The organism is Pseudomonas sp. 2 (assembly GCF_056627435.1).
This window is the reverse complement of sequence record NZ_JBWXNG010000022.1, coordinates 57,672-115,342: the sequence shown is the minus strand read 5'-3', so window position 1 is coordinate 115,342 and position 57,671 is coordinate 57,672. Positions and strand designations below refer to the sequence as shown.

The 57,671-nt window shown below is 57.1% G+C and carries 52 protein-coding genes (2 of these 52 cut by a window edge); 25 read left to right on the top strand and 27 right to left on the bottom strand.

Annotated elements, in window-relative coordinates; translation table 11 throughout:
* Positions 1–355: the 5' end (the start) of a substrate-binding domain-containing protein gene (locus tag AC1MEK_RS27355; RefSeq protein WP_480399371.1), read on the bottom strand. The gene continues 554 nt to the left of window position 1, outside the view; 355 of the gene's 909 nt are visible here — the first part of the coding sequence; its start codon is at positions 353–355; its stop codon lies off the left edge, out of view.
* Entirely contained in the window at positions 355–1,212 is an 858-nt protein-coding gene (locus AC1MEK_RS27350) for an amidohydrolase family protein (protein WP_480399370.1), read from the bottom strand. Before AC1MEK_RS27350 ends, AC1MEK_RS27355 begins: the two co-directional genes overlap by 1 nt.
* 162 nt (positions 1,213–1,374) lie before the next feature.
* Between AC1MEK_RS27350 and AC1MEK_RS27345 the strand changes: the two genes are divergently transcribed.
* Complete coding sequence (locus tag AC1MEK_RS27345) at positions 1,375–2,601, top strand: LysR family transcriptional regulator (protein ID WP_480399369.1); 1,227 nt, start codon at positions 1,375–1,377, stop codon at positions 2,599–2,601.
* Positions 2,602–2,686: 85 nt separating this feature from the next.
* Here the strand turns inward: AC1MEK_RS27345 and AC1MEK_RS27340 are convergent, their stop codons facing one another.
* From AC1MEK_RS27340 to AC1MEK_RS27325, 4 genes are all read right to left on the bottom strand, one after another.
* The gene (locus AC1MEK_RS27340; protein WP_480399368.1) at positions 2,687–3,886 is read right to left on the bottom strand and encodes an alpha-hydroxy acid oxidase; all 1,200 of its coding nucleotides are present in this window, start codon (positions 3,884–3,886) and stop codon (positions 2,687–2,689) included.
* 14 nt (positions 3,887–3,900) lie between these two features.
* Complete coding sequence (locus tag AC1MEK_RS27335; protein ID WP_480399367.1) at positions 3,901–4,812, bottom strand: NAD-dependent epimerase/dehydratase family protein; 912 nt, start codon at positions 4,810–4,812, stop codon at positions 3,901–3,903.
* Positions 4,813–4,818: 6 nt separating this feature from the next.
* Positions 4,819–5,889 carry a lactonase family protein gene (locus tag AC1MEK_RS27330; protein ID WP_480399366.1) on the bottom strand — a complete coding sequence of 357 codons (1,071 nt, stop codon included), beginning with the start codon at positions 5,887–5,889 and terminating at the stop codon, positions 4,819–4,821.
* A gap of 69 nt (positions 5,890–5,958) precedes the next feature.
* Positions 5,959–6,648, bottom strand: coding sequence for a GntR family transcriptional regulator (locus AC1MEK_RS27325; RefSeq protein WP_480399365.1), 690 nt, complete (start codon positions 6,646–6,648; stop codon positions 5,959–5,961).
* A gap of 130 nt (positions 6,649–6,778) precedes the next feature.
* Between AC1MEK_RS27325 and AC1MEK_RS27320 the strand changes: the two genes are divergently transcribed.
* The 9 genes from AC1MEK_RS27320 (at position 6,779) to AC1MEK_RS27280 (ending at position 17,061) form a co-directional block, all read left to right on the top strand.
* Complete coding sequence (locus AC1MEK_RS27320) at positions 6,779–7,849, top strand: substrate-binding domain-containing protein (RefSeq protein ID WP_480399364.1); 1,071 nt, start codon at positions 6,779–6,781, stop codon at positions 7,847–7,849.
* Positions 7,850–7,865: 16 nt separating this feature from the next.
* Positions 7,866–9,395 carry a sugar ABC transporter ATP-binding protein gene (locus AC1MEK_RS27315; protein ID WP_480399363.1) on the top strand — a complete coding sequence of 510 codons (1,530 nt, stop codon included), beginning with the start codon at positions 7,866–7,868 and terminating at the stop codon, positions 9,393–9,395.
* Positions 9,392–10,321, top strand: coding sequence for an ABC transporter permease (locus AC1MEK_RS27310; RefSeq protein WP_480399362.1), 930 nt, complete (start codon positions 9,392–9,394; stop codon positions 10,319–10,321). Before AC1MEK_RS27315 ends, AC1MEK_RS27310 begins: the two co-directional genes overlap by 4 nt.
* Positions 10,322–10,324: 3 nt before the next feature.
* A complete protein-coding gene (locus tag AC1MEK_RS27305; RefSeq protein WP_480399361.1) occupies positions 10,325–11,326 on the top strand; it encodes an ABC transporter permease in 1,002 nt (333 codons plus the stop codon).
* 21 nt (positions 11,327–11,347) lie between these two features.
* Entirely contained in the window at positions 11,348–13,009 is a 1,662-nt protein-coding gene (locus AC1MEK_RS27300) for a GMC family oxidoreductase (RefSeq protein WP_480399360.1), read from the top strand.
* Complete coding sequence (locus AC1MEK_RS27295) at positions 13,006–14,091, top strand: glycerol dehydrogenase (protein ID WP_480399359.1); 1,086 nt, start codon at positions 13,006–13,008, stop codon at positions 14,089–14,091. The genes AC1MEK_RS27300 and AC1MEK_RS27295 overlap by 4 nt, the downstream gene beginning before the upstream one ends.
* A gap of 15 nt (positions 14,092–14,106) precedes the next feature.
* On the top strand, positions 14,107–14,853 hold the full coding sequence (locus tag AC1MEK_RS27290) for an SDR family NAD(P)-dependent oxidoreductase (protein ID WP_480399358.1): 747 nt from the start codon (positions 14,107–14,109) through the stop codon (positions 14,851–14,853).
* 95 nt (positions 14,854–14,948) lie between these two features.
* A complete protein-coding gene (locus AC1MEK_RS27285; protein ID WP_480399357.1) occupies positions 14,949–16,235 on the top strand; it encodes a carbohydrate porin in 1,287 nt (428 codons plus the stop codon).
* Positions 16,236–16,305: 70 nt separating this feature from the next.
* Positions 16,306–17,061, top strand: coding sequence for an IclR family transcriptional regulator (locus AC1MEK_RS27280; RefSeq protein WP_480399356.1), 756 nt, complete (start codon positions 16,306–16,308; stop codon positions 17,059–17,061).
* A gap of 14 nt (positions 17,062–17,075) precedes the next feature.
* Here AC1MEK_RS27280 and AC1MEK_RS27275 read toward each other — a convergent pair whose 3' ends face one another.
* From AC1MEK_RS27275 to AC1MEK_RS27235, 9 genes are all read right to left on the bottom strand, one after another.
* Positions 17,076–18,218: a mandelate racemase/muconate lactonizing enzyme family protein gene (locus tag AC1MEK_RS27275; RefSeq protein WP_480399355.1), complete on the bottom strand. Its 1,143-nt coding sequence runs from the start codon at positions 18,216–18,218 to the stop codon at positions 17,076–17,078.
* Positions 18,215–19,573: an MFS transporter gene (locus AC1MEK_RS27270; protein WP_480399354.1), complete on the bottom strand. Its 1,359-nt coding sequence runs from the start codon at positions 19,571–19,573 to the stop codon at positions 18,215–18,217. The genes AC1MEK_RS27275 and AC1MEK_RS27270 overlap by 4 nt, the downstream gene beginning before the upstream one ends.
* A gap of 54 nt (positions 19,574–19,627) precedes the next feature.
* Entirely contained in the window at positions 19,628–20,305 is a 678-nt protein-coding gene (locus AC1MEK_RS27265; protein ID WP_480399353.1) for an RraA family protein, read from the bottom strand.
* A 15-nt stretch (positions 20,306–20,320) separates the two neighbouring features.
* Positions 20,321–21,295, bottom strand: coding sequence for a C-terminal binding protein (locus tag AC1MEK_RS27260; protein ID WP_480399352.1), 975 nt, complete (start codon positions 21,293–21,295; stop codon positions 20,321–20,323).
* Positions 21,296–21,456: 161 nt separating this feature from the next.
* Positions 21,457–22,227, bottom strand: coding sequence for an IclR family transcriptional regulator (locus tag AC1MEK_RS27255; RefSeq protein ID WP_480399351.1), 771 nt, complete (start codon positions 22,225–22,227; stop codon positions 21,457–21,459).
* Between the two features lie 6 nt (positions 22,228–22,233).
* On the bottom strand, positions 22,234–22,959 hold the full coding sequence (locus AC1MEK_RS27250) for an SDR family NAD(P)-dependent oxidoreductase (protein WP_480399350.1): 726 nt from the start codon (positions 22,957–22,959) through the stop codon (positions 22,234–22,236).
* Positions 22,956–24,284 (bottom strand): MFS transporter, encoded by a 1,329-nt coding sequence (locus AC1MEK_RS27245; protein WP_480399349.1) that lies wholly within the window; start codon positions 24,282–24,284, stop codon positions 22,956–22,958. The genes AC1MEK_RS27250 and AC1MEK_RS27245 overlap by 4 nt, the downstream gene beginning before the upstream one ends.
* Before the next feature lie 71 nt (positions 24,285–24,355).
* Positions 24,356–24,850, bottom strand: coding sequence for a 2,4'-dihydroxyacetophenone dioxygenase family protein (locus AC1MEK_RS27240; RefSeq protein ID WP_480399386.1), 495 nt, complete (start codon positions 24,848–24,850; stop codon positions 24,356–24,358).
* A 263-nt stretch (positions 24,851–25,113) separates the two neighbouring features.
* Positions 25,114–26,010: a LysR family transcriptional regulator gene (locus AC1MEK_RS27235; protein ID WP_480399385.1), complete on the bottom strand. Its 897-nt coding sequence runs from the start codon at positions 26,008–26,010 to the stop codon at positions 25,114–25,116.
* A gap of 111 nt (positions 26,011–26,121) precedes the next feature.
* Between AC1MEK_RS27235 and AC1MEK_RS27230 the strand changes: the two genes are divergently transcribed.
* On the top strand, positions 26,122–27,615 hold the full coding sequence (locus tag AC1MEK_RS27230) for an MmgE/PrpD family protein (protein WP_480399348.1): 1,494 nt from the start codon (positions 26,122–26,124) through the stop codon (positions 27,613–27,615).
* Entirely contained in the window at positions 27,615–29,075 is a 1,461-nt protein-coding gene (locus AC1MEK_RS27225; protein WP_480399347.1) for an MmgE/PrpD family protein, read from the top strand. Before AC1MEK_RS27230 ends, AC1MEK_RS27225 begins: the two co-directional genes overlap by 1 nt.
* A 113-nt stretch (positions 29,076–29,188) precedes the next feature.
* On the opposite strand, the gene AC1MEK_RS27220 is transcribed toward AC1MEK_RS27225, so the two are convergent.
* Positions 29,189–30,124 (bottom strand): LysR family transcriptional regulator, encoded by a 936-nt coding sequence (locus tag AC1MEK_RS27220; protein ID WP_480399346.1) that lies wholly within the window; start codon positions 30,122–30,124, stop codon positions 29,189–29,191.
* Positions 30,125–30,353: 229 nt separating this feature from the next.
* On the opposite strand from AC1MEK_RS27220, the gene AC1MEK_RS27215 reads away from it, so the two are divergent.
* From AC1MEK_RS27215 to AC1MEK_RS27200, 4 genes are all read left to right on the top strand, one after another.
* Positions 30,354–30,944 carry an NADPH-dependent FMN reductase gene (locus AC1MEK_RS27215; RefSeq protein ID WP_480399345.1) on the top strand — a complete coding sequence of 197 codons (591 nt, stop codon included), beginning with the start codon at positions 30,354–30,356 and terminating at the stop codon, positions 30,942–30,944.
* A 254-nt stretch (positions 30,945–31,198) separates the two neighbouring features.
* A complete protein-coding gene (locus AC1MEK_RS27210; protein WP_480399344.1) occupies positions 31,199–32,563 on the top strand; it encodes an iron-containing redox enzyme family protein in 1,365 nt (454 codons plus the stop codon).
* On the top strand, positions 32,560–33,546 hold the full coding sequence (locus AC1MEK_RS27205; protein ID WP_480399343.1) for a methyltransferase: 987 nt from the start codon (positions 32,560–32,562) through the stop codon (positions 33,544–33,546). Before AC1MEK_RS27210 ends, AC1MEK_RS27205 begins: the two co-directional genes overlap by 4 nt.
* Positions 33,543–34,079: a CHASE3 domain-containing protein gene (locus tag AC1MEK_RS27200; protein ID WP_480399342.1), complete on the top strand. Its 537-nt coding sequence runs from the start codon at positions 33,543–33,545 to the stop codon at positions 34,077–34,079. Before AC1MEK_RS27205 ends, AC1MEK_RS27200 begins: the two co-directional genes overlap by 4 nt.
* Positions 34,080–34,131: 52 nt before the next feature.
* On the opposite strand, the gene AC1MEK_RS27195 is transcribed toward AC1MEK_RS27200, so the two are convergent.
* The 3 genes from AC1MEK_RS27195 to AC1MEK_RS27185 form a co-directional block, all read right to left on the bottom strand.
* Positions 34,132–34,362 carry a hypothetical protein gene (locus AC1MEK_RS27195; protein ID WP_480399341.1) on the bottom strand — a complete coding sequence of 77 codons (231 nt, stop codon included), beginning with the start codon at positions 34,360–34,362 and terminating at the stop codon, positions 34,132–34,134.
* Between the two features lie 201 nt (positions 34,363–34,563).
* Positions 34,564–34,941 carry a termination factor Rho gene (locus AC1MEK_RS27190; RefSeq protein WP_480399340.1) on the bottom strand — a complete coding sequence of 126 codons (378 nt, stop codon included), beginning with the start codon at positions 34,939–34,941 and terminating at the stop codon, positions 34,564–34,566.
* Positions 34,942–36,220: 1,279 nt separating this feature from the next.
* Entirely contained in the window at positions 36,221–37,948 is a 1,728-nt protein-coding gene (locus AC1MEK_RS27185; protein ID WP_480399384.1) for an ATP-binding protein, read from the bottom strand.
* A gap of 500 nt (positions 37,949–38,448) precedes the next feature.
* Between AC1MEK_RS27185 and AC1MEK_RS27180 the strand changes: the two genes are divergently transcribed.
* Complete coding sequence (locus tag AC1MEK_RS27180) at positions 38,449–38,979, top strand: RcnB family protein (RefSeq protein WP_480399339.1); 531 nt, start codon at positions 38,449–38,451, stop codon at positions 38,977–38,979.
* Positions 38,980–39,212: 233 nt separating this feature from the next.
* Here AC1MEK_RS27180 and AC1MEK_RS27175 read toward each other — a convergent pair whose 3' ends face one another.
* From AC1MEK_RS27175 to AC1MEK_RS27155, 5 genes are all read right to left on the bottom strand, one after another.
* On the bottom strand, positions 39,213–40,484 hold the full coding sequence (locus AC1MEK_RS27175) for an MFS transporter (RefSeq protein WP_480399338.1): 1,272 nt from the start codon (positions 40,482–40,484) through the stop codon (positions 39,213–39,215).
* Positions 40,485–40,551: 67 nt separating this feature from the next.
* Positions 40,552–41,097, bottom strand: coding sequence for a helix-turn-helix domain-containing protein (locus tag AC1MEK_RS27170; RefSeq protein WP_480399337.1), 546 nt, complete (start codon positions 41,095–41,097; stop codon positions 40,552–40,554).
* A gap of 185 nt (positions 41,098–41,282) precedes the next feature.
* The gene (locus tag AC1MEK_RS27165; protein WP_480399336.1) at positions 41,283–41,915 is read right to left on the bottom strand and encodes a DsbA family oxidoreductase; all 633 of its coding nucleotides are present in this window, start codon (positions 41,913–41,915) and stop codon (positions 41,283–41,285) included.
* 93 nt (positions 41,916–42,008) lie between these two features.
* A complete protein-coding gene (locus tag AC1MEK_RS27160) occupies positions 42,009–42,911 on the bottom strand; it encodes a LysR family transcriptional regulator (protein ID WP_480399335.1) in 903 nt (300 codons plus the stop codon).
* A gap of 215 nt (positions 42,912–43,126) precedes the next feature.
* On the bottom strand, positions 43,127–44,128 hold the full coding sequence (locus AC1MEK_RS27155; RefSeq protein ID WP_480399334.1) for an MBL fold metallo-hydrolase: 1,002 nt from the start codon (positions 44,126–44,128) through the stop codon (positions 43,127–43,129).
* Positions 44,129–44,727: 599 nt separating this feature from the next.
* Between AC1MEK_RS27155 and AC1MEK_RS27150 the strand changes: the two genes are divergently transcribed.
* The 6 genes from AC1MEK_RS27150 (at position 44,728) to AC1MEK_RS27125 (ending at position 52,009) form a co-directional block, all read left to right on the top strand.
* Complete coding sequence (locus tag AC1MEK_RS27150) at positions 44,728–45,264, top strand: helix-turn-helix transcriptional regulator (protein WP_480399333.1); 537 nt, start codon at positions 44,728–44,730, stop codon at positions 45,262–45,264.
* A gap of 422 nt (positions 45,265–45,686) precedes the next feature.
* Positions 45,687–46,964 carry a cytochrome c gene (locus AC1MEK_RS27145; protein WP_480399332.1) on the top strand — a complete coding sequence of 426 codons (1,278 nt, stop codon included), beginning with the start codon at positions 45,687–45,689 and terminating at the stop codon, positions 46,962–46,964.
* Positions 46,961–47,437: a (2Fe-2S)-binding protein gene (locus AC1MEK_RS27140; protein ID WP_480399331.1), complete on the top strand. Its 477-nt coding sequence runs from the start codon at positions 46,961–46,963 to the stop codon at positions 47,435–47,437. The genes AC1MEK_RS27145 and AC1MEK_RS27140 overlap by 4 nt, the downstream gene beginning before the upstream one ends.
* Positions 47,421–49,658 carry a xanthine dehydrogenase family protein molybdopterin-binding subunit gene (locus tag AC1MEK_RS27135; protein WP_480399330.1) on the top strand — a complete coding sequence of 746 codons (2,238 nt, stop codon included), beginning with the start codon at positions 47,421–47,423 and terminating at the stop codon, positions 49,656–49,658. The genes AC1MEK_RS27140 and AC1MEK_RS27135 overlap by 17 nt, the downstream gene beginning before the upstream one ends.
* Positions 49,659–49,705: 47 nt before the next feature.
* Complete coding sequence (locus tag AC1MEK_RS27130; protein WP_480399329.1) at positions 49,706–50,674, top strand: XdhC family protein; 969 nt, start codon at positions 49,706–49,708, stop codon at positions 50,672–50,674.
* A gap of 219 nt (positions 50,675–50,893) precedes the next feature.
* Positions 50,894–52,009: an alkene reductase gene (locus AC1MEK_RS27125; protein ID WP_480399328.1), complete on the top strand. Its 1,116-nt coding sequence runs from the start codon at positions 50,894–50,896 to the stop codon at positions 52,007–52,009.
* A gap of 65 nt (positions 52,010–52,074) precedes the next feature.
* On the opposite strand, the gene AC1MEK_RS27120 is transcribed toward AC1MEK_RS27125, so the two are convergent.
* From AC1MEK_RS27120 to AC1MEK_RS27110, 3 genes are read right to left on the bottom strand one after another with little or no spacing between them, the layout of a single operon-like run.
* Positions 52,075–54,279: a xanthine dehydrogenase family protein molybdopterin-binding subunit gene (locus AC1MEK_RS27120; RefSeq protein WP_480399327.1), complete on the bottom strand. Its 2,205-nt coding sequence runs from the start codon at positions 54,277–54,279 to the stop codon at positions 52,075–52,077.
* Positions 54,276–55,265 (bottom strand): FAD binding domain-containing protein, encoded by a 990-nt coding sequence (locus tag AC1MEK_RS27115; protein ID WP_480399326.1) that lies wholly within the window; start codon positions 55,263–55,265, stop codon positions 54,276–54,278. Before AC1MEK_RS27115 ends, AC1MEK_RS27120 begins: the two co-directional genes overlap by 4 nt.
* Positions 55,262–55,786 carry a (2Fe-2S)-binding protein gene (locus AC1MEK_RS27110; protein ID WP_480399383.1) on the bottom strand — a complete coding sequence of 175 codons (525 nt, stop codon included), beginning with the start codon at positions 55,784–55,786 and terminating at the stop codon, positions 55,262–55,264. Before AC1MEK_RS27110 ends, AC1MEK_RS27115 begins: the two co-directional genes overlap by 4 nt.
* Before the next feature lie 256 nt (positions 55,787–56,042).
* Between AC1MEK_RS27110 and AC1MEK_RS27105 the strand changes: the two genes are divergently transcribed.
* Both AC1MEK_RS27105 and AC1MEK_RS27100 read left to right on the top strand, forming a co-directional pair.
* Positions 56,043–56,777 (top strand): glutaredoxin family protein, encoded by a 735-nt coding sequence (locus AC1MEK_RS27105; protein WP_480399325.1) that lies wholly within the window; start codon positions 56,043–56,045, stop codon positions 56,775–56,777.
* 50 nt (positions 56,778–56,827) lie between these two features.
* On the top strand, positions 56,828–57,671 hold the 5' portion of the coding sequence (locus AC1MEK_RS27100; RefSeq protein ID WP_480399324.1) for an alpha/beta hydrolase. Its footprint extends 74 nt past the window's final position; 844 of the gene's 918 nt are visible here — the first part of the coding sequence; its start codon is at positions 56,828–56,830; its stop codon lies off the right edge, out of view.

Below are 57,671 nucleotides of genomic sequence, written 5' to 3'. Positions count from 1 at the left end.
TGCCCGTCGTCTGGGTGTAGGCGCGTACGCCGACGCGTTTACCAACCAGATCGCTTTCGTCAGGTACACCATTGGGGCCGAAGCCAATCAGGCAGCCCCGCTGGAAGCGCGACGCGACAACCGCCGGCAGCAATACCACAGGTCGGTCATAGGCGATGGCCTGTAACGCAGTGACCACCGCCAGCTCGCAAAAGTCGTAAGCCTGCTCGCGGACCATGGGCGTAAAGGCCTTGTGCACGACCGGGATGTTCTGCAGATCCAGGTTTAAACCAGGACCCACCAGTTCGCCCGAATACAGCGCCGTTGTGTGAGGGTATCTGCCCAGCACAGTACGCAGCGTCACAGCCGGCTTCATCAACGCGACTCCCGTGGGGCAAACGAATACAGCTGCTGCGCAGTGCCACTGGCAATGGCCTGTTGCTCCGATGCCGACAGCTGGCTCAGGACTGAACGTGCGGTTTGGGCGAGCTCTGCCAGCGTCCCTGCCGCAGCCGGGAAGTTGGAGCCCCAGGCGATGTGATCGGCACCAAAGGCCGTAATCAGCGTTCGCAGAAAGTCGATCGGCGTCGATCGCCCTTCGCTGGCAGCGGCCAGGGTGCGGTTGGTCAGCTTCAGATGCACACCCGGGAATGCTGCCAACTCCATAAGCGACTGAGCCGCTGCGTACGGAGCTCCTTGATCCAACACCGGACGGGCGCAGTGATCAAGCAATACGATCGCCTTGGGGAAACGTTCCAGCAGACTGCGCAATGCCGGGATGCCCTCCATCGTCATCTGCAGGCAAACCGGAATGGCATTCGCCTCGGCATAAGCCCATGCCGGATAGGAATCTTCATGTCCGAGCCAGTCGCCCTGCCCGGGCATGGTGCTTCCCGTCGTGAAAAGCCGAAAACCAGACAGACCCTGATCCTGCCAGTAGGCGATCTTCTCCACCGCGTCAGCAGCCAGGGCGTCGAGGGAGTAAACGCCAACCAGACGGTCGCTATGGGCTCTCACAGTCTGCGCAACGTAGCGGTTGTCATGACCATATACCGTCGAGGCCTGTACGACGACGGCTTGTTCGATTTCGGCGGCGTCCATGGCACGCAGCAGGCCGGCGGCATCGACTGGACGGGCACGCGACCATTCAGACTGGTGACCGCCAATAGGGTCGGTCGGGAAAAGGTCACGATCAGGGGAAATGACATGGGTGTGGGTATCAAGCAGCTTCACAAGTGCCTCGACTCTCGAGATGACGGGTATTCGGATTAGCTATTGATTGATTTTTTATTCGTTCGCTAACGCATCCGCTCAGCGCCAACTATCCATGGATCTATACGAAGGGGGAAATTCGAATTACGATCCAGCTATTGGTTCTAGCTAAAGAATGTATTGATGGATGAAGTCTATTCGCTCAACTTAAGACACTTGGGGGCTCTGCTGGAGGTTGCACGCACCGGCAACATCAGCCTGGCAGCCAAGGAAGTCAATCTATCCCAGCCTGCATTGGCACAGGCGATCAGCAAGATCGAGCGCATGCTTGATACTCGTCTTTTCGAGCGTCGGACAGGCGGTGTCGCCATGACCGCGCAGGGTAAGCAGTTTTGTGACCGTACCGAGCAGGCCCTGGCTTATCTCGTGCGCGGCGTCGGCCATATCCGTCGCGGTCACGGGAAAGCCGTACTTTCGCGCCTTGACCAACGCATCAGCATGAGCCAATTAAGATCACTGGTGTCGGTAGTCGGCGCCGGAAGCTACACCAGAGCGGCGCAGCAGTTGGGTCTTTCTCAACCCTCCCTACACCGGGCCATGCGCGAGTTACAGGATGTACTGGAAATCCCGCTCCTTGAGCGCTCGGGAAGAACGATACGTCCCACTGCCCCTGCCGAACGTCTGATGCATTTCGTGCGCCTCATGCTGGCGGAACTACGAGCCGGCATCGAAGAAACGGCAGCCCGCCACAACGGTTCCGCAGGCAACTTGCGCATAGGTGTCTTGCCGGTGGCGCGGGCATGGTTTCTCCCCAAGGTACTCGCTCAGTTCTGCGCTCAATGGCCACTGGCGTCCGTCGACATCATCGAAGGCCCCTACGCTGAATTGCTGATGCACCTGCGTCAGGGTGACGTCGATCTGCTGATTGGTTCGCGACGGGAGGCAATCCCGGAAACTGACGTGACCCAGCGCTCTTTATTCGATGATGAGTTGGTCATTGTCGGGCGTGCAGGTCATCCGTTGCACGGGAAGCTGTCATTCGCCATGGACGACCTTCTTAAGCACGACTGGGTGATGCCAGCGCCAGGCACCCCTATGCGTGAGGGTTGGGAGAGCATGTTCAAGATCAATGGACTGATGCCGCCACTGCTTCGAGTGCAATGCGGCTCATTGACCATAAAGCGCGGACTCATGCTTGAGGGCAACTGGTTAACGCTGATGTCTCGAGATCAATTCCGTCTGGAGAGCCTTTCTGGACAGCTGGTGGAAATCGGATCCCCCCCGCAGACCTCGTGGCGAACGATCGCCGTGACCACCAGAATCGATTGGCGCCCAACGCTGCTTCAGAAATGTTTTCTGGAGTTGCTGACAACTGTCGCAACGTATGTGCGCTCAGCAGGATCCCCATGATCTTTGACCTGCCCGGCCCGGCACAAAAGCTTGAGGACTCAGTGAGACAGCGCAGGGGCCACAGTCAGCCTGTAACCCCATAGCTTTACATTCCGGCGGTCGGTGCCATGGTGATGGGCTCCATGGCTGAGCCCGTGTTTCTTGGATGGATAATCTCCCTCGATACGGTCTTTATATGCTGTGTGCGAGTCATCCCCATTAATGCCAGTGTGATTTCTGCTTCAGCGCGAATGAAGTCGATGGCATCGAGTACCCCCTGACGTCCGTTAGCGGCCAACCCGTACGCGAATGCCCTGCCAATCAACACGGCGTCAGCCCCCAGGGCAAGTGCTTTGATCACGTCGCTGCCTCGTCGTATCCCGCCGTCGAACAACACCTGGATGCGCCCATCAATAAAGCGAGATATTTCAGGCAGCGCCGAAATACTTGAACGCGCGCCATCAAGCTGGCGACCACCATGATTGGATACGACGATGGCATCGACTCCAGACTCCAGCGCCCTGTGTGCGTCGTCCACTGAAAGCACTCCCTTGAGCACGATTCTTCCGGGCCAACGCTCGCGCAGCCATTCAAGATCCGCCCAGGTCATGCTCGGGTCGACATTGCCTGACAGGTAAGAGGCTTGCGCCATCAACGTATCTGGCAAACCTGCGCGCCCTCGCACATTGCCCAATTGAGGCATGCCTTGGCGAGCCATGCGCATGCACCAACCCGGTCGTGTTGCAAAATCCCGGAGAGCAGCAAAGTTCAAAGACGCGGCTGTCCGAAAACCGTTGCGAGTGTCCCGTTCGCGAATTGACGAGATGTCTGTATCCGCTGTGATGAATAAGGTGTCGACGCCCACCGCCTGTGCTCTGGCGAGCAACTCGGCAGCCAGTACTCTGTCTCTGAAAACGTAGAGTTGAAACGCCAGGTCGCCGGGCGACATATGCTCTGCCACCTCCTCGATCGAATTGATCGAGAAGGTGGAAAGGCACATAGGGATGCCAGCTTGTCGCGCGGCTTTCGCCGCCTCGACTTCCCCATTTGGCCAGAACATTCCAGAAAAGCCGACTGGAGCGAGCATTATGGGCAGTTGGTAGTCGCGCCCCAGAAAGCGCGCAGACAGATCCCGCTCGCTCAGATCGACCATGATGCGTTGCTCAAGCCACCACTGGTCGAAGTCTTCCACGTTCCAGGTCAGCGTCCGCTCGGCAAACGCACCCCCATCGATATAGTCGAAGAACATCCGTGGCAGTCTTGCCTTCGCCTGAAGCCGCAGGTCATGGACATTAGAAGTAATCATATCTGCGACCGCCACTATGCCTGGACGTGCTGGTAAGCGTCGTCTTTAGGCTCGTAACCCAAATATTGGCGGGCACTGGAGAGATCCCAGTCCATCCCGTGATTATTCGAAACCCCGTTTACAGTGACGGCGCTCGAAGGCCAGCGGCTGCTATCGGCCCTGGCGGCGCAAGCAAACAGGTTGCCCAGATCGCGATTCGACAGCCACATGTTGCGGAACCAGCGCAGCGCTCGACGAGCGTCGTCATCCAACTGCTGCTCTTCTGCGGTGGACGCGGGAGATCCCGAGTGCGTGATGTCTCGCGGATCGTTGTCCCCCGTCAACGCCCAGCCCACTCGCACGGAGACACAGGTCAGCTCACCTTTGGCCAGCTCGGCAACGGACGCGCACAACTTTTCGGCCATCACCTTCGATGACCCATAAGCAAAGGAATGCACTTCATGCGTTCCATCAAACCAGCGAGTGCCAGGCGCTGGCGTGAGTGACGTCGTTAATTTCCCAGGCCCCATTTGCGCCGATAGAGGCAGATCCTTATAGGCGCCCATGGCGTGATTTGACGACGCGAACACAAACCGTTGAACACCTTGCCTTGCGGATTCGAGCAAAAGGTTCAGCGTCATGTCATAGGATGCGAGGGCCTGCTCCCAGGTCGAGTCCGGAAGAGGGTTGAGTGCCGCGAAGTGGATGATTGCGTCGACGCCTTTCAGGTGTTCCACCCAAGCGCCATCGCGGCGCGTGAGATCGCTCTCCACAAGCTCCAACCGCTCCAAGGCAACGTCTGAGAATTTTGATCTGTCCGCGGTACGCACCACACCTACGACTTTCTCACACCACGGCTCTCGAGCCAGTGCTTCGACCACCTTCTGCCCCAAGTTGCCGCCTGCCCCTGTCACCATGACTTTGCGTACGGAATTCACTGTTGTCATTCGGTGTTACTCCTTGGAAACAAAGTGCAGGCAGACAGCACTGTTGATCGCGTAATCGTCACCCGCCTGGGTCAACCCGCCAGTGCTCTGATCAATACGGAAAATACGAATCACCGGGTCATCCTGAGCGGCGCAAAGTAAAAAATTGCCGCATGGGCTGATCGCAAAGTCACGTGGGGTTCGGCCGCCCGACGGCCAGTTGCCGATCGGCAGCAAGGCTCCCATTTCTTCATCGATGCGGGCCGCAAAAATGCTGTCATGGCCACGGTTGGCCACATAGACGAAACGACCAGAAGGATGAATGTGCATTCCGCCGACGCCGCTCTCTGCGGTGAAGTCTGCCGGCAGCGCCGAGACCTCGGCGCGGCGTGTGACGGTATCGCCATCAATATTGAAAAGCGCCACAGATGACGACAGCTCGAAGTTGCCGAGCAGGTATCGGCCGCTTGGCGTAAAGGCGACATGACGCGGGCCTGCACCTGGCACGGCAGGTAAAAGCAGATCAGGCGTGTCCTGCACTTCGGTACCCTGCAGCGGATATCGGGCAATCGCATCAATACCCAAATCGGCGAGGTACATCCACCGCCCATCAGGACTGACTACCGAGCCGTGAGCATGCGGTGCTTCCTGCCTGTCGGTATTCGGGCCGCTACCCTGGCGGCGAAGTACCTGTGGCTCGCCCATGATCAAGCCATCATTACCTAACCGCAGAACCAGCCCTTCACCCGAAAGGTAGTTGGAAACAACCAGCAGTCCTGTCCCTTCGTCGACCTGAACGTGACAAGGCCAGCTACCAGGAAGCGCAACCTCCTGTACCAGATCCAGGCGGCCAGATGCCGCATCAAGACTGAAGACGTTGATCCCCGGATTCTGGTCTTCTCCCACTTCACGCACTGTGTAGAGAAAACCACGTGAGTGGGTGAGATAGGACGGATTGTAGTCCGCCTTGAATACGCTGACCGGCGCTAGACGGGCACTAGCGGGATCGAAACGTAGCAGGTGGATGCCCTCACCTTTCCCTTCCACATGCGGCATGTGTTGGGTATAGGTGCCGACAGCTAGCAGTACATCTGACATGGTTGAGCCTCGGGATTGTTGTTGTAGAACCGTGGGCCTGGCCGAAGTTACGCTGCAAACGCCAGCGCGTCAGAGAACCCCTCCGGCCTTGCGAATGTTGTCCAGCATCTTGGCTTCGATCGACTTCAAGTGCTGACGAATGATGCGTTCCACGACGACGTAGTCGCGGCCTTCAATAGCGGCGAGGATTTCGGTGTGATCGGCATGCACGCGCTTGGGCGGCTCCAGATCCTTGAAGAAATGCCCCCGCATGATGTGCAGATGCACATTCAGGTTTTCGTAGGTGTCCTTCATTCGCTTGTTGTTGCACGCATCGATCATCACGCTATGAAAAGCGCGATCAGCCCGCGTGAACGCTGAGTAGTCCTTGAACGACGTATCGGTGATGGCTTCGCTCATGGTTTTGAGCAGCGCCCTCATCTCTTCAACCACACTGCCGTGCACGTCGTTTTCGATGACGTAACGCGCTGCAAAGAGCTCGACCGCCTCGCGAATCTGAAAAATCTCAACCAGATCCTGTTCGGTGATGCCGCGCACAAAAGTTCCCCGTCGCGAACGCACCTCAACAAGCCCCTCCGACGCCAGACGCTTGATCGCATCCACCACTGGGGTGCGACTCACCTGCAACTCAGCAGCCACTTCTTCGACGTTGACCTGCTCGTCGATCTTGATCGCACGACTGAGGATTCGGTCTCTAACCGCTTGATAAACAAGGTCAGTCAGGTGTGTGTGCTGGATAGGTGTCCACGACGTACTCACGGTGTAGCTCCTTATTCTGGGATTCTCGGGTAGCAAGACTAACGTGGTTTGACATCCCATGTGATGTCTAATATGTTACATGCCAGATGCAACATTGCAAGCTCAAACTCAACAACAAGAAGAGCCGTCTATGAAACACAAGAAAAAGATCGTGCTGGCCTCTGTGCTGGCAGCCTTGCTAAACACCCCTGTTTGGGCCGACGACGCTTCGGATCTGATGAAAGGATTGGCTGTGCGCGAAGGCGACAATCCCATGACCGCACAGGATCAGTTCAAAAAAACCGGGCCGTGGCGAGTGGGCTTCAGCATCTGGGGGTTCGGAAATACCTGGATGACTCAGCTGGCGCACGAAACCCGTTACGAAGCCGGCCTGCATAAAGAAATCAAGGAACTGGTTTTCGCGGACGCTCAATCCAAACCCGCCAAACAGATCGCCGACATTGAGGACATGATTGCGCAGAAGGTCGATGCGATCATCATTGCTCCGGTTTCTTACACCGCCCTGACCCCTGTCATTGAGAAAGCGACCGCCGCCGGTATCCCGGTGATTGTCCACTCGACAGAAGTCGATACCGACAAATACACCACTGAGATTCAGGCTGAAGGCCGTTACTTCGGTAAGGTCGGCGGCCAATTTCTCGTCGATACCCTCAAAGGCAAAGGCAACATTTGGGTTTTGCGCGGTCAGGCGGGTGTTGCCGCAGATATCACTCGCTACGAGGGCATGAAGGAAGGGCTCAAAGGCTCGAACATCAAGATTGCTGCCGAGCAGTATGGGGACTGGTCGTACAACAAAGGCAAGCAGGTCTGCGAAGCGTTGATGCTGAGCAACCCGGATGTAGACGGTATCTGGTCGAGCGGTGGCGACATGAGCCGCGCCTGCATCGACGTTTTCAAAGAATTCGGCAAGCCCGTTCCGCCCATCACAGGCGAAGGCAACAACGGGTTCATGAAGGCCTGGAAAGAAAGCGGCGCCACATCAATGGCCGCCGTTTTTCCGTCAGAGCAAGGGAGCGCGGGGGTTCGTGCCGCTATTGCCCTGCTGCAAGGCAAGCCGTTGCATAAACACTACGTAGCACGCCCTACCCCCGTCACTCAGCAGACGCTTGATCAGTTCTATCGCCCGGATCTGAACGACAACTATTGGGCTCCAAGCGGTTTGCCAGACGACTTGTTGAAAAAGTATTACGGCAAGAACTGAAACCGGGAGCACGATCATGCAGACGCTCGTATCGGCGCACAACGTGAGTAAGTTCTATGACGGTGTACCGTCGTTGTCTGGTGTCAGTATCGAAGGCCACGCGGGGTCGATCCACGCGGTGACCGGAGAAAATGGTGCCGGCAAATCTACCCTGATGAAAGTCATCGCCGGCGTGGTGCGCCCCAGTGCCGGCGAGCTCTTCCTGCGTGGTCAACCGGTGAGCTTCCGCTCACCGCTGGCTGCGTTGGACGCAGGGATTTCCACAGTATTCCAGGAGTTCTCCCTGGTACCCAACCTGAGCGTGGCGGAAACCATGTTCCTGGGCCGGGAGATTCGCCGCTCAGGCCTGCTGGATCGCACCACCATGGAAGAAAAGGCTTGCGCTGCGCTGCAGCAGGTCGGGATGGCTATTGATCCTCGGCGTACCGTGTCCAGCTTGACGGTCGCCGAGCAGCAGTCGGTTGAGATTGCCAAAGGCCTGACGGTGGATGCGCAAGTGTTCATCTTTGATGAACCGACGGCGGCGCTGAGTACCAGGGAGGTCGAGCAGTTGGAGCAACTGCTGTTTTCTTTGCGCGACCAGGGAAAATGCATTTTCTACATCTCCCATCGCATGCGAGAAATCTTCACTCTGTGCGACACGGCCACAGTGCTCAAGGATGGCAAGCTGGTCGGCAGTCATCCAATCAAGGATCTGGATCAAGATCGCTTATTGGGGTTGATGGTAGGCCGCGATGTCGGTCAGCTATATCCGCCTCGTCGGGCACCGAGCCAAGCGCTAACGGCTTTGGAGGTCAAAGATTTAAGGCTGACAAGCGACAGTTCTGCCGTTGCATTCCATGTGCGTCAGGGTGAGATCGTCGGTTTGGCGGGCCTCGAGGGACAGGGGCAGCGCGAAATGGCGCGCGCACTCGTTGGAATCGAAGCTGCTTTTAAAGCCGAGATCCACATCACTTCTGCACAAGGGGAAAGCAACGCTGTCCGTCCAGGTAAAGGCAGTGGTCACGCGCTTGAAAGCGGCTTGGCGTTCATGCCGGAAGATCGCAAGGGTGAAGGGCTTTATCTGGATTTGCCGATCCACGACAACCTTACACTGGGCGTTAACCAGCGCCGGTGGCCATGGATGCCTGCCAAGCGCTGTAACGCACTCGTAGATCAACTATTCAGACGCCTAAGCATTCGTGCGCACAGTCCAGGTCTGGCTGTCGGTGCCCTTTCTGGCGGCAATCAGCAGAAAGTGATGCTAGGACGCTGGCTAGCCGTCGGTGCCAGAGTGCTGGTCATTGAGGAGCCCACACGCGGCGTGGATGTGGGCGCCAAAACGGAAATCTATGATGCGCTGCGCGCTTTCTGCGATGAAGGCGGTGCTGTGCTGTTCACCTCCCGGGAACTCCCGGAAGTCATTGGCCTGGCCGACAGGATTCTCGTCGTCAACCAAGGGGAAATCGTCGCAGAGTGTCTGGGGCAGAACGCCAGCGAAGAAGACATCCTTCAGGCGGCAGTCAGTCGTCATGAAGCCATCCAGCCAGAGGCTGTAGCACCATGAACACGAAAATGATGCGCGGCCGCAAAGGTGGCCAATACCTGTGCGCAGCGCTCCTGCTTCTCGCAGGGCTTGTCCTGGCGATCTGTTTTGCTCAGTTTCGCAGCCCGGAGAACCTCGGCAATCTACTGGTACAAGCCACACCACTCTTGCTAATCGCTATCGGTCAAACGCTGGTCATTCTCACCAATGGTCTGGATCTCTCGGTGGGCGTTATGGTCAGCCTGGCAACCGCCTTGCTCGCCAACGCTGAATCGCCGCTGGCCGGATTGGCAATGGTGTTTGGCTCAGCCTTACTACTGGGGCTGGTAAACGGCCTGGGCGTTGCCCGATTCCGGGTACACCCCATCATCATGACGCTGGCCAGCGCGACAGTTCTGCAAGGCATCGTGTTGCTGATCCTCCCGGCGCCGGGTGGCAGTGTCGCTTCCGGATTTGCCACAGCGGCCAACACCTGGATAGGTGGCATCCCTGTCGCTTTGCTCTGGATCGTCCTGGCCATGCTGTTCGCCTGGACACTGTTGAACCGTTCCCGATTCGGGCTGCATCTCTATGCCGTCGGTGGTGGAGCAGACAACGCGGCCTTGGCTGGGGTCAAGGTGATGCGTACTCAAGTCGCCAGCTACGTAATGTGTTCGCTGTTTGCGGCGGTGGCAGGTGTGTTCCTGGCGGGCCGGATCTCCTCTGGCGACCCTTGGGTTGGCACGTCCTATAGCCTGGATTCGATTGCGGCAGTCGCACTGGGTGGTACTCAGTTGACAGGCGGAATCGGCGGCGTGCTGGGTACATTGTGCGGGACGCTCCTCCTGGGGCTGGTCGGCAACGGTATGAATCTGGTGCAAATCGACCCGTTCCTGCTCTCCGTCGTCAATGGCTGTCTTTTGCTCGCGGCAGTGTGCCTGCGTCGCCGTCAACAATTGGGATTGTGATTCATGAGCGTACAACGAACATTGAAACTCGATAGTCCTGCGGCATCCACGCACCACGTCGCACGAAAGAAAGCATGGGCCGCATTGATCGCTGTCCCGCCATCAATCTGGGTGCTCCTGGGGCTCTTCATCTACTGCGCCCTGCTCAAACCCATGCTGTTGCAGATGCCATTCCAGATGGTGATTTTTCGTCAGGCCGCACCGCTGGGGCTGGCAGTCTGCGCGCAGCTGTTGGTGATGCGTTGCCGTTCGATCGACCTATCGATTGGCGGCGTATTCATCTTGGTGAACTACGTGCTGACCACTGCGTGGGTAGCTGACTTTTCCATGCCGATGCTTGTACTGGTGTGCCTGGCTGCCGGTGCCGTGGTCGGTGCTGTCAACGGCTTTTTCATCTGCACCATGCGGGCGTCGTCGGTCATCGTCACCCTCGCCACGGGCACCATTCTCTCCGGGCTTGTACTGTGGTGGGGCACTGGATACGCACCCGGCTCTGTTCCTGATTCGATCAAAGACATCGGCCAGGGCCGTGTCGGCCCAGTCCCACTGGCAGGACTGATCTGGCTGGGTTGCGCAGTGTTGCTTGCGATACCGCTCCATGCGCTGGTCTATGGCCGATTGCTGCGCGCGGTGGGAAGCAACCCCCAGGCCGCGACCCTGTCAGGGCTGCCTATCAGAAGAATGCTGCTTTCGAGTCACGTGGCGGCGGGGATGCTGGCCGCGCTAGGGGGCGTACTTCTCTCTGGTTACGTCGGGATTAGTACGACAAAGCTGGGGGCTGATGTTGTCATGAACTCCATCGCCGGGGTCATCTTGGGAGGCATTACGTTCGGTAGCGGACGTGGCGGGCTGGTCGGCCCCACCGTGGCCGCCTTCGCCCTGATGCTGCTGTTCAACCTGCTCAATGTATTCGGTGCCGGTGAGGCCGGGAAGCTGATCGTACAGGGTGTCGTGATTGCCACTGCCGCTGTGCTTGCCGGCCTGGCGCAACAGAATCGACGCTGAAACTGCACTCTAGGAACGCACATGAAAACAATGAAAAACTTTGATGCGATCGTCATCGGAGCGGGATCGGCTGGATGCCTGACGGCAGGACGCCTGGTCAGGGATCACGGGCTGAACGTGCTGCTGCTCGAAGCCGGCCCGCGCGACCGCAATCCGCTGATCCGCATGCCGGCAGGCTTCGTCAAGCTGCTGGACAGTGATCGCTACATGACGTTTCACAAGAGCGCCCCCCACGCCCACCTTGACGGCCGTCAGCCGTCTATCCCGCAAGGGCGGGTATTGGGCGGCGGAAGCTCGGTCAATGCCATGGTCTATATTCGCGGTCAATCTCGCGATTACGATGAGTGGGTAGACACCACGGGCGACGCGGGCTGGGGCTTTGAAAGCCTTCTGCCCCACTTCACCAACATGGAAGGCAACCAGACCTTCCATAACACTCTGCATGGCAGCCAGGGCCCGCTAAAGGTCAGCGACGGCGCCAACATCAATGAACTGTCCCGCGCCTTCGTTCAGTCAGCGCAGGCTGCCGGCTTCCCCTACAACGCAGACTTCAACAGTGGTCAGCAGACGGGTACCGGCTTTTACCAACTCACCGCTGCGGGCGGGCGTCGATGCAGCGCCGTCGATGCATTTCTGGCACCGGTGCTCAATGATGACCGGCTGACCATTGTCTGCGGTGCGCAAGTACAGCGGGTTCTTCTCGAAGGCAACCGTGCCGTAGGCGTGGAATACCGTGAGGGCAACCAAACGGTTCGCGCAGGCGCTGGCGAAGTGATCGTGACGGCGGGCGCGCTGATCAGTCCGCAGATGCTCATGCTCTCGGGGCTCGGCCCTGCTGCACAACTGCGTGAGTTCGGGATTGACGTACACACTGATCTGCCGGGTGTCGGCCAGAACCTGCAAGACCATCACGAAGTCCCGGTGCTCGCGTTCTGTAACGGCCCTTACGGTTACTTTGGCCAGGACAAAGGCTGGAACAAGATCCGTAATGGCCTGCAGTACCTCGCCTTCGGGAGTGGGCCTGTGACGTCCAATGGCGTAGAGGCCGGGGCGTTCTTCAATCCGGATGACCCATCGGCCGAACCGAGCCTGCAGGTTTTCTGCATCCCCTCGGTCTACCTGGATCCAGACGTCACCGACCAGCAACCGACCTGGGGCTTTACGCTCAACAGCTGCCTGCTGCGGCCGCGCAGCCGAGGCCAGATCAGCTTGCGTTCAGCTGACGCCAGCATCACCCCTCTGGTCTTGCCGAACTATTTACATGATCCGGAAGACATGCGGTTATCGGTGGCCGGCATTCGGATGGCTCGCAAGATCGCAAGCAGCGGGCCGCTTGCAGGCATGGTCGACCGAATCGTCTACCCGGCAAGCGACGCGGCCACCGACCAGGAGTTGCAAGCGCATTGCCGGCGCACGGTGAAGACCGTTTACCACCCCGTGGGCACCTGCCGCATGGGCAGGGACGATGATTCAATGGCTGTGCTCGACAATCAGATGCGTGTGCGCGGCATTGAAGGTTTACGGGTGTTCGACGCATCTGCCTGGCCGAACATCATCAGCGGCAACACCAACGCCACGACCTACGCTGTCGCAGATCGTGGCGTGGCGCTCATGATGAACGAGGTCACACCGCAGCGCCTGAATGACCAACTCTCGAGCCGTCGCCAAGAGTGCCTGTCATGATTCGCAGCAGCGTGTTCGCAGGCCGCTATGTTCAAGGCCCTGATGCCTTGAACACGCTGCCCGGGCTACTCGCCCGGCTTGGCGGCACGTTTGCCTGCCTGATCGACTCAGCCGTCGCCATGGCATTGGAAGCCCGCATTGATAGCTGGGAAAACCTCGACATCCGCGTGAGGCGAGCAACAGGGGGCTGCACCCTCGCCAACATCCATGCCTTGAGCGACTGCGCGCAGGGCTGCGATGCAATCATTGCAATGGGTGGCGGGAGGGTGATCGATACGGGTCGTGCGGCCGCCGATGACTTGGGCATTGCGTTCATTTGCGTACCGACAGCGGCGGCCTCCGACGCGCCCTGCTCTGCGTTGGCAGTGGTTTACGATGACGATGGTCACGTCCTGCATGACCGGTTCGTGACGCAAAACCCGGCCATGGTGATCGTGGACACCTCGATCCTGATCAAGGCACCGTTGCGACTGTTCATCAGTGGTATCGGCGACGCGTTGGCGACTTGGTACGAAGCAGATGCCTGTGTCCGATCAGGTGCCCGGAATCTATGCGAAGGCCGCCCTACCCGGCTTGCACTGGAAGCCGCACGCCTCTGCCGGGACACGCTCTTCGCTCACGCGCGGCAGGCGGTGACCGATTGCCGCGCGCAACGTTTGAGCGACGCCTTCGAGGCCACCATCGAGGCGACGGTCTTGCTGTCGGGGATAGGTTTTGAATCAGCGGGTGTAGCTGCTGCCCATGCCATCCACCATGGGCTCGCAGAAATACCCTCCTGCCACGAGTTTCTGCACGGCGAAAAAGTCACCATCGGTCTGTTGACCTCATTGTTCCTGACTGACGGTCGTGAAGACGAGCGCTCACAACTCTTTGCGTTCTGCAGAGAGGTCGGGCTGCCGACACGCCTGTCGCACATAGGCCTGGATGTGACAAATCCCTCGGCACTCGAACATGTGGCCAGACGCGCTTGCCGAGAGGGCGAAATCATTCACAACGAACCCTATCCCGTCACTTGGCCACAGGTCGTCCAGGCCCTGCTGGCGATGGATCGTTTTGGCGCTAAAGCACAAACACAACAATAAACCCGGAGCCCATCAATGCAGCATATTATCGAAAACTTCCGCCCTGGCCTCTTCAACAAGAAGCAGGTTCTCGTCTCCGGCGGTACCAGTGGCATCGGTCTGGAAATCGCTCTCGGCTTCAATGCCCTGGGAGCAACGGTTATCGCCACGGGCTCCTCACAAAAGAAGCTTGACCCGCTCAAGGCTCAATATCCCGCCATCCAGTTCGCTCGGCTGGATGTATCCGACCCTGACGCGATCAACGCCTTCGTAGCAGAACTTTCATCGCTCGACGTCCTGGTTAACGCTGCAGGTATCTCACGACCCGGCGACGAGTATGACGACGCTACATTCCATGAAGTGATGTCAGTCAACTTGAGCAGTGTCATGCGCCTGTCCTCTGCAGCAGAGCCTTTGCTGATCAAAAGCCAGGGCTCAATCATCAACATCGCTTCGATGCTGAGCTATTTGGCTGACCCGCTTGTCCCTGGTTACTGCGCGAGTAAGAGCGGTCTTTTAGGCCTAACGCGAGCCCTCGCTCACCAACTCGGAGACAAGGGTATTCGCGTCAACGCCATCGCGCCGGGTTACCACCGAACAGCCATGACCCGCGAGCTTTGGGACAACCCACAGCCCGCTCAAAAGATCGAGCAACGCACCGCCCTGAAACGGTGGGGCGATGCCGATGACCTGGTGGGCGCTGCGCTATTTCTGGCGTCCACTGCAGCCGGTTATGTAACCGGCGCCACGCTGGCCGTCGATGGCGGATACGTCAGCGGCTAAACCCTAGGGTTTCATCTTACCCAAAGGCCTCCCGGGCACATCCAGTACCCGGACGGGATTGCTTTGCCTACAAAAACAATAGAAAGGCGCACACGATGAAAAAATGCATCACAGCAGGACTTGCACTGATCGCTTGGACAGGAGCACACGCGGAGGACTTCTCTGCCTCCAATTACTTACTGGGGGATTGGAACGGGGCACGCAAGGATTTGCATGAGCAGGGAGTCGACTTCAACTTCAACTATACAAACGAATATGCCTACGCCGCCCATGGAGGCGATAACCACAACAGCGCTTATGCCGATCAGATCCTGGTCGACACCCAGTTCAATCTGGAGAAACTGTTCGGCTTGAAGGGAGCCAGCGTGCGGTTGAGCCTGAACAATCGCAATGGCGAAAACCTGAATACCGAAGCCGGGCTCGGCACTCTGCTCAACGAGCAGGAGATCTATGGTTACGGCAGCGTCACGCGCATAGCGCAGTTCTACTACAAGCAGTCCTTGCTGGATGACAAGGTGTGGTTCAAGGTGGGTCGGCTGCCGATGAGCGGCGAGATATTTCCATTCAGCTGCAAGTTTCAGAACCTGACCTTCTGCGGCACCGTCCCCGGGTATATCACACCGAACTGGTACACGTGGCCCGTCAGCCAGTGGGGCGGCGTGATCAATGCCAAAGTCGGAGATGACGCTTATGTTCAGGCTGCTGTATACCAGGTAAATCCCAGCTTCACCAAAAACTCGCAAGGTATGAACTTTGGCAGTCCACATGGCACGACCGGTTTACTGGCTGTTGGTGAAGCAGGATGGTCACCCAGCCAATTGTCGATGCCAGGGACTTATCGGTTGGGTATCTGGAAAAACACCGGGGACTTCACCGACATGTATCGCGACTCGACTGGCCAGCCCATCGGCCTGACTGATGGCGAGCCAGGAGAGGAACACAGCGCGCACGGCTATTATTTGATGGGCCAACAGCAGGTCTGGAAGTCGAGTGAGGTCTCCGGACGCGGCCTGACGTTGTTTGCCAACTTCATTCAGTCAGACAGGGATGTGTCGTACGTCGAGCGCGTATGGCAGGCCGGGGCGTTCTACAGCGCGCCATACGCCTCACGGCCTCAAGATGAGATCGGTTTTGCCGCAGCTCGACTGGAGGTCAATGATCTGTCCGCCAAACGTGTCCGTCAGCAGAATAGCCTGTTGCCTGTGGGCGCAACTGGAGCACCCATCCCAGGAGAAGAATACCCTCTGGAGCTCTACTATGACTTCGCGCTCACCCCTGCGATTTCTGTGAGGCCCAATGTACAGTACGTTCACAATCCCAGTGGCATGGACGGCGCCAGCAGCGTCACCGTGCTGGGCCTGAAGACCAGCATTTCCTTCTAAACACTACCCGGCTTCAGATAGGATGATACGGCGGCCAAAGAGCCGCCGTATTCGCATAAAAGGATATCCCGTGTCACAAAGCATTGAACGCGCCGTCGAAGTCCTCATGCTTGTCGGCGAAAAACCACAGACGCCTTCGGAAATATCGCGCCATCTGGACGTTCATCGCTCCACTGCCCTTCGCATCATGGAGGTGCTGATGGCTCAGCGACTCATTCGAAAGCTGCCGGATGGCGCTTACGGGATCGGCCCCGGCCTGTTATCACTGGCCTGGCATGCCCAGGATCAGTTCGCGCTCGTAAAGCTGGCTCGTCCACGGCTGACCGCTCTGAGCGAGCTCTACGATCAGACCGTACATCTGGCGGAGCTGCAAGCCGACCAGATCGTCTATATCGACAAGATCGAACCCAAGCGTTCGATCCGCCTGACTTCAAGAGTCGGTGACGCGGTGTGCCTGCATACGGCGAGCGTGGCCAAATCCATTCTCGCCTTTTCCGACTCCGCAACCCGGGAACACCTTCTGGCCGGCCACGAGTTCAAACCGTTTACCCCCACTACCATTACCACTGAGCAGGCGTATCTGGAAATCCTGGAGGATGTTCGCGAGCGGGGCTGGTCGACGGATGATGGCGAACTGGAGGATTACATCAACTGTCTGGGCGCGCCGATTCGCGACGTCAGCGGGCAGGTTGTCGCAGCTGTATCGATCATCGAGCTGAAAGCCAAGAGCAACCTTGAAGCTATGCAGCGCACGGTACTCAAGCCGCTCCAGGAGACAGCCAACGCCATCTCGCGGGATCTGGGATGGAAAGGAGGATCGGAGTGATCCTCCCTGCGGGATTATTGCCGATGCTTTTCGAGAAACTCCCGATCTATTTCAAAGCCCAGCCCCGGTGTGTCAGGTAGCGTCAACCACCCCGCTTCATGCTCCAGCGGTCGATCCACCAGCGCGGTTCGGAATGGGTGCGCGGAAGTATCAAACTCGAACAGAGGCTGATCGGCGTAAAGCGAGTAATGTGTCGTGGGCGTGTTAGCGATTGCATGAAGCGAAGCATACTGCCCGACTGCTGTTCCCCACACATGAGGGTTGACTTGTACCCCATGTGCCTGGGCCAGCACGTTGATATGCTTCAACGCGGTGAAACCACCCGCCAGGCAGATATCAGGCTGAGCCACATCCACAGCTTCAGCAGCGAAAAGATCCCGGAAACCGTAAAGTGAGAATTCGGCCTCGCCACCCGCGATCGGTGTGTCCAACGCCTCACGTACTCGACGATAACCTGCCAAATCCTCAGGGACTACCGGCTCCTCGATCCAGCGCAGATCAAAGTCGTCGAGCGCACGGCCAAGCTTGATTGCGTCACTGGAGCCATAGCCGTGATTGACGTCCACCATCAACTGTCGATGTTCGCCGATCTCACGACGGATCGCGTTCATAACCTGCACGTCATCAGCGACGCCAAAGCCGAGCTTCACTTTCATCCGGTCAAACCCTGACGCTGCGTGACGCGCAGCCTCCTGGGCCATCGCTTGTGCCTGCCCCTGCCCTTCGCTGCGGAAAAAACCGGTGGCGTAGCACTGGACTCGATCCCGGAATGCACCACCGAGCAACCGCCACACAGGCATACCCGCTGCCTTGCCCTTGATATCCCATAGCGCGATGTCGATTGCGCTGATGGCGCCTACGACCACGCCCTTGCGGCCATAATCACGGGTGCGTAGATACATCGTATCCCAGAGGACATCGGTCGCCAGCGGGTCGGCGCCGATCAACAAAGGTTTCAAGGCGCTTTCGATGACAGCCTGGGCGATTTCCGGCGGTTGAAGCCCGACGCTGAACGTTTCACCCCAACCTTCGATACCGTCGTCCGTCACCACGCGCACCAGGGTCGTGGAGCGGCCTGTTACCCAGCCTTGAGAATACGCAAACGGCTTCTGGAGCGAGCTTTTCAATACATAGGTTTCAATCTTCTCGATTTTCATGCCAGTGCCTCGTTGGTCATAGGGTCGGCGTCAGCACGGGGGGCAGTTGCCACGATCGGTTTACGCACGACGAGGTGATAGAACACCGCCGAGAGCACAGCCACAGCAGCGGAGATGAAGAACACGATATTGAACGAGCCTGTCGCATCAACGATCAGGCCGGCTACCAAAGGCGACAGCGTGGCGCCCAGGAAGCCGCCGAAGTTCTGGATGCTGCCAACGGAAGCGACTGTGCCAGGCGAGGTAAATTCGCTGGGTAATGCCCACGCGTGAGCGACCACGGCCCCGTTGAATCCTAAAGCGAATGCCATCAACGTCACCGCAATCCCCAGTCCGTACCCCTCTCCAAACCAGCCGTTGAACGGGATCAGTAGAAGCACCAGAGCCTGCAGTAACATGGAGGCAATGATGGTCGCCTTCTTGGCTTTGAGGCTTGTCCAGCCAAGGCGGCCGGAAAGCTTTTCAGAGATCATGCCACTGACCAGGTCACCGATCATTGCACCGACCCAAGGGATGCTCGCGATCAACCCGAGAGAGGCGTACTGCACGTGGAACTGGTTGATGATGAAGAGCGGGATAAACACCAGAAAAATCTGGTAGACCCACATGTTGCAGAAGAAGCCAGCCATCATGCCCCACATCGTGGCCTTGCCGAACAGGCTCGCCCAAGGTGTTTTGGGGCAGTGGTCTGCTGAGGCAGGCTGATCGTGGCGGATCCATGCAAGCTCTTCTTCCGTTACCTGGGGGCTCTTATTCAGATCCCGATAGAAGTACATGAAAATGATCGCAACGATCACGCCCGCGACTCCTGCCACAATGAACATCGAACGCCAGCCGAACGCGGCGACGATCCACACCAGCAACACAGTAAAGAACGCCGGGCCGGCTTTCAGTGCAGCATCCCAACAGCCGTTCGCCAGGCCGTGTTCGCGGCGGGGAAACCACTGACTCACGATCTTGCTGGTCGACGGCAGCGAGGGTGACTCGGCAAGCCCCAGGCATCCACGTGCAACAGCGAACGCTGGCAGGCTCGATACGAACCCCATTGCTGATGTAGCCCCGCTCCAGATGATGACCGATAGCCCGAGCAGACGCCGAGGGCCAAAGCGATCGACAAACCAGCCGGACGGTAATTGCCCGATCGCATAGCACAAGGAAAACGCACTGCCCAGCAAGCCGATGCCCGTGGCACTGATACCGAGCTCCTGCTGCATTGCGGGCGCCGCGATCGACAGTGCCAGCCGGTCGATGTTATTGATCAGTGCAAGCAGACACAGCAGCCCCAGAACGAACCAGCGTTTTCCGCCACGCGGTTTAGCAAGCGGTGCTTGTGCAGCACCCTTCAAATTGAACATGATGAACGTCTCCCCAGCTTGGAATTGTTGTACGGCAAGACGGTTTCTGGCAGGTCAGATACGACCGAATTTGGCCAGAAGATCCTGGAACGTGGCACCCTGAAGAATCAGCTCGCGCATTGCGGCTTCGTTGTCGGCGATGGTTCGGGCTCGCTCATAAACAGCGGCCATCTTGTCCCTCGGAACGACGGCTACCCCGATCTCGTCAGCGACCACCAGGTCACCCGGGTTGACCACTACCCCGCCACAACTGATAGGCACGTTGATCGCGATCGGTTCCCGACGACCCGATAGCGCAGTGTGTGCCTGGCGGGGCCCGCATACCTTTGCCGATACCGGGAAATCCAGAAACCGTGCCTCGTCGGTATCTCGGCAGCTCCCATCGATCACGGCTCCAACGACGCCGGCGTTCTTCGCAAGCCCTGTCATCAGCCCGCCCCAAATCGACGTCTCTGTCTCGCCGAAGGCGTCGATCACGATGACGTCGCCGGGGCGCGCGACATTGAACACTTCCAGGCAATCGACGATGTCACCGGCAGTCAGTTGTACGGTCAGGGCCGTGCCAATGATCTTCTTGTCTGCACCCTTGGGCTTGATGTCATGGCGCATGGTGCCTGCACGCTCCTGGGCGTCGGAGACTACACAGGAAAGCGACATGACATCGGCCATGTCGAGGAACAGTTGCAACAGTTCACGGTTTGGTTGTGGGGCTTCATTAACAACGATGCTCATAGTATTTCTCCGGGTTCAGGGACGGACAGGATTGAGTGGGGCTTGACCCAGCAGGACGGCGCGGACGTTCTGGGCAGCGACACGTCGGCACTCATCCAGGGCGTGTTGGGAAACGTAGGCCGCGTGCGGCGTTATCAGGCAGTTAGGGAGAGTGAAAAGTGGATTGTCCGCGGGCGACCAGTGGAGTTGTTTGGCTGGTTCCTCCTCCGTGTCATCCAGTGCAGCGGCCGCCAAATGACCGGTCTTCAGTGCGTGATACAGCGCGGCATTGTCGATGACCTTGCCCCGGGCCCCGTTGACCAGTAACGATCCTGGTTTCATCAACGAAAGAGCACGTTCATCGATCAAGTGATGGGTTTCAGGAGTGTGTGGGCACATCACATCGACGAGGTCTGCCGTTCGCAGCACCTCATCCAGGTCTGCTTTTTCCACACCGTGGGAGGACATCAAGCTCTCGGAAACGAATGGGTCATACGCCTTGATGACAAAACCAAATGGCTGGAGCTTGCGCACCATGTTCTGTGCGATCCGGCCGAAACCAATGAAGCCGAATACGCTCCCGCGCAAGCGTTTGATCGGTCGATTCCAGTCAGACCAGTGCCAGCGGCCTGCATGAGTCGCCTGATCGTAAGTCGGTAGAGATCGCAGGAGGGTCAGCGCCATCGCAATGGAATGATCCGCCACTTCCTCAAGGCAGTAATCCGGGACATTGGTCACGGTGATACCTGCCTGATGGCAAGCCTTCACATCGAGAATATCGACTCCGATACCGTATCGAGCGATCACCTTGCATTGCTTCAGCGAACTGATTGTATTGGCGTCAATGCGGGCGTACTGCTGAAGAATTGCGTGAGCGTCCGGCGCTTGTTCCGCCAGTCCTTCACCGCTTCTGGCCTGCAGACCGATCACCTTGGCGCCAATCGGTTCCAGAATGCTCTTCTCGATATCGAGGTCTGGATAGTCGTAGTCGGATACGTAAACGTTGTACACGAGGAGTTCCTTTTATTATTGGATAGAACAGCCTTTGTGTTGCACTATGCGCAACACGCGTGCATATGTTGCGACACGCGAAAAACGTTAACCCAAAAATCCTGGGTAGAAAAGTGTTTGTTTCAGTTCGTTGCCTGAACGGCCGTGTTGCTCGTGCGTGGTCAGCCCACGGCGGCAGCGATGCCTTGTGCGCAGCGTTTCAGCGCAGCAACGGCGGTTTCTGCGGGCAGAGCCTGGAAGCGGTAGCTGGGCATGCTGGTGCTCAGACAGCCGATAACCTGCCCTTTTGCATCAATGATCGGGCATCCATAGCAGCAGATATCTGCCTCATTCTCTTCAAGGTCGACTGCGTAGCCCCTACTGGCGACTGCCTTCAGCTCTCTGCGAAGTGCGTCTGGCTCGGTAATGGTTGCGGGCATCAACGGCACCAGATCGAGCCTCTCCAACAGCTCGTCTACCAAACTTTCCGATTGATGAGCCAACCAGGACTTTCCAACAGAGCTGGAGTACAGCGTCACTCGCGTCCCGACTCTTGAGGCCATCCGTACCGTGCGATGCGATTCAAGCTTGGCGATGTACACCATCTCCAGACCTGAGCGCACCGCAAGGTGCACGGTCTCGTCCAACGTGTCGCGCAGAACCTGCAAATGAGGTTCTGCTACGCTGCGCAAATCCGACGTGTCCAGCGCGTGCCTGGCAAGCGTGATAACCCTCGGCCCAATGCGAAGGCGCCCATCTGCACCGGTCTCAGCCAGCATGCCCTCAGCCAACAAAGCGGCCACGATCCGAAACGTTGTAGGACGTGGATAGCCGAGCGTTTTCGACAATTCACTCACGGTCGTGGGCTGTCCCGCATCCGAAACAGCCTGCAGTACGTTCATGAATTTAGTGAAAGCGGCTGTGCCGGGTACATCAGGTTTCGCAGAAGACATCGAGATTCAGGCCACCAGATACCCCCCGTCAACCGGGAGAATAGTGCCGGTGATGAACGAAGCTGCGGGGCTGCACAAGAAAACCACCGCCTGAGCGATGTCTTCCGGCAGACCCCAACGGCCCAGAGGGGTGCGTTGAAGAATGGGTTCGGCACGTTTGGGATCTTTCTGCAGAGCCTCCGTCAGAGGCGTAGCGATCCAGCCCGGCGCCACGGCATTCACGCGAATGCCGTCGGCAGCGTACGCAATGGCCAACGATTTCGTCAATTGCATCACCCCGCCCTTGCTGGCGCTGTAGGCCGGCACCAGACCGCCTCCGAAGAAGCTGAGCATCGACGCCGTATTGATGATCACCCCACCACTCTCGGCCAACTTGGCTCGGGCGAGGCGACAGCAACGCAGCGTGCCGTTGAGGTTTACATCGATAACTTTCTCGAACACGTCGATTTCATGCTCCTCGACACGTCGGATAATTCCGGCGCAATTCACCAGGATATCCAGCCGCTCGACCTCAGCGATAGCCGCTTCAATCGCGTGCGCATCAGTAACGTCGACTTCCAAAGCGCGAAGATCCAGGCCTTTAGGCACCTGCAACCTGTCAGCATCGAAACCAAGGGCCAGTACACGTGCGCCCAATTGTGCGAGAGTCAGGGCAGTCCCGGCACCAATACCCGTAGTGCCGCCAGTGACGATAGCCGTCTTGCCGGCGAAGAGATTTGCATTGAAAGTCATACTCGGTGCTCCTGGGGAAGGTTGAGAGAGGTGGTCGAAATGTCCGGGGTTTCCCCGATAGGGGCTTTAACCAGGGTTGCATAGGCCAGGGCTCCGAACACGGCGATCACGCCGCTGGCCACCAGCGCGCCTTCATAGGAACCAGAGGTCTGAACGACCCAGCCAGTGACTACCGGCGCGAAGGATCCGCCAATGTAGCCACCGAAGTTTTGAATGCTCCCGACCGATGCAACTTTGCGTCTTGGGGCGATCACGCTGACCATCGTCCAGCACGCCGCGCTGGCCAGGTTGATGAAGAACATCGCAATGCAGATCAGCACCATGGCCCACGTGAGATCAGGGGTATAAGCGGCGGGGACAGTGGCCAGCGCACCACCCAGTAATCCAATGCATACCGTCCATTTGCGACTGGTGATAACCGAGCTGCTCCGACGTGCGAAGAAGTCCGCGATCTGTCCAGCGCTGATCATTCCCAATGCGCCAAAGACGTAAGGGATAGCCACCAGCCATCCGGTGTGAGCAACAGAAACGCCGCGGTCATGTTCCAGATAGCTAGGCAGCCAGGTCAGGTACAGCCACACCATATAAATGACGCCTGCAAAACCCAGCAGCATTCCCCACATGGTTCGATTGGCAAACAGTCCTCGCCATTCGCGCCCCGACATCCTCGCGCTCGACTGATTGACAGCCTCGTGTTCAAGCAGATGCTGTTCGTCCTGCACAGTGAGCTTGATGTCATTGCGATTGCGGTAACAGGCATACCAGCCGATGCCGACCAACAGTCCAGCGACACCTGTGAGTACAAACATCCAGCGCCAACCGAACGCCAGCATGATCGCGGTTAGCAATGGCGGCGCGAGGCATGGCGCAATGCAGCTCGACGCAATGAAGAGTCCGGTGGGGCCGCCACGCTCTCGCACTGCGTACCATTCACTGACGACCTTGGCGCCCGCTGGAAACAGAGGTGATTCGCCGATGCCGAGCACCGTGCGCGCGAGAATGAACTGACTGAACGTATTGACCATTCCGCAGAACAACTGGGCAATCGACCAGAAGCAGATGCCGGCGCCGAGCACCAACCGATTACCCCAACGATCGAGCAGCGCACCTACCGGTAGCTGAGAAAACGCGTAGGCCAGTGAGAACGCCGATAACAGCCACCCCATTTCCGTCGGAGAGAGGCCGAGTTCTCCGCGGATTGAGGTGTTCGCGATCGATAATGCGCTGCGGTCAATGTAATTGATGAGGCCTGCAACCGTGAGGAAGGTGATTGCCACCACCTGGATACGCTTGAGCCTCGAAGATTTCTTCGCAAGGGTGTCCATACGACGATCTCTGATTGTGATTGTTTTAGAGATTGGGTGACCGCCTGAGTCAGACGGTCACCTCATTGAACTCAACGAATGAACTGGTCTACGTAATCCCCCCCCAAGCCCACTTCTTCGTAGTGCTTGCGACACATGTCGATCTTGGTGAATACATCTTCGTAGCCCACATGCTCACCCCATGGATCCACGTAATACATGCAGCCCTGCACGTTGAAGAGCGTGATCATTTCGGTCACATGTTCATCAACGACCAGAGTGTGAGTCTCTCCCGGCGGTTCGAATGCATAAGAGCCCTGGGAGGCGACCCAGTCGTGTTCCAGGTAGCGCCACTCGCCCTTGATCACGAATGCGTGCACGGGGCCAGGGTGACGATGGCGGCTCAATACGCCGGACTTGCGAACCCGAAGCAGGTTTATCCAGTAACCCGCACTGCGGTTCAGGCACAGCGGCCTGAACCAGACATTTTCTGCTTGCGGAACCCATATCCGCTCATCTTCCGGGACGGCTGGGGCGACGACCAGGTCGGGCAGCATGCCCATGGGTTGGTTGTACTGAAACGGCATGCGCCGTAGTTCGTCGGCGGTGAAATCGGCTGAACTCGGTTTGATTTGAGACACTGTTTTTATTCTCCATCCATAATGTGGACATGCAGTCCACATTATGATTAATGCGTTTTGATTTCATGTCAACAACGCGTTGAGGCTTGCTTGCGGGCGAGGAATGGAGAGGTCATGGCTGCAGCCCCAACGGCCGGCAACTCAGCCGTCGGGATGATGAGAGTTTTTGAGATCAGGCGGGGCTGGAGATTACAGCGGGTTAGGAACGGTCACCCGAACGGCAATTCCTGTTTGAGCAGAGCACAGAACCTTTCTGCAGCGGGCGAAAGAAGCTGCCCTCTGCGCGACACAAGCCCAAGCGTTCTGCTGACACCAGGTTCCTTAAGCGCCACGGTTGTCAACAGCGCCCCCGCCCCGAATTTCGGAATAGCCAGTTGTGGCACGGCAGCGATACCCAAACCGGCAGCAACCATGTCTACGGCTGTTCGAACGTGGCGAGCCTCCAATGCAGGTTTTGGCAACCTCGGAGTATTGGCCAGCGCCATATCCAGCAACATGCGATTACCGCTCGCCTTGTTGACCGCAATGTACCGGTGCTTGCCCAACTCAGACCATCTGACCGATTTACGTTTGGCTAACGGATGATTGGCCGGGCATGCGAGCACAAAGTGCTCTTCGAGCAAAGGTGTGAAGGTCACGTTGCCTTCCTGAGCACCCAGGTAGTTGATGCCGAAATCGGCCTCGCCCCGAACGACCATCGCCAGAGCCTCACTGGCGCCCTCGTCCATGATCCTGACCAGAATGCCTGGAAACTGTTGCTGATAGTGTTCGAGCACTTTAGGCAATAGATGATTTACCGCAGTGGGAACACAGGCGATGGTGATTTCCCCGGTCAATTTGCTGGCCGCGTCGGTGATGTCCAGCAAGGACTCATCGAACCCGTTCACAACCTGCCTGGCTTTCTGCGCGAATGTCCTGCCAGCCGCACTCAACTCAACCCGTCGCGTTGTTCTTTCCAACAGCCGAACCCCGAGATTGGCTTCGAGCTTGGACACTCGTCTTGATAGCGCAGGTTGCGATAGATGGAGCTCGCGAGCAGCAGCGGCAAAGCTCCCCAAATCCACGACAGCGACAAAGGCACGAAGATCGCTGATCTCGACATTCATGTGTGGCATGCAATTATCCTTGCAATTAATGCAATTAACTTTGCCGGCATTCTGCTCCATGCTGCCGCAGTGCGCACCCATACCCTACAAACATAATAGTTGGAGCACTGCATGACTCTGATCAACCGCCGATCCCTGCTCAAGGCTGGAGCCGTGGTGGCTGTCGCGGCCGGCACGGACATCAGCTTCGCCGCCCAGCCCACGTCCGCCGATAAAACGCCCCAGGCGTCCCCTTCCTCTGTCTCAGCGTCCGGCGAAAACACCACCCGAATCCTGGCTCAGTACCTGGTCAACGCACGCTACGAGGATCTGCCCCTGAACGTGCGCAAGGAAGGCGTGCGAACATTGTTCAACTGGGTGGGTGTGGCAGTGGGAGGCTCGCAACATGAAACGGTTGAGCGAGCGATTCGTGCCCTCAAACCTTTCTCCGGCCCTGAGCAAGCCAGCCTGCTTGGTCGTGCAGAACGCTTCGATATCATGAACGCGGCGTTCCTCAATGGGGTTGCCAGTCATATTTTCGACTACGACGACACGCATCTAAAAACCATCATTCACCCAGCCGGGCCGGTCGCCTCAGCGATACTGGCACTAGCCGAATATCATCCGGTCAACGGCAAGGACTTTCTCAATGCCCTTGTGCTCGGGGTGGAAACTGAATGCCGTATCGGTAATTCCGTGTATCCGGAACACTACGATGTCGGCTGGCACATTACTGGAACCACAGGTGTATTCGGCGCTGCCGCCGCGGCGGGAAAGATTCTGGGGCTCACCGAACAGCAAATGACCTGGGCGCTAGGCCTCGCGGCCTCTCAACCCGTCGGGCTGCGCGAGTCCTTTGGCTCGATGAACAAGAGCTTCAATCCGGGCCGCGCGGCGAGCAATGGCCTGTTCGCTGCACTGCTGGCTGCCCAGAATTACACCAGCTCAGATTCGATGATCGAGGCGAAACGCGGCTGGGCACATACCATCAGTACCAAACAGAATTTTCGAGAGATCACTGATGGCCTGGGGACACGGTATGAAGCGGCACTCAATACCTACAAGCCCTTCGCCTGCGGCATCGTCATCCATCCAGCCATTGATGCGGCTATCCAGTTGCGCAACGAGTATCACCTCAAGCCCGATCAGATCGCGCAGGTTCAGTTGAAAGTGCATCCGCTGGTGCTGGAACTGACTGGCAAGAAGACCCCGCAGATCGGTCTGGAAGGCAAGTTCAGTGTGTACCACTCAGTCGCGGTCGCACTGGTAGAGGGGGCTGCCGGGGAACGTCAATACAGCGACAAGGCGGTGAAGGATCCTGTAGTGGTCGAGTTGCGCGACAAAGTCACAACCACGATCGATCCAGCAATCAAGCCTGAACAGGTGGATATGACGTTGATCCTCACAGATGGACGCAAACTCCATAAATACATCGAACACGCTATTGGCAGCCTTGAGGTGCCGATGAGCGACCAGCAGTTGGAGACCAAGTTCAGCGACCTTGCCAAAGGGGTGCTCCCCGATGAGCAAACCCGTAGGGTGATGGACATGTGCTGGAAAGTCGAACAGCTCAGCGACGTTGCACTGATCGCGAAAACTGCCAGATCAGCCAAAGGAGTCGCCTGATGGAAAACGTGACAGGGCTGACTCGACGCCGTTTACTTCAGGGGGCCGGCATCGTGTTCGCCGCAGGATCCCTGCCCGTTTCCAGACTGCTCGCAGCAGATGGCAACCAGGGGATCACTTCGCAGTTGGCGCGTTATATCGTCAATGCCCGCGCAACCCCTCTGCCATCGCCAGTTTCCCTGGCGTGCAAACAACACATCCTGGATACCTTCGGCGCGATGCTTTCAGGTTCCCATATGAGGCCGGGCGAAATGGCCAGCAAATATGTCAGAGAACAAGGAGGTACTGCGCAGGCAACCGTTGTCGGTTCTGGATTCAGAACGACTGCCGTTAATGCTGCACTCGCCAACGCGATGTGCGCTCACTCGGATGAAACTGATGACTTTGAGCCGGTCACCAAAGCGCACCCGGGAAGTTCCGTAGTCCCGGCCGCTCTGGCAATGGCCGAATGGCAAAACGCAAATGGCGAAGACTTCATCCGCGCGGTTGCTCTCGGTTACGACGTGGCGTGTCGCCTGCTGATGGCATTGGGGCCCGACCTGGTTCGTGGGGGACACCGCAGTGCTGAAGGCACCGCCGCTACCTTCGGCGCAGTCGCCGCTGCTGCGTCGCTCGCACGATTGGATGAGCAAAATACTCGCTACGCCCTCTCCTACGCAGCGCAACAAGAGTCCGGGTTATGGAGTTGGGTCAAGGATCACGATCACATTGAGAAAGCCTTCGACTTTGCTGGTATGGGCGCACGCAATGGCGTCCAGGCAGTGACCATGGTGATGTCAGGAATGACCGGTGTGGACGACGTGCTGGAGGGTACTCATAACCTCTTCATTGCCCTGTCACCCCAACCACAGCCGCTTCAGATGGTTGCAGGTTTGGGCGAGCGCTGGTTCGTCACCGAAACGGCGATCAAAACCTACTCTGTTGGATACCCCATTCAGTCTCCGCTCGATGCCATGCTGACCTTGCGAAAAGAGCACGGCCTCACTCCAGAAAAGGTGAAGTCGATCGAGGTGCAAGTGCCTAGCGATGCGGTTGGCATCGTCGGCGACAGTGCGATGCCTGATGTGAATTGCGCTCACATGGTCGCAGTGGCATTGATCAAAGGCCACGTGTCGTTCGTGGATAGCCATGATCTGAAGCTGATGAAAGATCCTGGCATCCTCGCAGTAAGGGGCAAGATCAAAGTCACCGCGGACAAAGCGCTCGATGATCCCTCTGCACCTCGCGCGGCGAAGGTTACGGTGACGCTGAATGACGGCAGCACCGTATCGCATCACACCCGCTTTCCTTCAGGCACCAAGGAGAACCCGCTGTCGGCCGAGCAGGTAAATGCCAAGGTTCGAGACCTTATCACTCCTGTCATCGGTAAGCGGTCAGGAGAGCAACTGATCCAAGCGGTCAATTCGCTCGATAGACATAGCGCTATGCGAGATGTTGTGCGGTTCATGGCCGGTAAGTGATTCGTTATCCCATAATGGCGGCTGAAGATTCCCGAGCGTGATCTCGCTCGGGATCATCTGTGACCGACCGTTTTGGGTCGAAAGCAGCCGCTCAAGCAACATACGGAAGCCTCCTACGGCAGAAGCGAAGACCTCGCACTGCGCTGACCGACGTCCATCAAGCCCATTTCCTTGATAGTGTTTGCTGCGAATTCGATGAACGCGGATACCGCAAGGGGCAGTTGACGGCGGCTGTGATAGACCAGATGCACACCTATGGCACCGGAAGTGTAAGCAGGGAGCACTTCCTTCAAGCGTCCTGCATCGATATGGGCAGCGCTGAGTGCGGTGGGTAGCAGCGCAATACCCAATCCGGCCAGCGCCGCTTCCAGCTGTGCAGAAGAGGTATTGGCTTGAAAAGGACCGTCCACTTCGATGGTCGCCGCCTGATGGTCGACACCGCCCAGCCGCCAGGTGGTGCGAGGACCACCGTGAGACGGTGAGGTGATGCAGTGATGGGCACTCAGGTCCCCAGGCTCTGCCGGTACGCCATGTGCCGCCAAATAGCCTGGGCTCGCCACCAGCGTTTGATAACTCGTGCCCAGTTTGCGTGCGAACAGCGATGGATCGCGATCACCTCCGCGCATGGCGACGTCTATTCCCTCCCCCAGCAAATCGACGCGCGCGTCATTCAGCTCGAACTCAAGACGTACTCGCGGATGCTCGGCGATGAATTGCGCCACAGCCTGTGCCGGAAACCAGTTGAAAAAATCCACAGGCGCCGCCACCCGAACACGACCGGCAATCTCGGCAGAATCATTTGTCACCTGACCGGCAACCCGCAGCAGCGCATCGATCTGATCGGCCGATTCGGCGTAAAAGTTGGTCCCTGCATCGGTCAACACCAAGCGCCGCGTGGTGCGCTGCATCAGCCGTGTACCCAACGCGGCCTCCAAGAGCTGCACACGCCTGCTGGCGGTACTGGGCGGCATGCCGAGACGCCGCCCTGCTTCAGCAAAACTCCCCGCTCGAACGACTTGAACAAAAAGCGCGACATCATTCAGGTCCACGTGATTACCGCCGTTTCTGCATGAGTGAGATAGATCCGCCCATTCTAGACCGAGCCTGAACCGACCAGCGTAACCTTTGACGCATAGGCATGTGTCAGTTACTCCACTTTATTACATTCATTTATGAGCGAGTGAATCTCACCAACCCATCTTTCTGAATGATCGGAGACTTTCTAAAGTGAGCTCCATGGCGCACAAGCGCCTCACCCTCTTCCTCAGGAGACTCACTATGACCACCGTATCCGTCATCGTCGGCAGCACCCGTGACAGCCGCTTCTCCAACGCCCCGGCCAACTGGATCAAGCACCATCTGGAACAACGTGAAGGGCTGAACGTGCGCTTGCTCGACCTGCGCGATTTTGATCTGCCTTTTTTCGACAGCGCCATGCTTCCCGGCTTTCCTGGCCGTCCAGCGTATGAAAACGAAAATGTGCGTCGCTGGACCGAACAAATTGCCACTTCTGATGCGTTCGTGGTGGCCACAGCCGAGTACAACTTTGGCCCACCCGCTGTTCTGAAGAACGCGCTGGACTGGGTCTACCCAGAGTGGAATCGCAAGCCGATTGGCTTCGTGAGCTGGGGCAGCGTGGGGGGCGCCCGTGCCGTACAACAACTGCGCGAAATCGCGACCGAGCTTCAGATGGCATCGATTCGTACTGCGGTGCATATCCCGGTCGGGGCGATCTATGCCCATTTCCAGGGCAAAACCGATGAAATCGAGGCCGCGTTGCAGGCACAGAACGATCAAGCGGGACGCATGATCGACGACCTGCTCTGGTGGTCGGACGCCCTCAAAAACGCCCGCAATACAACCGCCTGATCGAGGAGATGACCATGTCCCGCGCTGCTGAAAAAACCCATGTGCAACTGCGTCAGATCACTCATCGCACCCATGGGCGACGCAACGGCCCTGCTGTGCGCCTGATGAGTCCGTCAGATTTCGGCCAGATTCTCAAACTTCGCCCTTCAGTGCTTGCGCGGAGTGTCATCTGTCCAGGCTGACCAAACTTCGTTGAATTAATCCTTTAGGCCTGTCTCTCACCTACATACCTATAAACCTGTGTAGGCCCATCCATGACTTCTTTGCGAAGTGTCACTGACCGCCTGATTTCGAAACCGACGCAATCATCCGACGCGGTATCCGTCTACCACGCCCTCTTGAGCCGGCCCCAGGATGTTGCATTTACTGTGATTCGAGATTTTTTGGATTCTCAGTTGATGCTAGCCAGGCAGCACACTGAAGCCATAGAGCTTCCTGACGACCTCAACTACTGGGCGGCGTGGATCGAGAGCAACGCAAGCCAGGTGGCAAGCGCCTATCGCGAGTATCTGGAGGGGCGACACGCCGGGCATGGCCGAGAATTCTTCACCAACACAGCTCACGCGTTGTATTTCCTGCAGCACGTGGCACCTACGAAACTGGTTGACGGTGCATGGCTGTATGACGCTGTGAACCATGGCGGTGACTGGCGATATCATCCGCTGATCCGCACTTATCTTGAAGAACTGGGCGATGGCGACCCCGCGCTGAATCATGTGGTGCTCTACCGCAAGCTGCTGGCGGATCATGACTGCGCGCCCAGTGAAGCGCTTGATCATGAACACTACGTACAGGGCGCCATCCAGTTGGCATTGGGGCATGCTGGCAGTGATTACCTGCCTGAGGTGCTGGGCTATAACCTGGGGTACGAACAACTGCCGTTGCACCTGTTGATCACCGCGTTTGAACTTAACGAACTGGGCATCGACCCCTATTACTTCACACTGCACGTCACCATCGACAACGCAAGCTCAGGCCACGCCCACAAGGCCATTCAAGCCGCGATTAATCTCATGCCCACGGATGGCTCGCGAGAGAAATTCATCGCACGCATGCGCACAGGCTACGTGCTCAATGAGCTGGGAAAAGGCACCAAGGCTGTGATTTCCAGCTTCGATCTGGAGCAGGAAGTCGTCGCCATGCTGGAGCGCAAACGCTCGTTCGGCCAGCACATGCATTCTGATTACTGCCGTCTCGATGGCCTGACTGTCAACGAGTGGCTTTCACAGCCGGGGCGATGCCGGGCCTTTTTGGCTGCGCTGGAAAACAAGGGCTGGATCAAGCGACATCAAGATCCGGCTGATAGCCGTTTCTGGCAACTGATCGATGGCCCTGGTGCAGTGATGTTCGGGGTGTTCAGTGGCTACGAAATGCAGCTATTACAGGACTGGATTTCGGGGAACTGGCAGGCAGCTAACCAGGCAAAGAAAGCCAATCCATTTCGCGCGCAGTTCCGTCGTCGAGCGCCTTGCGTCGAGCTCCCATCGACGACGTCTGATGCCTTATCCATCGAGCAGCTGACTGCGCTCCTATCTCCCTCTATGCATTCAACCCCGGACGGCCTGAATGCGACCCGAACATTCTCACGCCAACTTGCCAAAGGATCTTCAATCCGATGAGACAAACCATTGTTCATTCCCAGCCTCTGGATGTGCGCAACCCCGAAGATACGACTCACGACCTGGCCCTGCTTCAACTGGGTCGGCGTCTTCTGGCTGATGAGTATCGATTCACCACGGTCACTCCCCTCACTCATCAGCGCAATAACGCTCGTGCGGAGAATCATCAGGCACTTAATCTCAGGGACATCTTCGGCTGGAACAGACCGTTTGCTACCGAGCTTCTCCCCGAGGCTGAGCTTGAGGCCCTGCTCAGCCGAGCCATCCTGCGCGCTCACGCCGGGCTGTGGATCAGCGAAGTGCGTTGGTCGAGCCTGCATGATCATTTGTTCGTGCACTCGGCGTTTCCCACTGTCTCCAACGACTCAGTATTCTTTGGCCCTGACACCTATCGTTTTGCCCAAGCCATTGAGGAGCATCTGCGCACTTCGACCCATCCCATCCGCACGGCAGTGGACATCGGTTGCGGCAGTGGCGCGGGCGCCATCCTGATCGCCAAGGCCAGGCACGACGCCCAGGTATTGGCGTTGGATATCAACCCCACGGCGCTGAGGTTTACAGCAGTCAATGCGGCACTGGCTGAGACGGAGAACGTCTCTGCATGGCACAGTGATCTGCTGGACAGTGCCTCAGGTGAATTCGATCTGATCGTAGCCAATCCTCCCTACATGCAGGACAGCCAGAAACGTGCCTACCGCCACGGTGGAGACCGCCTGGGTTCGGAGTTGTCGGTGCGTATCGTGGATCAGGCCATGAGTCGCCTGACAGTAGGCGGCAGCCTCGTGCTCTACACGGGCTCACCCTGGGTCGAGGGTGTGGATCTGTTTCTTGAACATGCCCGGCCATTGATCGACAAGTCCGGCTACAGCTGGTCTTATCGTGAGGTGGATCCTGATGTCTTTGGAGAAGAACTGGAGACTGAGATCTACTCACGTGCGGAACGGATTGCGGCGGTCGTGCTAACCGTGACCAGACTCTCATGAGCCACATCATCACCCAGCGATCAGAAGCCGACGTCCGGGACGCTTCTGACGCCATCATGTTTGGCTCGCTGAAAGATCGGCTGGACTTCTATCGCAAGGAAATTCAGTACGAAACAACCATGCTTTCGAATCGGACGAACGCGTACTTGGGGGCTCAGTCATTTTTGGTGATTGCTTATTGCTCGTGTATGGCGAACGTCAATCCGCAATGGGGAAATGCCTTCTCGCTGGTTGTGTCGATTCTTCTGTCAGTTTTGGGCGTGATCACTTCGCTGCACGCCTGGTCGGGCATTAAAGCCGCTTACGAAATCATCGATCACTGGTATCTGAAACAAAGCAACCTGTTGCAAGGCCAACCAAAAATGAGCGACGCGTACGACAATTCCCCATTGTTCGCCAAGCGGGAATCCAATCAGCGTGGTTATAGAGATGCACTGAAGTTTTCGATGCGTTCGCCCTGGATTTTTTTCACGCTGTGGATTCTGCTTGGCGGATTTTCCGGCCTGATTCATTTCATCGCGATAAAGGTCTGATGAAACAACCGTCTTTCGACAGGCCTTCCACCCTCCATTAACGCCCTTGCCGTCAGCGCTGCGGCGGATGCTCTTGAGACACGGCGTCGTTGGCCTCTACGTCTGACATGTCCTCATCCACCAAAATATCCCCATCGAGGACAGGCGCGGGGTCGGCACCATTTGCATCCTCTTCACCATCCTCTCGGCCGGGGTTCGGCATGACGTCCGGATGTCCTGGCTCCAAGGGCGCGATTGCGTCATTGGCATCTCTGTCGTCACCGGGTATTGCGGAACTGTTCATAAGCACCTCGCTTGACCACGAAAAAGTCGCGATCTACAGCTTTTGAAGGCGCCGGCCAAGCCGTCGTTCGACGAAGTTCTCGAACGGTCGGACTAAAGCGACAGAGTGCGTAATCTGAAATGAAGACACCGTCAGATGAACGGGTTGCGTCATCGCCCAAGTGCGTTTGAGTGGAGAATCAGGCAACTGCTCATCACACGCTCAGTGACTTCGAAGGGCCTCAACCAGCTGTGCTTTGGTCATCTTCGAGCGTCCTCGGATATCGCGACTGCGCGCCTCACTCATCAAGCTGTCCTTGCTCTGGGTTTCGAGCGATGCCTTGGAATCGCGCGCATGACCATCACGCGTCTGTGCGGCTCTCCTGCCAGCGTCTTCCTTCGCCTTTCGCTTTGCCGACTGCGACGTTATCTTGCCCGAGCCACCAGCCTTGTCTCCTCCTCCCGACTGCTTGTTAACCGTGGCCCAAGCGCGGGCTTCGGCCTCATCTTTCGGTGTGCCCTTTTGCTCGTAACTTTTTTCAATACGCTCGGCTTTGCGCTTCTGCTCTTGGGTGTACTTGTCTTTGCTTCCACGAGCCATGTGCATATTCCTCCAGACGGATAGACAAATGAATGCGCGTGAGAACACACACCCATTCCAATAAGGAAGCAGATTTCATCTCAAAAGTTCAGCGCAGGATCGTTATCAAAACCTTCAGGTGATGGCATGAGGTTGAACCAGACTGATTCGTGGGCGTAACTCCAAAGGCTTTAGCCGATGCACCAAGGGACGCGGCATTTATCGAATGTTGCGATGAAATCCAATGCATCCGACAGTCGAATAGCTCCGACGTGCACACGATCACGCTTGTCAGGTTTCAGCTGTTGTCTACCCTGTGCCGGACACCGCTCATGTTAGGAAAGTCCGGCGCTGCTGCGCCGCCTTGGACAATTTCGCGGGAGGTCACCTTGAAGATCGGAGAGGGACGAGGCATTTGGCATTGAACAGCGCCCAGCACTCGCGCTACCTGCTCGTCATCCATATAAACGTAAGAAGTCCCCGTGAATCGATGTAGGCCGACGACCACAGTGCAGACCCCATTCGCAGGCATACATGAAAGGATCTGCTCTCTGACTTGCCTCACGCAGCTGAAAATCCCAATACCGCGATCTTCTTTCAATCGATACCAGTAACTCATCCCACCCACTCCATTCCCTGATACGAAGCCAGGTCATCTCTGACAGTCATCGCATTAAGCCGAAACTCCAAGGTGTAGCTTCACCATCTGATGGAGGTCATCGAGTGCCCAAGGCTCTTGATCTTGTCCTTGCTTAGTGAGAATCGAACAAGAGGCGTTTTGATGATCCGACCAATGGCAGCAATGGATTCTCAGAACCGCTCGCCCAACCCCTTTTATTTATCAAGACATGCAAGCATACCGACAGGCCTTTGAGAACAAAGGCCTGAGGGGTAGAACATTAAGCTCAAGCCCTTCTGGAGTCAGAGGAGATCTTCTGGCTGCATCGTCAGAATAATCTTGCCAACATTCTCAGATGATCCCATTCGGCGGTGGGCATCGGCCAGATCCCCCCAGACCTGCGGCCACAGCGTTGAATCCACGGATGGCCGCTACCTTGTTGTCAGGGGACGGCTGTGGCGTTGTTCGAATCCCTCGCTCGATGAGGGTGATCGGCGGCGGCTGGTGGATCAGCTCATGGATGCGCGACGGGCTGCGAAAGCTGCGAAGTCATCAGGTGGTTCGGACAAGATGAAAAATGCTCGCGAGGGCGTCTTGGCTGCGAACGTTGCACAGGGCATGGGCCCGCTCGAGGTCGACCAGCCGAGACTCCAGACCCACGAGGCAGCTACGCTGATTCGGTCATTTGGACATCGCTTTTCCGAGAGCTTTCCTGATCTGCTTTGCCGAATAAGGCTTAGGCAAAAAATCAAATTCGCTGATCCCGATGTCCCGGAGTTCCGGGCTGTACCCGGACGTCAGCACAATCGGCAAATCGACACGACGCCGGCGCAACTCATGAGCCAGCGACACACCGCTATCGCCGGGCATCACTATGTCCGAAAACACCGCGTCGTACTGTTGGGCGTCCTCCCCCATCATCAGCAATGCCTCTTTCGCATCGAAAGCACGTGCGGCAACAAAGCCGAGCTCTTCAAGAATCTGTACAGCGATTTGGCCGATCTCCACATTGTCTTCCACTACCAAAATCCGTTTGGATGTGAACGCGACAGGCAGTTGCGATGCCGCTGTGTCGATGGAGGATCGGGCTACAGGCGCTTGCACTTTTGGCAGATAAAGCGTGAATATCGATCCATGACCAAACGCGGTCTGCACGTCAATATCGCCACCCGACTGCTTGGCGAATCCGAACACCTGTGACAAGCCGAGCCCTGTGCCTTTACCCACATCCTTGGTAGTGAAAAACGGCTCAAAGATTTTCTCTAACACTTCTGGAGCAATTCCACCCCCCGTGTCAGCGAGAGAAATCGCAACATGCGGCTGATCCGTCCCAAGGTGCCCACGTATCGATGGCAGGGCCTCGCACTGTCTCACACTCAGCAGCAGAGTACCTTCGCCACCCATTGCGTCTCTGGCGTTCAAGGCCATGTTCACAATAGCGGTCTCGAATTGACTGATATCGGCCAGTACGTAGCATTCGTCATCATGGAGCACGACTTCGATATGGATCAGCTCTCCTGTAACAGTACCCAACATATCGCCTATGGCTTCTGCCCGACTGCTGGCATCGAACACCTCTGGTTTGAGAGGCTGTCGGCGCGCGAATGCAAGGAGCTGTCTGGTAAGCTTCGACGCCCGATCAACCGTGTCGGAAATCGCTTTCAGGTAACGTGTTTTACGCTCGCTCGCCAAACCGGGCTGCTGAAGAAAATCGACCGAGGATCGGATGATCGTTAACAGATTGTTGAAGTCGTGAGCCACGCCGCCGGTAAGTTGTCCGATGGCTTCAAGCTTCTGCGATTGCCGTAACGCTGCCTCAGCGTGCGCCAGAAGAGCAGATCGTTCTTCCACTCGCTTTTCCAAGGTAGCATTCAACATCGACAAGGCTTTAATCCCTTCTCGCACCGTAATGTCGGCTCTGGCACGTTCAATGTGTGCCCAACAGCGGTCAGCGACTTGCAGCAAGAGCGTCACTTCATAGGCTGACCATTTGCGCGGAACGCTGTCGTGGATCGCCATCAGCGCGGTGAGTTTGCCGGCCTTGATAAGGGGTACACATACCGTTGCAGCAATACCTATGGCCTGAAACGTCGCCGCCTCATGCGGCGCGATCTCTATCGAGTTGTCATTGATAACCAAGGGTTTGCCAGCGCTTAGAGCTTGTACCGCCAAGACACCAAAATCAGTCAGCTGATAGTGCCCATCAATGTTGGGCGCCTGTTTATCCGCCCAATCACCGCGAATGGTGAAACCGTCCGCATCGTCATCCATGTCGGCATACGCACAATTGGAAAGGTGCATATGTTCAACCATTCTGCGACAGGTTGACTCCATGATCGCAAGCGGATCGACAGCGCTCGAAGCCGCGCTGCCAATGGCCTCGAGAATTTCGAGGCGCTGTGTCGCCATCACACCCTGAGTTGTTTCAACAACGGTATCGAGCAGACCGACCACCTGCCCTTGGCTGTCACGGATCGGGCTGTAGCAAAATGTGAAATAAGCTTGCTCGAGGCTGCCGGAGCGATCAATCATCAGCGGAAAATTTTCAATAAAAGTAGGCTCACCCGCATATGCGGCCTCAGCAATAGGCCGGATATGCTCCCATGCCTCCTGCCAGATCTCGGGAAAAGGTTTGCCGAAGGTGTCCGTCTTCTTACCCAGGATCGGCACAAATGCCTCGTTGTAAATCGTGATAAGATCCGGGCCCCAAACAATGGCTTGCGGAAATTGAGAGGCCAGCGCCAGTGCAACCGTCGTTCTCAATACGTCAGGCTAACGGTCCAACGGCCCTAAGGACGTTTTCGACCAGTCATGATGTCGAAGGCGATCAAAAGATGCGTTGGTGTGGAGTAGCCAGTCAGCCATTGATGTGACCACCCTGTTGGAAGTCGGTATCGCATAAGTGAATGATGTCAGACCCATCCTTGCCAAATGATCCTGGCAGGCTGCTCGCTCTGGTGCCGGACTCAACGCAATTAGACAGTTCTGCCAGCCAAATAGCTTGGGTGCATGAGCAGGATCTTGGCAGTAAGCATAAGCCCTTCAGGTTGGCCGCCTATCAAGAATCGGTCAAGAAATTGGAATCCTCATTGTTAAGGCCGGTCATTCAGTCCGTACTCATCTCATTTGGGGGATTACCGATGAACACAAAGAAGATCTTCACAGCATTGGTCCTGACCGGACTTTGCAGCATCGCCAGCGCAACCTTCGCAGCCGACGAGCCAAGCGTAAAGCTGGATCGTCCAGGCGCCGGGGTACGCGAAATCAAGGCTGGGGACAATGTGCCAGACGAATATCAGCGCCCCGACCTCGCCGTCAAAGACTGGAAGGCCAGGCATTTGAAAGCCCCTGGTGAACATGAGCAATGGGTAGAGATCAAGGGCAAATATGCCTTGGTCAGTATCCCAACGGGGACCATTCTAGAAATGGTGAGTCAGTAACTGCGCTCACAGCCTCACGTCGCGTCGGTGATTTGGGTGAAGTCCTGAATCACCGACGCACATCTCTCTCAGGCTGTTAGAAAACAGAATGAATCAGGGTCTCTCAGATCGACGACGTAGAAGTTGGACGCGTGCCCGCTCAGGTACCCCAAGCGCCCTCGCCCTCACCTCCATAGGCAAGACCCGCAACTTGAAGCTCGTCGACCTCGGAACGTGATGGGTTCGCAAGCAGGCTACAGCGCTCCAGTGGCTATTTCGCTACCACGTCGAGCCGTATTAAGGGCAGACAACAACAGCGCCAGTCCCGCCAGGCATAACATTGCCAATGTCACACCGCCCCAGCCGAAAGTTTCATAGATTTGGCTCGCCACTAGAGAGCCTATAGTCCCGCCGGCGAAAATACTGGTCATGTACACGGCGTTAAGTCGAGCACGGCTCTGCGGGTCGAGCTCGTAGACCGCTCGCTGTCCTAACACCATGTTCAGCTGTACTGCGAAGTCCAAGAAAATAGCTGCAGCGACGAGTCCCGCGAAACCCAAACCCGGGATCAAACCCAACAGGGTCGCAAGCGGCGCAAGTATGAGCGCGACCAGTGTCCCGGTCTTGGTGTGCCCAGCGTCCGCCAACCGGCCAGCAATCGGCGCCGCGATAGCTCCCACCGCGCCAACCAGCGCAAAAAATGCTACGCCGCTTTGGGTGAAACCGTGATGGCGTGTCAGTTCGAATGGCACGATTGTCCAGAACATGCTGAACGTGGCAAACAGCAGACCTTGATAGAGGGATCGCTGACGCAGGACTCGGAATTTCTTGGCCAGGGTAAATACTGATTTGATCAGGTGCGTGTAGGCAATGTGATGATTGGGGACACGTTCAGGCACAAGCATCATCACCAACACAGCGATCACAATCATAAGCACAGAAGCACTCAGGAAAACACCACGCCAACCCAGTACCTCCGACAGAACGCTAGCGAGCGGGCGGGACAACAGAATGCCGAGGAGTAGTCCGCTCATAATATTGCCGACAACCTGACCCCGGTTTTTTTCTGGAGCCATGTGTGCGGCAAGCGGTACCAACATCTGAACAGCCACCGAACTCAGACCGACGCAGAGGGAAGCGACCAGGAAGATCGGCGCTGATTCTGCGAAACCGGCAATGGCAAGGAAGAGGCCTGCCACCACGGTGAAACCAATGACCAATTTCTTGTTTTCAAACAGATCCGCCAACGGCACCAGGAATAACAACCCCATCGCGTAGCCCAACTGTGTCAAAGAAACAATCAGACTGGCGTGCTCCTCCGAAAGCCCAATACTCGGTGCGATTACCGAGATGATCGGCTGGGAATAGTAAAGGTTCGCTACAACGGCGCCACAGCAAAACGCGAGCAAGACCACCAATGTCCTTGAGAGAACTGGATGTACGTTGTTGGCGCTGGTGGGTAACGATGAAACGGTTCGATTTTCCGCGGACATCTCTTGGCCTTCCGAAAGATAAAGTTCATGCATAAGGCTATGTTCCATACCCTATGGGGGGAATGCCCCTGGCGCGCAAGGCTGCGTAGCGCTCGGCGCATCACTCCGCGCTCACTCCAAGTGGTGAAGACAAGGACGGTTCTTCAGGTGATGTTTTTCTCAGTGCTCGCCATTTTCCAGGGCTGATACCCAGTGCGTTAGCGAATACCCTGGTGAGGTGGGACTGATCCGCGAATCCGCATTCCAAAGCAACCTGCGAAATCTCCTGATCCGTATGCATGAGCAGGTTCGCAGCGCGAATCAATCGCGCCCGTCGAATCCAGTCGCGTGCGTTGATGCCCGTGCTGTTTTTGAATGCTCGGGAAAAATGACTGCGAGATAGATGGCAAGCTCTCGCGACCTCAGAAACTGAGACTCCCGAGCTCATATTTTGAATCATGAAATCTTTTGCCCGTTGAGTCTGCCAAGCAGTCAGGCAAGAACCTCCAGGCACCCTGTTCGCAGGTAGATCAATCACTCCCACGTCATGACCTGACAAATTATTCGCAAAAAAACCTGCGACGGCGATCTGGCATAACCGTGCTTTGCTCTTATGTAAGCAAGGTGTGAAACACGCCTCACTTTTTGCAGGCAACAGCTTGTCCATCCGGCTATTTCCCGGTGGTAGTTAATTGAAGGATTCTGGTTCTGTGCTTACCGACAGCTATGTTGTTCGGCGTTCTGCAGCGCTGGATGCCTGCTCGATGCCGTCACTCTAAGCAAATGACCGCAAGGTGATAAGCAGTGCCCAGAGCTCAACAATGTTGCGTGTCACGCAAGACCCGACAGAACTCAGGCATCAGCCGGTGTTACCGTGCCACCGTTCAGCCGCTCTAGTAACGGCTCAAGAATCGACGCAGGCTGGGCGCCCGAGACGACGATGCCATCTATTCGGATGCAGGGGATCAGGTTGCGCGACCACTGCGCTGCGACCTGCTCGTGTCTGATCAATTCATCGGATAGAAAGCGTTGGTTCATCAGCGCTGCAATATTTATGTCAGCCGAACAGGCCTGCAGCAGCTCCGCCATGACATCGACATTGGCAATGTCCAGACCATCACGAAAGATGGCAGTGTAAATCGCGTCAAATAACTCCGGAGCATGTCGATGCTCATGAGTGAGAGCGATCATGGCCAACCCTGGGTCAGGGATCCGTTGGACGTTCAAAATGTCGAGCTCCAAACCAAGGCTGGAGGCTTGTGCAATGAGTCGTTTGCCATGCGTCTCAGCCTGACTCCCAAAACGTAGTTGTTGATAGTTACCAAAGTGCCGCCCGATAGCATTTCTCGACCAGGAGCTACGGCAAGGCAGATAGGTGATTGGACCTCTGACCTGAGCCTTACGCATGGCCAGCCTTAAACGCCGCTCCGCTACCCATCCCCAAGGATCTAGAAAATCAAAGACCAGCGATATTTCGTTCTTCATTTGGACTCTGCCTACAGATGTTTTTAGGCAGGCTAATTCAGTTCGGAATAAGGCAGTAGACATGCGAGACGCAAGACAGCGTTGCGGGAGGGGTCATCGATGAGCCAGGAGTTCTTGAAGGAACTCTACAAATACCTTTATACGAGACGAGCCTCGATGGTTGGGTAAAAACATCACGTTGATAGTGGCATTGGCGTTGCCTGGATTAACTTGAAAGTCGGGTAGGACGCGCGTCAGCCTCCCCTCGCGAACATCGTCCATCACCAACCAGTCGGCCAGTAATGTCAGACCTTGGCCTTCAAGCGCCGCCTCTCTCAAGATGTCGGCGTTGTTACTTTGAAAGCGGCCTGTCACCGGTATCGAGAAATGTTCGTCCCCTTGACGGAACTGCCAACCCTGCTGGGCGCTGCCGTAGTCGAATCTCAAGCAAGAGTGCTCTAGTAAGTCATGAGGCGTAGTTGGTAGGCAGCTCTGCACCAAATAACCTGGACTGGCGACGATCCACCGCTCGAACTGCCCCACCGGTTTGCAGACAATATCCTCGCTTGATACTGCGGTACCCAGACGCACGGAAAGATCCACGCGTTCCTTAGAGAGGTCGATGATGTCATCGCTCAGACTCAAGCTAACTTCGAGTTCTGGGTGCATGCGAAGAAAGCGCCCCACGTGCGGTGCGATAACCCTGCGTCCAAATTCCACTGGGACACTGATGCGCAGACGACCACGGACGTCACCACCCCGGTCGCTGACGAGGCTGTCTGCATTTGCGACAGCCTCCAGGATCGCCACGGCCCGCTCAAAATAAACGGTGCCAGCATCGGTGGGACTGTTGTGACGGGTACTACGGTTCAAAAGCGCAGCACCCAATTCAGCCTCAAGCGCCGCAACCTGTCGGGTTACAGAAGATGTCGCAATCCCGAGCTTGCGCGCAGCGGCGGAATATCCGCCACATCGCACAGTCTCGACAAACATGTTGAGAGCTAAAAACTTGTCCATGGCTGACGACATCCAAAGGGGTCACAGAGAAATAGCCTAATCTCATGGATTTTTAACTCAAGCGACAAGCTCCTGCCTTGAAGGAAGGTGCTCATTCCGTGCGAGCCAGCATCCGTGGCGATGGAAATACAGCCCAGAGCACAGGCTCAATGCGGGCTCGCCATCGAGCCCGCCCGCTTAGTTTTCGGGCGTGAAATAGCCACGCCAACTTGTGACTACTTAATCACAGGAACGTTATCGGGCCGTTGGTAGGGGCCGTAGGGTGCTGGGATCCAGTGAAATCCTTTCGACTCAGGGGTAATGTGCCCGATCCCCGGGAACGGCAGGTGGGCTGCAGCTACCCAGCTGCCTTTCTTCGCCAGCTCCGAGAATTCACTTTCTCTTACCGTGACAGCCCTCTTCGGATCAGAGTCAAAGCGGATTGCGACCTCTGGATGGCCAAATTGAACGGCAGCGTTATGAATCATGTCTCCAATGAATACGATCTCCTCGCCCTTGGAGGATAAGGAGTAGGCGGTGCTACCAGGGGTGTGTCCAGAGACCAAACGGGTGTGGATCTCAGGTATCGGCGAGGCAGGCGGTACGAATGTTTTGAACCGTCCCTCTGCGCGGTAAGGACTCAGGGAATGTTGTGCGATCTCAAACCCCTCCCGAGCCTTCTCCGGTGCTTTCTCCGCAGTAGCTTCATCAAGCCAGTAATCTGCCTCTGCCTTGGACGCATACACCTGAGCCTTCGAAAACAACGCCTTTCCGCGCTCGTCCACCAGGCCGCAAACGTGATCCAGATGCATGTGGGTCAGGAAAACAGTGTCGACTTGCTCGGGAGCGTATCCAGCCGCACGGATGTTCGAAATCAGATTGCCAGCGGTGCCTCCGATGCAGCTCCCTGCCCCAGAATCCACCAGAACAAGATGATCACCCGTGTTGATCAGAAATGCGTTGAACGTCGTTTGGACGTTAGGGGTTTTTATTGCCTGACGCGCGAGCAGCCCTCGGATCTGCTTCTGATCCATGTTTAGAAGCAGGCTCGGCGACAAATCGTTATAGCCGTCAAATAGCGCGGTGACCTCGTAAGCACCTACCGCTAGCCGAAAAAATCCTGGTGCTTGAGTGCCCACGGGAGGGATTGCATCCGCGAACGCGGAGACAGGCATGCTGAAAGCCGACAGGGCGAAGACAGAGCCTAGAATCGTTTGACTGAGTTCAGAACGGGACATGGGCATGGACTTGGGCCTTTTTTGAGTGCGTTGGGGGAAGTGTTCTCCTTCCGCTGTCAGCAGGATTGAATCGATGTGCGGTGTTGTAATGACCTGAGCACATGAATGGGCCCATGCGTTGGTTAGAGTCACGCGCTCAACGCTGATGACGTAATCAAGCTCAGTCGCGTCCCCGCTCAAGCGCTTTTTCGAAGATCCAAATCAAAATCGCGCATCATCTCGGTACCGGCGCGGCACACGTTGAAAAAAATAGAACGGCTCTGCATTCACTAGATCAAGGCAGATCCATTAGTTATTCAATCTCATCCGCTTAACTAAGCTGCAGAATTCACCTCATTCAGACACCAAAGACATATAAGCAACACTCATATGGATTGATCTGTACCTACAGAACTAATATCAGACAAAAAATCGAATTTAAGGCGTCAAAATTCCGACTAAACATCCAAATCTACATGCTACTTGTCCCTAGGGGTTACGACTTAGGTCGTATAGGCGAGAGGCGGCGCAGTCAAAAATTCTGAACTAGATTCAGTTTCACCCATGAAGGACCGTAAAGGCGCATGAGGCGCAGCAGCTTGATCATCCGACGACAAGAGATGACCACTATGACTGTCCCAAGCCAAACAAAAACAGCAAACAAAAATAGAGCTTTTGACTCAGCCGCCAACACTTTAGTCAAATCCTTAGGACATGCCATCTCTACGCATGCAGATACTATCGACACCCCCACCTTAGGCGGTGGGCTGGTTGCCCAGTTCGATTCAGTTACGGCATCGCATCCAAGTCAAATTTCTCTTCCTTGCTGGAAAATAAAAAAGGTTGCGGAGCTAGTCCAATCCAAACTCCATGACAACTTACATATTGCCGAAATCGCCAGGGCGTGCTCGCTCTCTCGCAGCCACTTCTCTAGAGCTTTCAAGCAAGCCGTAGGTATATCTCCAAGTGCATGGATTATGGATTGCAAGATCCATCGCGCTCAAGAAATGCTTATGGCAGGAAAACTCAATCTAGCCGATATAAGTCAAGAGTGTGGTTTTGCTGATCAGGCTCATTTTTCAAGGACATTTCGAAAGATTGTAGGAATGACGCCCTCGAAGTGGCGCCAATGCAGATCAGTCGACCAACTTAATTAAAGACCATCACCCATCGAGGCTTGAGCGAGGGCCCGCAGTTTGTGCTTGACTGCGCACGTTGGCGACAAGGTATGGGGTTGATATTCGCTTCGGATCGGCACGTGCGAAGCGCCAAGTGCGGGAGTAGGTTTTCTCAGCCTGACGCGCTGGATGAGTAGTAAATCGCTAATTTAAACTTCAGCTTACCCACTTACCAGCGAATCGCCATAATTAGCCGCGAAGGTTCTAGAGATGAGTCAGAGTTCGTAGCTTGCAGCATTAATTAGCTGAAGACCAATGACTGACAACCCGTGTTGCGCACTACGCAAAACGGTATTGCGTATTCTACGGATTCTGATCCTGGCTCCGATCTCGTAACGTTCAGGACTATGCAATCCAGTGCGACAAGAGCATTCGCAGGCCGACTGCGGGTTACGCCAACCATGAATGGTACCGTTATGAAAGTAAAAACAATCTGGCTAACTGTGCTCATGCTGGGAGTTTGCGCAGCCTTATGCGTCGTCATTTTAATGTGGCGCCCCGCAATCGCGCCCCTTGCCTCGGTGGAAAGGTTTGACGACGCCCAGATTCTGCGTGGCGCCAAAGTTGCTGAGGCCGGTGATTGCGCCGTGTGTCACACCTCGTCCGGTGGAAAATATCTGGCAGGAGGTCTGCCTTTGATTACCCCGTTCGGCACCTTGTACACCACCAATATAACCCCGGATCCGGAAACAGGGATCGGCAGTTGGTCGTACCCCGCGTTCAAACGCGCCATGCGCGAGGGTATTGCGAGAGATGGCCATTATCTCTATCCGGCATTTCCCTATGTCCACTACCGTAGAATGACGGACGGCGATATCGAAGACGCCTACGCCTATCTCATGAGCGGGCCGCCCGTTAACTCCCCCTCAAAGCAGAATCAAATGACCTTTCCGATGAACATCAGGCCGCTGGTGTTCTTTTGGAACCTGCTATTTCTTCATGGCGACCCCATAGAGTCGAAACCAGAGCAGTCAGAGGCCTGGAACCGAGGGCGGTATCTGGTGGAAGGGGCAGGTCACTGCGCGGCGTGCCATTCGCCCCTCAACGCACTCGGTGCTGAAAAATCTGGCAAATGGTTGAGTGGAGGCATCGTTGATGGATGGCATGCCCCCTCTCTTCTGGGCTTGTCCGGAGGCGAGAATCCCTGGACGAAAGATCAACTCGTTAGCTATCTGCGCGCGCAAGTTGTAGTCGGCCATGGCACCCCGGCAGGCCCCATGCGTCCGGTCAGCCTTGGGCTGGCAAAGATGCCGGCCAGCGAGGTCGATTCAATTGCCGAGTATCTCCTGAGCCTTCAAGACGCACCGGCCGCTCCCTCCCCTGCAAAGGTTCAGTTGATCAACGCAGCCGATCAAAAGCTGGGGGCGGATCTCTTTCAAGGATCATGTGCCGGTTGCCACGGCGACGCGGCACCTATGCGGCAGATCGACGGTCGGCCCGGGCTCGCACAAACGTCGGCGCTCAGCGCCGAGACCTCACGCAATTTCATCAAAACAGTCCTGGAAGGCATACCTCCCGCATCCGGTACTCCAGGTCCGGCCATGCCAGCGTTTGCCAACAGCCTCAGCAATCAGCAATTGTCTGTCCTGGCAACCTACCTGCGCGAGCAACATAAACCCGGCCATGCATGGGCAGACCTCACAACCACTCTCCAAGAATTGCGCCCGGAGGCGAAATGACCAGCACGACTCTCAACGTTAACGGATCATCTCATGTGCTGGAGCTGGACCCCGATATGCCGCTGCTCTATGCATTGCGTAACCATCTGGGTTTGAACGGTGCGAAATATGGGTGTGGATTAGGCCAATGCGGCGCCTGCACGGTGTTAATCGATAACAAGCCGGTGTTCTCTTGCCTGACCCCCTGCTCAAGCCTTGAGTCCAAAAAAATCCGTACCGTTGAAAGCCTCGGAACTTCCGAGAACCCAGGCCAGCTGCAACAGGCATTCATAGACAAGCAGGCGGCCCAATGCGGTTACTGCATAGCAGGGATGCTGATGCGCGCGCAGTCCTTGCTTGAGCGCAACCCTCACCCGGATGAACCGACAATTCGAGAGCATATGGCAACCAACCTTTGCCGCTGTGGCACACACCTTCGGATCATCGAAGCGATCAAACACGTAGCAGGAGCGAGCCATGACCAAGGCCAATGAGTTTGATCCAAGTCGTCGTGCATTCCTGCGTGGTGGCGCGTTATTAGTCACCTTTTCGCTGCTGCCTGTGGGTCAAGCGCTGGCTGACACCGAGGTAGACACGCTGGGGACTGTCGTTCTGGCCCCTGATTTGCCGGGAAGCCTGCGTACCAACCCCTATCTGGACGCATGGATTCGAATCGATTCCAAGGGCATCACTGTGTATACCGGTAAGGTTGAACTAGGCACCGGGGTCAAGACCGCGCTGCTGCAAATTGCAGCGGAACGCCTCCAGGTCACGCCATCGGCTATTACGTTTCTGACGGCTGACACCGCGCTCACTCCAAACGAGGGGTACACCGCCGGCAGCCACACCATGTTCGATAGCGGCACCGCGCTATACAACGCCGCTGCCCAGGTTAGACAGTTGCTGATCGAATCAGCCGCGCACAAATGGGGAGCTGAACCCAACTCGCTCAAAACCACCGACGGCATCATTGAGAGTCCGTCCGGGCAACGCATGACCTATGCGCAAGCAATACAAGGGGTTGACCTGCATCGTTATGCCAAGGCGGCCCCCACCGTGACACCTTCGTCTGATTACAAGCTGATCGGTCGCTCACTGCAACGCCTGGATATACCGGCGAAAGTAAGTGGCGGTACCGCCTTCGTGCAGGACATGAGGCTTCCAGGGATGCTGCACGCACGCGTGATCCGCCCGCCACGGCCCAACAGCACACTGGAGGCCTTCGACGCAGAGTCGGTCAAAGCACTGCCAGGGGGCACTCAGGTCATCCAGGACGGAAATTATCTGGCAGTCGTGGCTCAAGATGAGTGGCAAGCGATCAAAGCCATGCGACACGGCTATGAACTCAGCCAGTGGAGCGGCGGGGATGCAATCCCTGATTCTCGATCGATCCACCAATTGCTCACTCGCCTCCCAGCCACCAAGTTCCCTATTAGCCATGAGGGCAAGCCATCGTTGCCAATCGGCCCTAGTTTCGAGGCGTCTGTCACCAAGCAGTATCTGATGCACGGCTCGATCGGCCCTTCTTGCTCAGTCGCGTGGTTCAAGGACGGCGTCCTTACCGTTTGGACTCACAGCCAAGGAGTCTATCCACTTCGAATGGGTATCGCGCAGATGGTCGGCCTGCCCCAGGAACGTGTCCGATGCATTCATGCAGAGGGTTCAGGATGTTACGGCCATAACGGCGCTGATGATGCGGCGGCGGATGCTGCATTAATTGCAATGCGTATTCCGGGTTCCCCCATACGAATACAGTGGATGCGAGAGCAAGAGAATCTGTGGGAGCCCTACAGCAGCGCAATGCTGACCGAGGTTCAAGCCAGCCTGGACACACAGGGCAAACTGCAAAACTGGAACTACGAGCTTTGGACGACCCCGCATAACGAACGGATCGTCAATGCCGGACGCTTGATTGCGGCGCGATTAATCGCCCGCCCGTTCAAATCAGCACCGTCGATCCCCATCGCACAACCCGAAGGTGACGGAGACCGCAACGCTGTGCCTTTGTACACAGTCGCCTCCACCAACATCGACATGAATTTCGTAACGGTGATGCCGTTTCGCACCTCAGCGATGCGGTCGCTGGGCGCCCACATCAATATCTTCGCCATTGAGGCCTGCATCGACGAGTTGGCCGCAAAAGCCGGAACCGACCCCGTGGAGTTTCGGTTAGCCCACCTCACAGACCCTCGCGCACGGGCCGTCATCGAGCAAGCAAGGGATGCGTTTGGTTGGCCGATCAAAACCCATCGACCCGGCGCAGGCGTTGGTTTCGCGTTCGCCAGGTACAAAAACATCATGGGGTACTGTGCGATAGCGGTTGAGCTCAACGTCCACCCACAGACCGGTGATATTGAAATTGAACGCGTAGTGACAGCAGTCGATGTTGGCCAGATCGTCAATCCGGATGGTCTGCGAAATCAGGTGCAAGGCGGCATCGTCCAGTCCACGAGCTGGACGCTGTATGAGGCAGTCGAATACGACGCAGGGGGTGTACGCAGCTATGACTGGAGTGGATATCCGATTCTCAGGTTTCCACAGCTGCCTGCCAAGGTAGAGGTGCACCTGATTGATCAGCCCGGGCAGCCTTTCCTCGGTGCCGCAGAGATCGTTCAAGGGCCCATGGCCGGCGCTATCGGAAACGCATTCGCCAACGCTACGGGTCAACGTCGCCTCAGGTTGCCGCTGACTCGGTCATCGCGGGTACCTGGTTGATAAATAGGACAGACCCGAATGGCCCAATCTGATAGGTGGCAAATCTGATGCAACATGTGGACGTGATCGTGCTAGAGCACGCGTTGAGATGGGCACGGGAAGGCCGAGAGGTATGGCTATGCACGGTGCTGTCGACATTCGGGTCTGCCCCAAGATCACCAGGAGCGATGTTGATTGCCACTGAGGATTTGCAATATCAAGGCTCGTTGTCCGGTGGGTGTGTTGAGGAAGAGTTTCTCCAAGCCATAGGCGAAGGCAAATACCGAAGCCCCGCTCAATATGTCGTTTACGGCAGAGACAGTGAAGAACGTGCGAGGTTACAACTACCTTGCGGGGGTGCGCTTGAGCTGCTGGTTGAATACCGTAAACCCTGTGATACATGGATCGAGCACCTGCAAGACTTACTCGCGGCGTTGAAAGGACAGCTGCGCCTGACTCGCCAAGTGGAGTTGGAACATGGCGATTTTTCTCTGACTACGACATCGAACGGCAGCCAGACAGTGGCGCATAACGCATCGCGTGCCGTCATTTCAATAGGCCCTGCGATGCGCCTGGTTCTGGCCGGGTTGTCGCCCGTGGCGCAGATTTGCGGACAGTTCGCGAAAACATTGGGCTTTGAGGTTATTGCTTGCGACCCACGTGAAGAAATCAAGCATCTCAACATCGATGGAGTTGAGCTTCTCTGCGTACTGCCATCCATGTACATCGCTAAGGCCGGATGCCATGCAGCTACTGCCGTTGTGGCTTTGACGCACGACCCAAAGATCGACGATCTAGCCCTGCTGGAAGCAATTAATACTGACGCGTTTTATATCGGAGCCATGGGCTCCAAGCGCACCTCGTCTGCCCGCGCGGAGCGCCTCATTCGGATCGGCGGCCTCGATCACGAGCAAGTGAGCAGACTGCATATGCCTATTGGTTTGAACATTGGAAGCCGCACTCCCGCGGAGATTGCCCTGGCAGTCTTGGCGGATATTTTGCGTGTGTATCACGGACGGGCGCGCACCCAGCTATGAGCGGGTCACGCTTTCGCCCCGCTCCCTCGGTTAATGATTAGCAACGCCGAGATGGGCTGGCTCGGCATGCAATCCAGACTACCCCTAGGGCGTCACAAATACGTTGCGCTTCCTGCAAAGCAGCGTTGCCTACAGGACGGATTCAGCAGCGAACCCCAAATGTTTAGTGTGAAGGCTGATGACCACTCAGATCTTCACCCAAATCTTCGGAGTATCGCCATGAAGTTGTTCACCCCAATCAAAGTAGGCCGCCACACTCTCAAGCACCGGGTAGCGATGGCGCCCCTCACCCGCTCCCGCGCCGGTCAACCGGGAAATGTGCCCACCGAGATGAACGCAGAGTATTACCGCCAGCGGGCCGGCGCCGCTCTCATTGTCACCGAAGCATCACAGATCTCCCAACAAGCCCAAGGGTATGCATGGACGCCAGGGATCTACACGCCTGAGCAAGTTGAGGGCTGGAAGGCGGTAAGCCAAGCAGTACATCGAGAAGGGGGCATCATCTTCTTGCAGCTTTGGCATGTGGGGCGAATCTCCCACCCGAGTTTTCAGGTGAACGGAGGCCTCCCCGTAGGCCCCAGCGCTGTGCCAGTCCCCGACGGCAAGACGTTCATCGCCGACGAACATGGCAACGGGATATGGGCCCCCGTCCCTACTCCCCAAGCGCTCACCGTTGAGGGCATCCAAGCAATCATTCAGGACTACAGAGCTGCTGCGCGCAATGCCATCCTGGCAGGAATGGACGGCGTTGAGATTCACGCCGGAAATGGCTACCTGTTAGACCAGTTCATCGACTCGAACAGCAATCAACGCGACGACCTCTACGGCGGTAGCGTCGAGAACCGTGCGCGTTTTCTACTTGAAGTGACCAAGGCGGTCATTGAAGAAGTCGGAGCTGACCGGGTTTCAGTTCGACTAACACCCATGGGGCGCTTTATGGGAATGGGTGACGCAACTCCTGAGCAGACGTTCGGCTACATTGCACAACAGCTCGATACGATGAACCTCGCCTACCTGCATCTCGTAGAACCTGCCATAGTGGGAATCGTGCGCGACGAGAACTACGACCCGCGGTGGGATTCGATCATCAGGCATCTGCGCGCCCACTATGCTGGCGTCTTGATGCTCGCTGGCGGGTACGACGCAGACGCCGCAGAAAAGGCGTTAACCTGCGGGCGTGGCGACATCATCGCGTTCGGCCGAAAATTCATCGCCAACCCTGACCTGCCAGACAGACTTAGAACCGGAAAGGCCCTGAATAACGCTGACGCGAACACATTTTTCGGAGGCAGCGAAATCGGCTACACCGACTACCCTGTAGCCCCTGATCACTGACCGCGGCACTGGAATCAATCAGCTGCCAACGCCGCGATATGCGAGTTCAGGAGTCTCGATTGATACTACTGGAGCAGCCGATCCAGCGTGATCGGAAAATCTCGTACTCGCTTGCCAGTGGCGTGGTAGACAGCATTCGAAACCGCCGCTGCCACGCCAACGATGCCGATCTCACCCACGCCTTTGGAACCCAGTTCGTTGACGATGTCGTCGTGCTCCTCGACAAAAAAAGCGTCGATCTCGCCAATGTCGGCGTGAACGGGTATGTGATACTCCGCCAGGCTGTGGTTCATGAACCGTCCGAGCCTGTGGTCGGCCAGGGTATCCTCCTGCAGCGCCATGCCTAGCCCCCAAACCACGCCGCCCAGCAGCTGATTCTGGGCCGTTTTCGGGTTGATCACGCGTCCTGCGGCGACCGCGCTGACCACGCGACTGACCCGGATGGTCCCCAGGTCTTCATCTACGCGGACTTCGACAAAGACTGCCGAGTGGGTGGCAGTGGAAAATCCGCTGCGTTTTGCGCCAGGCTCGGCATCCACCTGAACCTCCAACAAGCCGCCCTCGCGGCGAGCGACGATGTCTGCAATGGAGAATCGCTGATCGCCCACGTGCACGAACCCATCACGAAAGCCGATCTGCTCCACGGGGATGTCAGCGAATTCCGGATGCTGCTGTCGCAACGCTTCCAACACCTGAGTGCGCAAGATCAGGCAGGCTTGCCTTACGGCCGAACCGACTGAAGAAACAGTGAAAGAACCACCCTGCAAGGGCGCAGTGGGTAGTGATGAATCGCCGAGCTCGAACGTGACGTCCTGCGGCATGACCCCGGCCGCATCGGCGGCGATCTGGGTCATGACCGTATAGGTGCCGGTGCCGATATCGGTGGTGGCGCTACTGACCGTCAACTTGCCGGTGCCGTCAATTCGCGCCTTGGCGCTGGCTTTCATCTGCATGGCTTCCCAGACACCACCCGCCACACCCCAACCGATCAGCTCCCGACCTTCGCGCATGCTGCGAGGGATCGGATTTCGCTGACTCCAGCCGAAGCGCTCTGCACCCTGGTCGTAGCAATCGAGCAGCGCCTTGCTCGAATAGGGCTTGCCCTCGTTGCCATTAATGTCTGCAAAGTTGATTCGACGCAGCTCCAGCGGATCAATGCTTGCCGCACACGCCAGCTCGTCCATCGCGCCCTCAAGTGCGATCACGCCGGACGCAGCGCCCGGGGCGCGCATGTCGAGCGGGGTATAGACGTCGAGCGGCACGAGCCGGTAACTGAGTGCCACGTTGTCACAGCGATAAAGCATCCCGCTCCACTCGACCAGGTGCTCAGTGAAATCTTCGAATCGCGAGGTTTGTCCGATCGCATCATGTGCAATCGCGAGCAGCCGGCCTTCTGCATCCGCACCCAGCCGCACGCGCTGTGAGGTGCGCGGCCGATAGCCGAAAGTAAACATCTGCTGGCGAGTGAGCGTGACTCGCACCGAACGCTTCAGCGCCAGCGCGGCCATGACCGCCAGGGGCAACTGATATTGGGGACGCAGCCCCGAACCGAAGGCGCCGCCAACGAACGCCGCAAGGATGCGGATCTTGTCTTTGGGCAGGTCGAAAATCTTGTGCAGGTAATCCTGGCAGTTCTGCGTCCCTTGGGTTTTCTCATGAATCTCAAGGCTTCCATCTACCTTGTAGAAGACCGTCGAGGCGTGGGGCTCCATTGGGTTGTGATGCTCCACCGGCGTGGTATAGGTCACGTCTAGCTGTGCGGCTGAATCGGCGTAGTGGCGTGCGAAATCACCTCTGGGTTTGGGCGTCTCGGCCGGGGCCTTGTGTGCTCTATCCAAGGCTGCATCGAAATCAGTCTGGTGATCCTCCTCTGCGTAGGTGATGCGCAACAGGGAGCCTGCGTGGCGGGCCATTTCCAGCGTCTGTGCGACGACCAACGCCAGGGGCTGGCCGTTATACAGGACGCGGTCGTTGTACAGCGGGCGAAAGGGCGAGCCTTCTGCCGAATCGGCGTCACTGTAGTCATCGTCATAACTGGACAACCGCGGACGGTTGCGGTGATCGAGAATCAGCAGCACGCCGGGTACCGTTTCAGCCTCGCGAGTATCGATATCGAGCACGCGACCTTTGGCGATGGTGCTGGAAACGACGCTGCCGAACAGCAGCTCTTTCTCGGGATATTCACCGGCGTATCGCGCCTGGCCCGTCACCTTCGCCACGCCATCGACTCGATCCAGCGGCTGACCAACAGCGGTATTGAATGTGTTCATCGGGCATTCCCTCCGGTGGCCGCATCGCTCAGCGCTCGTACGATTGCACGGTGTGCGAGCCTGACCTTGAATGCGTTATGGGTCAGTGGCTGCGCGTCACGCAGCAACAGCTCTGCGGCGGCGGTGAAGGTTTCCTGGCACACAGGTTTGCCTGCCAGGAAGTGCTCTACGGCCTTGTCGCGCCAGGGTTTGTGGGCCACACCGCCCAGGGCCAATCGGGCCTGGCGAATGGTATCGCCGTCCAGCTCCAGCGCTGCGGCCACCGAGACCAGTGCAAAGGCATAGGAAGCTCTGTCACGAATCTTCAGGTAACGATGATGAGTGACGAACCGAGGTGCCGGCAGCTCGATGTGCGTGACCAGCTCATCATCAGCCAATTGATTGTCCCGCTGCGGTGAGTCGCCAGGTAGACGGTGAAAGTCGGCGAACTCGATGCGCCGCTTACCCGCCTTGCCTTGCACATGGATAACGGCTTCAAGGGCTGCAAGCGCAACACACATGTCCGAAGGATGGGTGGCGACACAAGCCTCGCTGGCTCCCAGAATCGCGTGAATCCGGTTCAGGCCTGAGCGTGCGGGACAGCCGCTGCCCGGTTCGCGCTTGTTGCAGGGTGTACCGGTGTCGTAGAAGTAATAGCAGCGCGTGCGCTGGAGCAAATTACCGCCGGTACTGGCCATATTCCTGAGCTGTGGCGACGCGCCTGCCAGAATGGCCTGAGACAAGAGTGGGTAATGCTGCTCGATCAACGGATGCCAGGCCAGATCTGCATTGCTGACCAGCGCACCAATGCGCAAGCCTCCATCAGAAAGCCGTTCGACCTCGTTGAGATCCAGGCCAGTAATGTCGATCAGTCCTGCCGGGCGCACCACATTCTCTTTCATGAGGTCGACCAGATTGGTGCCACCGGCGATAAATCGGGTCGTGGCGCTCGCGAGCCTGATCGCTTCGTTGACGTCCCGAGGTCGCGAGTAGTTGAAGGGCATCATGATTGCGCCCCTCCTTGCCCCACGTCGCCACCGCTTGGAAGCAGCCCCTGTTCGATCGCAGCGATGATGTTGGTGTAGGCCCCGCAGCGGCAGAGGTTGCCGCTCATCAGTTCCTTGATCTCTTCCCGAGTGCTGGCACGCCCTTCCCGCGCCAGGCCTACGGCGGAGCAAATCTGCCCTGGGGTGCAATAACCGCATTGAAAGGCATCGTGCCTGATGAACGCTTGCTGCATCGGGTGCAGTTCGTCCCCCGTGGCAAGGCCTTCGATCGTGGTCAGATCCGCCCTGTCGCACATCACCGCCAGCGTCAGGCAGGCGTTGATCCGCTTGCCATCGCGTAGCACCGTGCAGGCTCCGCATTGTCCGTGGTCACAGCCTTTCTTCGTGCCGGCCAGGTCGAGGCTATCCCTGAGCAGATCGAGCAATATCACCCAGGGCGCCACATCTAACGTCCTGGCAACACCGTTCAGGGTGATGGAAATGGAATGCCGCTCAATGACGCTGGCTGGACTCGGGCTCATGGTGACCTCACGGTAGGTAGGCAATTCGCGCAGTGTGCTGCGTCTTGCGGTTACGACCGGGAGGCTGTGTTGAACGTTCAGCCTTTTTAGACAGGCGAGGACACCTGTGCTCATCGAAACGAGGGCACTGCCTGAATTCAAATCACCGTCCATCCGAACATTGCCCACTTTTTCAAACCAACGCCCTGCTGCGGACCTCCACACCTCATGCCCGGGATGACTTGTGCAGGCCTGTATTCCCCGAAAGGAGGCGCCCATGCCTGAAAAAAGCGCAGTGCTGTATCGCATGGTCAAGCAGGACCATGTATGCCCGTTTGGACTCAAGACACGCTATCTGCTACGCAAAGCTGGCTACGAGGTTCACGATCATTGGCTGACGAACCGCGCAGAAGTGGATGAGTTTCTGCAACGCGAAGAGGTCGACACCACGCCTCAGGTCTGGATCAACGGCAAACGGCTAGGCGGCTACGACAATGTTCGGCGTCTGCTGGGCATGACTGACGCCCGCAGCAGCCCTTATCGTCAGGTACTGGTGGTATTCGTGGTCGCACTGCTATTGGCATCGGCGGCAGGTTTGGCTGCATTCGGAACGGTTCTGAACCCGCAGGTGATCCAGTGGTTCGTCTCCATCGCCGTGACCATCCTTGCATTGCTCAAACTGCAGGATGTCGAATCCTTCACCAACCGGTTCGTCAGCTATGACCTGTTGGCCCAGCGTTGGATACCGTATGCCTATCTTTACCCTTACGCAGAGGCGCTGGTGGGGCTGTTAATGGTGGCGGGCATTCTGGTTGGAGTGTCTATTCCGTTGGCGATATTTCTGGGGGGAGTGGGCATTGTGTCGGTATTCAAGGCGGTTTATCTGGAAAAGCGTCAACTGACCTGTGCGTGCGTCGGCGGTGCAAGCCAAGTGCCGCTGGGTGCTCTCTCGATGGCGGAAAACCTGGCCATGTTCGGCATGGGCATATGGCAATTGATCAACTACGGATGATTCGAATTTTTCAGGTAAAGCTCCAAACAGCCCGTCTCGGAGAGCGAGCCATGATCGGGATAGCCTTGCGCGTGTTGGTTGTGGGTGGGCTGTTGGGTCTTTTGCTGGGCTGTTCACCTCTAAAGTTTTTGAACCTGCTCACCCCCGGAGACACTTTCAACAAGGCATCTGACCTGAAGTACGGTGACGATCCGCGGAACCGGCTGGATGTTTACACACCAGTCAATCTCGCAGCCGAGGCGCCCGTGGTGGTATTCTTTTATGGCGGGAGCTGGAACAGCGGTTCACGCACTGACTACAGCTTTGTCGGCGAGGCGCTGGCGGCACGAGGTATCGTCGCGGTGCTGGCCGATTACCGGCTTTATCCGCAGGTACACTACCAGGGCTTTCTGGAAGACAGCGCGCGGGCGGTGGGCTGGACTCGCCAACACATCCGCCAATACGGCGGCAATCCAGCGCGGCTGTATGTGATGGGCCACAGCGCAGGCGGCTACAACGCAGCCATGGTTGCCCTGGACCCCAAATGGCTGGCCGCCGTGGACATGAAGCCCTCGATGCTCAGCGGCTGGATTGGCCTGGCCGGACCTTATGACTTTCTGCCCATCGAGAATCCTGAGGTAAAATCGGTGTTTTTCTTTCCGAACTCGCCACCGGACTCCCAACCGATCAATCACGTCAGCGCCACCTCGCCGCCTGCACTTTTGATAGCCGCAAAGGACGACATGCTGGTCAATCCCGAGCGCAATACTGGAGGCATGGCACGGCGTTTGCGGGAGCAAGGTGTGCCCGTGCGCGAGCTGTACTTCTGCAAACCGGGCCATGGGACATTGGTTGCCGCATTCTCCCGCCCTATGCGAGGGCTGGCGCCGGTGCTGGATGAAGTCGTGGCGTTCA

Bases quoted from the DNA above. Each gene is read 5' to 3' on its own strand.
- AC1MEK_RS27345 (WP_480399369.1), top strand. From the start codon at position 1,375: ATGGATGAAGTCTATTCGCTCAACTTAAGACACTTGGGGGCTCTGCTG.
- AC1MEK_RS27340 (WP_480399368.1), bottom strand. From the start codon at position 3,886: ATGATTACTTCTAATGTCCATGACCTGCGGCTTCAGGCGAAGGCAAGA.
- AC1MEK_RS27335 (WP_480399367.1), bottom strand. From the start codon at position 4,812: ATGACAACAGTGAATTCCGTACGCAAAGTCATGGTGACAGGGGCAGGC.
- AC1MEK_RS27330 (WP_480399366.1), bottom strand. From the start codon at position 5,889: ATGTCAGATGTACTGCTAGCTGTCGGCACCTATACCCAACACATGCCG.
- AC1MEK_RS27320 (WP_480399364.1), top strand. From the start codon at position 6,779: ATGAAACACAAGAAAAAGATCGTGCTGGCCTCTGTGCTGGCAGCCTTG.
- AC1MEK_RS27315 (WP_480399363.1), top strand. From the start codon at position 7,866: ATGCAGACGCTCGTATCGGCGCACAACGTGAGTAAGTTCTATGACGGT.
- AC1MEK_RS27310 (WP_480399362.1), top strand. From the start codon at position 9,392: ATGAACACGAAAATGATGCGCGGCCGCAAAGGTGGCCAATACCTGTGC.
- AC1MEK_RS27305 (WP_480399361.1), top strand. From the start codon at position 10,325: ATGAGCGTACAACGAACATTGAAACTCGATAGTCCTGCGGCATCCACG.
- AC1MEK_RS27300 (WP_480399360.1), top strand. From the start codon at position 11,348: ATGAAAACAATGAAAAACTTTGATGCGATCGTCATCGGAGCGGGATCG.
- AC1MEK_RS27295 (WP_480399359.1), top strand. From the start codon at position 13,006: ATGATTCGCAGCAGCGTGTTCGCAGGCCGCTATGTTCAAGGCCCTGAT.
- AC1MEK_RS27290 (WP_480399358.1), top strand. From the start codon at position 14,107: ATGCAGCATATTATCGAAAACTTCCGCCCTGGCCTCTTCAACAAGAAG.
- AC1MEK_RS27285 (WP_480399357.1), top strand. From the start codon at position 14,949: ATGAAAAAATGCATCACAGCAGGACTTGCACTGATCGCTTGGACAGGA.
- AC1MEK_RS27275 (WP_480399355.1), bottom strand. From the start codon at position 18,218: ATGAAAATCGAGAAGATTGAAACCTATGTATTGAAAAGCTCGCTCCAG.
- AC1MEK_RS27270 (WP_480399354.1), bottom strand. From the start codon at position 19,573: ATGTTCAATTTGAAGGGTGCTGCACAAGCACCGCTTGCTAAACCGCGT.
- AC1MEK_RS27265 (WP_480399353.1), bottom strand. From the start codon at position 20,305: ATGAGCATCGTTGTTAATGAAGCCCCACAACCAAACCGTGAACTGTTG.
- AC1MEK_RS27255 (WP_480399351.1), bottom strand. From the start codon at position 22,227: ATGTCTTCTGCGAAACCTGATGTACCCGGCACAGCCGCTTTCACTAAA.
- AC1MEK_RS27250 (WP_480399350.1), bottom strand. From the start codon at position 22,959: ATGACTTTCAATGCAAATCTCTTCGCCGGCAAGACGGCTATCGTCACT.
- AC1MEK_RS27245 (WP_480399349.1), bottom strand. From the start codon at position 24,284: ATGGACACCCTTGCGAAGAAATCTTCGAGGCTCAAGCGTATCCAGGTG.
- AC1MEK_RS27240 (WP_480399386.1), bottom strand. From the start codon at position 24,850: ATGCCGTTTCAGTACAACCAACCCATGGGCATGCTGCCCGACCTGGTC.
- AC1MEK_RS27235 (WP_480399385.1), bottom strand. From the start codon at position 26,010: ATGAATGTCGAGATCAGCGATCTTCGTGCCTTTGTCGCTGTCGTGGAT.
- AC1MEK_RS27230 (WP_480399348.1), top strand. From the start codon at position 26,122: ATGACTCTGATCAACCGCCGATCCCTGCTCAAGGCTGGAGCCGTGGTG.
- AC1MEK_RS27225 (WP_480399347.1), top strand. From the start codon at position 27,615: ATGGAAAACGTGACAGGGCTGACTCGACGCCGTTTACTTCAGGGGGCC.
- AC1MEK_RS27215 (WP_480399345.1), top strand. From the start codon at position 30,354: ATGACCACCGTATCCGTCATCGTCGGCAGCACCCGTGACAGCCGCTTC.
- AC1MEK_RS27210 (WP_480399344.1), top strand. From the start codon at position 31,199: ATGACTTCTTTGCGAAGTGTCACTGACCGCCTGATTTCGAAACCGACG.
- AC1MEK_RS27205 (WP_480399343.1), top strand. From the start codon at position 32,560: ATGAGACAAACCATTGTTCATTCCCAGCCTCTGGATGTGCGCAACCCC.
- AC1MEK_RS27200 (WP_480399342.1), top strand. From the start codon at position 33,543: ATGAGCCACATCATCACCCAGCGATCAGAAGCCGACGTCCGGGACGCT.
- AC1MEK_RS27195 (WP_480399341.1), bottom strand. From the start codon at position 34,362: ATGAACAGTTCCGCAATACCCGGTGACGACAGAGATGCCAATGACGCA.
- AC1MEK_RS27190 (WP_480399340.1), bottom strand. From the start codon at position 34,941: ATGGCTCGTGGAAGCAAAGACAAGTACACCCAAGAGCAGAAGCGCAAA.
- AC1MEK_RS27185 (WP_480399384.1), bottom strand. From the start codon at position 37,948: ATGGCGACACAGCGCCTCGAAATTCTCGAGGCCATTGGCAGCGCGGCT.
- AC1MEK_RS27180 (WP_480399339.1), top strand. From the start codon at position 38,449: ATGTCAGACCCATCCTTGCCAAATGATCCTGGCAGGCTGCTCGCTCTG.
- AC1MEK_RS27175 (WP_480399338.1), bottom strand. From the start codon at position 40,484: ATGCATGAACTTTATCTTTCGGAAGGCCAAGAGATGTCCGCGGAAAAT.
- AC1MEK_RS27170 (WP_480399337.1), bottom strand. From the start codon at position 41,097: ATGGACAAGCTGTTGCCTGCAAAAAGTGAGGCGTGTTTCACACCTTGC.
- AC1MEK_RS27165 (WP_480399336.1), bottom strand. From the start codon at position 41,915: ATGAAGAACGAAATATCGCTGGTCTTTGATTTTCTAGATCCTTGGGGA.
- AC1MEK_RS27160 (WP_480399335.1), bottom strand. From the start codon at position 42,911: ATGGACAAGTTTTTAGCTCTCAACATGTTTGTCGAGACTGTGCGATGT.
- AC1MEK_RS27155 (WP_480399334.1), bottom strand. From the start codon at position 44,128: ATGTCCCGTTCTGAACTCAGTCAAACGATTCTAGGCTCTGTCTTCGCC.
- AC1MEK_RS27150 (WP_480399333.1), top strand. From the start codon at position 44,728: ATGACCACTATGACTGTCCCAAGCCAAACAAAAACAGCAAACAAAAAT.
- AC1MEK_RS27145 (WP_480399332.1), top strand. From the start codon at position 45,687: ATGAATGGTACCGTTATGAAAGTAAAAACAATCTGGCTAACTGTGCTC.
- AC1MEK_RS27140 (WP_480399331.1), top strand. From the start codon at position 46,961: ATGACCAGCACGACTCTCAACGTTAACGGATCATCTCATGTGCTGGAG.
- AC1MEK_RS27135 (WP_480399330.1), top strand. From the start codon at position 47,421: ATGACCAAGGCCAATGAGTTTGATCCAAGTCGTCGTGCATTCCTGCGT.
- AC1MEK_RS27130 (WP_480399329.1), top strand. From the start codon at position 49,706: ATGCAACATGTGGACGTGATCGTGCTAGAGCACGCGTTGAGATGGGCA.
- AC1MEK_RS27125 (WP_480399328.1), top strand. From the start codon at position 50,894: ATGAAGTTGTTCACCCCAATCAAAGTAGGCCGCCACACTCTCAAGCAC.
- AC1MEK_RS27120 (WP_480399327.1), bottom strand. From the start codon at position 54,279: ATGAACACATTCAATACCGCTGTTGGTCAGCCGCTGGATCGAGTCGAT.
- AC1MEK_RS27115 (WP_480399326.1), bottom strand. From the start codon at position 55,265: ATGATGCCCTTCAACTACTCGCGACCTCGGGACGTCAACGAAGCGATC.
- AC1MEK_RS27110 (WP_480399383.1), bottom strand. From the start codon at position 55,786: ATGAGCCCGAGTCCAGCCAGCGTCATTGAGCGGCATTCCATTTCCATC.
- AC1MEK_RS27105 (WP_480399325.1), top strand. From the start codon at position 56,043: ATGCCTGAAAAAAGCGCAGTGCTGTATCGCATGGTCAAGCAGGACCAT.